Origin of the sequence: Bradyrhizobium diversitatis (assembly GCF_016031635.1) — a bacterium.
GTDB classification, from domain to species: Bacteria; Pseudomonadota; Alphaproteobacteria; order Rhizobiales; family Xanthobacteraceae; genus Bradyrhizobium; species Bradyrhizobium diversitatis.
The window spans coordinates 1-55081 of sequence record NZ_JACEGD010000018.1 but is presented as its reverse complement, the minus strand read 5'-3'; the positions used below and the strand labels follow the sequence as shown (position 1 = coordinate 55081).

Sequence of the window (55081 nt, the reverse complement as noted above, 5' to 3'; positions counted from 1 at the left end):
GTTGGGTCGAAGGCGACCGGCGCGAGCGCATGCAGGGCGACAAGAGCTACTGGACGTTCGGTCACATCCGGAAGGTTGCACTCAAGCACTTCCTCTGGATCATGATCGCATGGTGGACCGGCGGCGCCTGGGTGCTCTATTTCGCAGATGCGCCGACGCTGGTGAAGGAGCTTGCGACCTTCCAGGCGCCCTTCATCGCGTATCTCTGGATCGGCATCCTCACCGCCACCACCTACGTCTTCGCCGGCCACGCCCGCGAGCAGATGTGCATCTACATGTGTCCGTGGCCGCGGATCCAGGCGGCGCTGACCGACGAATGGGCGTTCAACGTCACCTATCGCCGCGACCGCGGCGAGCCGCGCATGTCGGTGAAGAAGGCGGATGCTGCCCGCGCGCAGGGCAATCCTGCCGGCGATTGCGTCGACTGCCATCAGTGCATCAACGTCTGTCCGACCGGCGTCGACATCCGCCATGGCATCCAGCTCGGCTGCATCCAGTGCGGCCTGTGCATCGATGCCTGCGACAACGTCATGCGCGAGATCGGCCGACCCAGCGGCCTGATCGGCTACGACACCGACATCAACATGCAGCGCCGGCGCGAGGGCAAGCCGCCGATCTACCGCATCATCCGTCCGCGCACCCTGGTCTATGCCGCAGCCATCGCCATCGTCGGCAGCATCATGCTGTATACGCTCGCCACGCGCGCGACGATGGACGTCAACGTGCTGCACGAGCGCAATCCGCTGTTCGTCCAGCTCTCGGATGGAGGCGTGCGCAACGACTACACCGTCCGCATCCTCAACAAGGGCCCGCAACGATCGTTCGCGATCGAAGTCGCGGGCCTGTCCGGTGCGACGCTTCGCGTTGCGGGCATCGCGCCGAGTTCCGACGGCAAGCCCGTGGTCGAGGTCGGGCAGGATCAGACCAGCGAAGTCCGGCTGTCGGTGCAGGTCGGCCCGGCCGATCTGCCGAAGACCTCGCGCGACATCGATATCGCCATCACCGACACGGCCAGCGGCGAGTGCGCGGGTGCCCGTGACCATTTCGTCCCGGGTGACAAATAGCTACCCGGTAAGACATCGCCGGCACAGGGGAGGAATGGACGGTCAGGCCGCTCACGACCGGAACTGGAGACGCCAGGCGTCCGCCAACTCAAGCGAGCACCCGCTGCTCCCGCGCCATTGCAGGTCGGGTCGGAATGGCATCGCAGTCCCGTACCTCGTTCGTGATCACCTTGAAGCGCACGAGTTCCGCCTGGCCAAAGGCGGTCGAAATGGCGACGTCGGCTGCATCCCTGCCGCGTGCGATCACGACGCGGCCGATGCGGGGATGATTGTGCCGCGCGTCGAACGTGTACCAACGTCCGCCGATATAGGCTTCGAACCAGGCGCTGAAATCCATCGGCGCCGGATCCGGCGGCACGCCGATATCGCCGAGGTAACCGGTACAGTAACGGGCCGGGATGTTGATGCAGCGGCACAAGGTGACGGCGAGGTGCGCGAAGTCCCTGCAAACGCCGATACGCTCCTCGTGGCCTTCGGAAGCCGTCCGGTCGCTTCGCGCGAATTGATAGCCAAACTTGATATGGCCGTGAACATAGTCGCAGATCGCCTGGACGCGGCGCCAGCCGCCGCTGATGCGACCGAACGTCGACCAGGCCAGATCCGTCAGCCGCTGGGTGTCGCAATAGCGACTGCCCAGCAGATACACCAGCGCTTCGTCGGGAAGCCAGTCCAACGGGATCTGTTCGGCATGAGGCGCAACCTCGTCGGGCAACCCGCTATCCTCGATGATGAACTCGTTTCGAATGTTGATCTGACCGACAGGGGCGACGAGCCGCGTGCAGACGTTGCCGAACCCATCCTTGTAGTCCCTGAGCGCAACGTTCGGCGACACCCGGATGGCATGGTCGGTCAGAAGGTCGCCTTGCCTTGACGGATGAACGGTCAGCATCAGCACCATCGGCACGTCCTGAAAACAGTTGAACGCAATGTCGTAGCCTGCCCGGATCCTCAAGATCGTGTCCTCTCGCATCGCCATTGATGTCGATCGACAAGCCCCGCTGGGGATCATTGGTTCCGCGTGCGCTACCGCGCACCTGCTGAAATGCAAGGCACTTGTGCGGTGTGCACACACAATTGGGCTCTTGGAACCGATGCAGAAGCAGGCTCATATGGTGCGAGCCCGAGTACAACAGATGCCCCTCTATTCTGTCCACCACAGCACGACCTACCGCTACCGGCAGCCCGTCAGACTAGGACAGCACCAGTTGCTGTTTCGTCCGCGCGACAGCTTCGATCAGCGTCTGCTCGCATGCCGACTCGCAGTGCGCCCCGAACCGTCGGAAATCCGCTGGATCCACGATGTGTTCGGCAATTGCATAACCCTCGTCGATTTTGCCGCCCCGACCGACGTGCTGGAATTCGAGACCACCATCCGGCTGGAGCATACACCCGAGAACGCGCCGGATTTCCGGATCGAGCCATACGCTCGCGAGCATCCTTTCGCCTACGACGAGACCGAGTTGCCGGATCTTGCACCGTACATGCTCCGGCATCATTCCGGCGACGTCGCCGTCGACGACTGGTTGTCGAAGTTCATTGCGCCCTCGGCGAGCCGGCCGACGGGGCAACTGCTGATGACGCTCAACGAAGCGATCGCCGAAGGTTTCTCCTATCGGAGGAGAACCTCGCACGGCACGCAAACGCCCGCCGAAACGCTCGACCTGCAGCAGGGAACTTGTCGCGATTTTGCCCTGCTGATGATGGAGGCCGCCCGATCGCTCGGTTTTGCGGCCCGCTTCATCACCGGTTACGTCTATGTGCCGGGCCGCGACGGCCCGGCACGGCTGGGCGGAGGCTCGACCCACGCATGGTGCTCGATCTATGTGCCCGGTTCGGGCTGGGTCGAATTCGATCCGACCAACGGGATTGTCGGAAACCGCGATCTGATCAGGGTCGGAGTTGCCCGCACGCCGGCGCAGGCGATTCCGCTCTCGGGGTCCTACTGGGGGGAGGCGGACGACGAGCTCGGCATGGAGGTCGCGGTCAACGTGAAGACGGAGACCGGCCCGGCGCCCGAGGAGACAGGCACGGCGGCGCCGGATCGGGCTGCGGTATCCTCAACGGGACGTTAACGGGACCGCTCGAATTGATTCTGTGGCCCAACGCTATTTTTCCAATCTTTGCGCTAAGGATGATCCCCTGGGACGGGCTTTGCCCGCGTAGACGGGGACGACGGACGTGGTCGACATCGCGCATCAGACAGCCGTCAATCCGGCATCGGCAAGGGATGCCGGCGCCGCACGCGCGCTCGTTCCGCTTACGGCGATCGACCCCGGTCAGTGGCGCACACTCGCGCAACGCGCGGTCGAGCCGAACGGATATTACCTGCCCGCCTGGGAGCTGGCTGTCAGTGCGACCGCACGCGCCCGCAGCAATGCCTCGGCCCTGCCGGCATTCGATGGATCTTCGACGCGGCTGATCGGACTGATGCCGGTCATATCGCTCTGGCGCGCCCTGAATATCCCCCTGCCCGCGTTGGTGAGCGCGCATCCCTACGGCACGCTGTGCAGCCCGCTGATCGACGGCGATGCGCCGGTCGAGGCCGCCACGCGGCTGTTGCAGCAGGCGCGCGAGGCCGGCGCGCATGCGCTCGTGCTGACCGACGTCGCGCTCGACGGCGCGGCGATGAATTCGCTGAAACAGGTCCTGGATCGCGACGGCCTACGGCCGCGCGTCCTCTCCTCCTACATCCGCGCCAGCCTCGATGCGACACAGGATGGTGAGACGCTGTTGCGCGAGGCGCTCGGCGCCAAGAAGCTCAAGGAGCTGCGGCGCCAGCGCCATCGCCTGGAGGAGCACGGGCCCGTCGTGTTCGAGGTCGCGTGCAGGCCCGCCGAGATCGGGCCGGCGCTCGAGACATTTCTGCAGCTCGAAGCCGGCGGCTGGAAGGGCAAGCGCGGCACCGCGCTGGTCCAGCATGCGGGCGATGCGACCTTCATCCGCCGCGCCGTCCCCGCGCTGGCAGAGACCGCGCAATGCGAGATCGTCACGTTGCGCGCCGGCACGACGCCGGTCGCCGCCGGCATCGTGCTGCGCCACCAGGACCGCGCCTTCTTCTTCAAGCTCGGCGTCGATGAACACTTCGCAAAATATTCGCCGGGCGTGCAACTCACCCTCGAGCTCACCCGCCACCTCTGCGCCGATCCTGCCATCGCCAGCGCGGACTCGACGGCGAGCGCCGATCACCCCATGATCAATCCGATCTGGCGCGGACGCTTGGCGATCGGCGATGTGCTGATCCCGCTGCGCCGGCACGATCCGATCGTGACGCTGGTTCACGCGGCGGTCGCGGCGCACGGCATCGCGTATGCAGCGGCGCGCCGCGCAGTTCGCCTGCTTCGTAGATAGACCAGCTACTCCGCCGCCTGCGCGTTGATCTCCGCCGAGACCTGGCGGATGGCGCGCGCGAGCAGGTTCGGATCCTGCGCACCGGAGACGGCGTATTTCTGCGCGAAGACATAGGTCGGAACGCCGGAGATACCCTTCTCGGCGGCTTCCTGCGCATCCGCCGAGACGCGCGCCACATCCTCGTCGGTGGCGAGGCGCTTGCGCACGTCGTCGGCATCGAGACCGACATCGGCGGCCGCCTGCACCAGCACGTTCACGTCGGTGAGATCGCCGCCATCGCGGAAGTACAGCTCCATCAGGCGCTGCTTCATCTCTGGCGCCTTGCCGATCGCCTCGGCCCACAGGATGAGGCGATGGCAGTCGGTCGTGTTGGGCTGGCGCGCCACCAGCTCGGGCTTGTAGACGAGGCCCTCCTCGCCCGCGGCCGCGACGACGCGCCCGGCAATGCCCTTATAGGCCTCGACCGAGCCGAACTTCTGGGTGAGATAGTCTTCGCGGCTGATGCCCTCGCGCGGCACCCAGGGATTGAGGAAGAAGGGCCGGAAATTGAGCTTGACGGGAACGTCGGGCACGAGCGCCAGCGCGCTCTCGATCCGGTGCTTGCCGATATAGCACCAGGGGCACACCACGTCGGAGACGACGTCGATCTGGAGCGGTTTCAGCGTGTTCATGTCAGGCGCCTCCTTCGGGCAAGTCACGGGTTCGCCCAAAGATAAGCAGAACCCGCCCCGAGGCAAGAGCGCTACGTCATGGCTGCCGCTATCTGCTTCAGCCGTTCGGCCGTGCGCTCGTCGGCCGGAAAGAACGTCTCCAGCGCGAGCTCCGACAAGGTGATGTCCACGGGCGTGCCGAACACCATGGTGGTGGAGAAGAAACTAAGTATCTCGCCCTCGTGCCGCAGCTTGAACGGGATGGCGACATTGTCGCTCGACAGCGGTGCCGAACGCGCCGGAATCGGATAGCTCTTCAGATCATTGTAGAGCTTGATCAGCTCCGGATCGGCTGTCGCCTCGCACTGCCGGTGCAGCCGCTCCAGCAGATGCCCGCACCATTCGGCGAGATTGACCGTGCGCGGCGCCAGCGCCTCGGGATGGAAGGCGAGCCGCAGCACGTTGACGGGCTGGCCGAGCAGATGCTGCGGGATACCATCGAGCAGCGGCGCCACCATGCGATTGGCGGAGACCAGGTTCCAGTGCCGGTCCACCGCGAGCGCCGGATTGGGCTCATGCGCTTTCAAGACGAGGTCGATCGCCGCACGGGCTGATTTCAAGGCGGGATCCTCCAGCGGTCGCTGCGGAAAGGCCGGCGCGAAGCCGGCTGCGACCAGCAGCACGTTGCGTTCGCGCAAGGGCACGTCGAGCCGCTCGGCCAGCCTGAGCACCATGTCGCGCGAGGGCGCGGCGCGGCCGGTCTCGACGAAGCTCAGATGCCGCGCCGAGATCTCGGCTTCGCCCGCGAGATCGAGCTGGCTCATGCGGCGGCGCTGCCGCCATTCGCGCAGATGGTCGCCGATATGGACCGGCTGGCTGCGTTCGGTACGTGCCGTGGAAGCATGTGCGTTCATGAACGAAAACCTAGCATGCGGATTTCGGCCCTTCCATTACCCGCGAGGTAATCGAATTGGGGCGCGGCCGCGCGCATCTTTGGTCGCAACAGGAGATGACCATGATCGCGTTGCTGCTCTACCGGACCGTCGCAGACCACGTCCTGCCCTGGGCCATGGCATTCGCAACCCGGATGCTGGCGCGCAGCCTCAACATGCCGGAGCCGCTGGTGCATTCGACCGGCGACTATGTCGTCGCCCGGGTCATCGCCTTCGAGCACGGCGTCGGCAGGAGCCTCTGCCCGTTCCGCCTCGCCCGCCTGCTCCGCGCCTGGTGGCGCGGCCGGCGTTGAGTTCCACCCCAAGCCCACCCCAACCCAGGAGACCCAAGATGATCGAAGCATCCACCTTCCTGCGCCGCGCACTTCTCGCCGACGCCATCTTCAGCGGCGTCGCCGCACTCGGCTTCACCTTCGGTGCAGGCGCGTTCGCGACACTGTTCAATCTGCCCGAAGCATTACTGCTCGAAGCCGGCATGTTCCTGATCGCCTACACCGCGCTGGTCGGCTGGCTCGCCTCGCGCGCCTCCGTGCCGAGACTGCTCGTCCTGCTGGTCGTCGTCGGCAATGCGGCCTGGACGGTCGGCAGCATCGCCCTGCTGCTCTCGGGCGCGGTGTCACCGAACCTCGCCGGCGAGCTCATGGTTGTGGCGCAGGCGATCGCGACCGGCGTGTTCGCCGAGCTGCAATATGTGGGATTGCGGAAGAGCGCGAGCGTGGTGGCAGCGTGAGGCCACGTGTCATCGTCGCCCGGCTCGGCCGGGCGGCGACAGTATTCAAGAGACAATCAACCTATGCGGACAAGCTGCGGCGTGCAGGATGGTTCGGTCGCGGCTCCGTGATACCTGAGTAGGGGCCGCGAGCTTGTTACGCCCTCGCGCGACCGACCTTGCCGGCGAAGTGCTTGCCGTTCAGCTTCTTCTTTTTCGCCGACCCGACCTTCGCATCCACTTTCTTGGCCTTGCGCTCGGCCCTCGCCTTTACCTTGGCGGCTTCCGCCCTCGCCTCGGCGCGCAGCTTCTTGCGCTTCCTCTCGCAGGAGTCGCACTTGCAGCCGATCGGCTTCAGATAGGCTTTGAAATAGTCGGTGCCGTAATCGTAGTTGATCTCGTCGCCCGGCTCGATGTTCCTGATGGCGCGGATATAGACCTTGCGTTCGCGCGGACGGACGTCCGATTCGGCGTTGGGGCGGCAGGAATGGTTGATGTAGCGGGCGAGGTTCTTGCGCACCGACCCGTCGATGGTCCAGCGGCCGTTGAGCTCGAACAGATATTTGTTCTCGATCTCGTCCTGCTCGGGAATCTTGGAATCCAGGATCGGTCCGAAATAGCGGATGATCCGGGTGCCCTTCTTGATCGGCTTGGTGGCGAAGAGGCCGAGCCCAGTCTTGGAACGGCCGACGCGATAGGGTTTGTTCGAGGATGTGGCTGGCATGATCAGGAGTACGAAGGCGCGAACGAGGCTGGAGGAGCCCAAACGAGCCGCTCTTCTAGAACGATTCCGTGCCGCTGTCAGGTGTCTGGCGGTGCTGTTTGAACCTTGCCCACAATCAAGGCGTCTGATGGTACGAAGTTCCAGCTGCCTCGAAGTGTCATCATGATCCGCATGACTGCCCCATCGCTCACCGCGCTGCTGATCTGCGCCGGCCTCGGCTGCGCCAACGCCCAATCCGTGGGCAGCAGCTACACCTCGACGGCGCCGAAGGACTGCCGCCAGGTCGGCAAGCCCAGCGACCTCGACGGCAGCACCACGCGGGTGTGTCCGGGCAAGGACGGGCTCGTGGTGCTGATCGCCGAGGATGATCTGCGCGAGACCGTCTCCGTCGGCCGCAATCGCAAGCAAGCGGCGGAGGAACCGGCAGCCGACGTCTGGTTCGCGCCGTTCAACTCATCGGAAAGCACCGTCGAATGGCGCACTGCCGGCGAAAAGCCGTTCGCGATCATCCAGCGCTGGCACATCGCGGACAACGCCGATCCCGACAGGCAGGGACGGCCGAAGACCAAGGCCATGCTGGTGGTGACCCGGCTGCCGCCGGGCCCGGTCTGCCACGTCGCCTATGTCGATGGGATCGCCAACCCGACCGCCAATGAGCTCGCCCGCAAGGCCGCGGACGATTTCGCCCGGGGCTTCACGTGCGGAAAGGACAAGGTGAAGATCATCGGCACAAGCGGGCGCGCCGTCGAGCTGGCCACGATGCGCTAGCCTCTCGCCCTGGCGAGGCGATAGACGCCTCACCATGGCGAGAGTTGCGCTGGGATCAGGGGCCCGTCGGCTTGCCCGTGATCGGCGCCGTCAGCATCGCCTCGAGCAGGCGTTCGGCCGTCGTCCCCTCGGGCAAGCGATCGAGGATGTCCTCGAGCCGCCCGTCGAGCAGCAGCATCGTGAAGCCGTGCACCATCGACCAGGCACGCGCGATCGCCGCGCCCTGCGTCAGCGTCAGCGCGTCTTCGCTGATGTGCTCCTGCCGCATCATGCCGATCGCATTTGCAAGCCCCGCGAAGGAAGCCTCGGCGGCCTCGTGCAGCGAGGGTCTCGAATAGTCGAGCCGCTCGGTGCGGAACATGATGCCGTACATGCCGGGATGCGCCTGCGCATAGGCGACATAGGCTTTCGGCCTCGCCAGCGCGCGTTCGAGCGGCGTTGTGGCGGCATCGCAGGCCGACGCCATCGCGGCGTTGAACTGGCGGAAGCCGACGGCGGCGAGCTCGCTGAGAAGCCCCGTGAGATCGCCGAAATGATGAGTAGGCGCGGCATGCGAGACGCCCGCCTCGCGCGCCACTGCGCGCAATGTCAGGCCGGCGAGCCCGTCGCGCTCGAGCACCCGTTCGGCGGCCCTGAGGAGCGCCTCGCGCAGGGCCCCGTGATGATAGGGTGTCTCGGTCCTCGCAGCCGCCGGGCGCCGTGCGGGACGCGCCTGCGCCTTCGCTGCCGACGATGTCTTTCTCGGAGTGCGCGGGTTACGCGCGGTTTCGCTCTTGCCCATGCGACAAGCTATATGACGCAATATTGACAGTGTAAAGATTTCGCTTGACCGGAACGGCAATCGGTATTATCTGATCTTTACGATGTAAAGATAGGGAGCAACGCCGTGGAGCAGGTCGCCGAGCGCCGCAACAATATCGCACCGATCCCGTTCGAGGCCGACGCACCCTTCCTCAAGATCGTCGGCGAATTGCCGCGCGAGCTGAACGGCACGCTCTACCGCAACGGGCCCAATCCGCAGTTCGAGTCGCCCGGCGCGCACTGGTTCGTGGGCGACGGCATGCTGCACGCCTTCCATCTCGAAAACGGCCGCGCAAGCTATCGCAACCGCTGGGTCCGCACGCCGAAATGGCTCGCCGAGCACGATGCCGGCCGGGCCCTGTTCGGCGGCTTCGGCCGCAAGCTGCCGGATGCACCGGCCAACCTCACCGATGGTGGCGTCGCCAACACCAACATCATCTTCCATGCCGGCAAGCTGCTCGCGCTGGAAGAAGCCCACCTGCCCACGGAGATCGAGCCGGGCACGCTGGCGACGCGCGGCTATCACAACTATCAGGGCCACGTCGCCGGCAGTTTTACCGCGCATCCGAAGATCGATCCCGTCACCGGCGAACTGGTGTTCTTCGGCTACAATGCAGCGGGACCGTTGACGCCTGCCCTCTCCTATGGAGCGATCGACGCATCCGGCAAGGCGACGCGCTTCGAGCGCTTCGAGGCGCCCTATGCCAGCATGGTGCACGATTTCATCGTCACCGAAAACCATGTGCTGTTTCCGATCCTCCCGATCACGGGCAGCATGGAGCGCGCGATGAGCGGACGGCCGCCCTATGCCTGGGAGCCGGACAAGGGCGCCTATGTCGGCGTGATGAAGCGCAGCGGCGCCGCCAAGGACATCGTCTGGTTCCGTGCCGAAGCCTGCTACGTCTTCCACGTCATGAATGCGTGGGAAGACGGTGACCGCATCGTCGCAGACGTCATGCAGTTTGAGGAAGCGCCGCTGTTTCCGCATCCCGATGGCCGCCCGACCGATCCGGAGAAGTCGCGGGCCCGACACTGCCGCTGGACGTTCGATCTCGCAGGCAATACCGACCGCTTCCAGCAGACATACCTTGACGATCTCACCGGCGAATTCCCCCGCATCGACGACCGCCGCGCCGGACTGAAAAACCGACACGGCTGGTACGCCTGCGCCAATCCAAAACTACCGATGTTCGGCGCGCTCTCCGGCATCGTCCATGTCGACGGCAACGGCCGAAGGCTCGGCCATTACCTGCTGCCGGCCGGCGACACCATCTCCGAGCCTGTTTTCGTCGAACGATCCAAGGATGCCGCCGAAGGCGACGGCTGGCTGCTCGCGGTGGTTTGGCGCGCAAGGGAGAACCGCAGCGATCTCGCCGTGTTCAATGCCACCGACATCGAGGCCGGCCCGGCGGCCTTGGTTCAGCTCGGCCACCGCGTCCCCGACGGCTTCCACGGCAATTGGGTCGGCGCGGCCTAGCCCTCGTCATTCCGGGTCGTGCCACTTGGCGCGAACCGGGATGACGGACAAGGAGTTTTCCATGCACATGCCCTCGATCACCGCAGGCGCACTTGTCCTCCTCGCCCTGACCGGCGCTGCGCTCGCATTCCAGCTGATCCGGCTGCGGCGAAGCCGCCATACTGTCTTCGACGGCGGCATCCTGCTCTGCCTCGGTCTGCTGACCGCCGCCACTCTGCCGCTCCTGCCCTGGGCTGAATTGGCCGAAACGGCATTGGACCAGGTCGTTGCTGCCCTTCACCTCTTGGAGGTGACCTACGTCATATTGACGCTGTAAAGGTTTGCTTGACTCGGCATCGCCGTGCAATACGCGCTCGACGCGGTGCCGGCCTGCCGCTCTGGTCGAGCCTTGCGGTGGACTTTGCCGCCCGCAACAGTGCGACCTGGTTCACAAAGGGGTATCCCGAGTATCGCAAGATCAAGTACGGTACGCCCGCCCGCGCATTGCCCGACACACCCTGAACAGGATTGACGATGAAGGACGTATTCGCCCGTCTCGGCTCAGATCTCTTCTCCGCCATCCTCTTCCTGGTCATCTATCTCGTCACCGACAACGTCATCCTTGCGACATCGGTGGCGATCGCCGGCGCGGTTGCGCAGGTGGTCCATGCCCGCATCAAGGGTCAGCAACTCAATTACATGACCTATGCCAGCCTCGCCCTCGTCGTCGGGCTGGGCGGGATCACGCTGCTGACCAATGATCCCCGCTTCATGATGGCCAAGCCTTCGATCGCGCATTTCGCGATCGGCCTCATCATGCTCAAGCGCGGCTGGATGCTGCGCTACATGCCGCCGCTCGTCGTGGAAACCGTTCCTGAATATGTGACGGCCGCGGGCTATGCCTGGGCGGTGCTGATGTTCGTGATCGGCGGCGGCATGATCGTGGTCGCCTCCACGGGCGATCTGAAGCTGTGGGCGTTCTACCTCACGGTGGTCGCCGGCGGCGGCAAGATCCTGGCCTTTGCCGTGCAGTATGTCGTTCTCAGGCTCATCGTCACCAGCCGCCGGCGCGCCGCCGCCCGCGCCTGATTGACCGATCGCAGGGTTAGGCAGGACCTGCGAGTTGGGCTATAGGCTCGCTTAAGGACGGCCGCGGATCGTCGCGGACCGCCGAGATTTGTTCGGGAGACGGGAATGGCCGTGGACGGCAATTGGAATCTGACCATGACGACGCCGATGGGCGAACAGCAGGCGACGCTGAGCCTGAAGGCTGCGGGCGGCACGCTCACGGGCACGCTGGGCGCGCAAGGTAACACCACCGAGATCTTCGACGGCACCGCCTCCGGCGACAACGTCTCGTGGAAGGCCTCGATCGACAAGCCGATGCCGCTCACCCTCGAATTCACCGGCACGGTCTCCGGCGACAGCATCAGCGGCGAGATGGGCATCGGCCCGATGGGCAGCTTCCCGTTCACGGGCGCGCGGGCGTAACGCACGCTGCGCCGATGCGTATGCTTCGTTTCATCGCGGCGGCAATCCTGTGTGTCGCGACACAAGCGGCGCGCGCGGATGACAGCGAACCGGCGTGGCGCGCGAGCGCGCTCGCTTTGGTGCCGGCAGGCTATGTTGCCGGCACCGCCTATCGAACCGAAGGCTCGACCGGCTATCTCGCGGTCTACCCCGCAACATCGAACGATCCCAAGACACCGGCAAGCGCCTTTGCGGCGCGCCAGGCTCTGGTCGTCACGCTGACGGCGGATGGGACGCGGGCGACGTCAGGCGAGCTGAAGCCGCGCCCCGACCCGGATCCCGACAGCGACGACAGCGATTTTGCAAGGCTGCACGCCGAGCTGGCCGCCAAGCGTTCGACGCTGCCTGCTGGAACCGAGCCCTGCGATCTCGGCGCCTGGTCCATCGACAAGGACCCGGGCGGCCTCAACGTGCGTGCCGAGCCGTCGGTCAAGGCGCGCGTGCTCGGCACGCTGCCGCCGCCCTATCGGCTGAAGCTCGGCGGCGCCGAGAACACGCCCGAGGGCGGCTGGCTCACCGAATTCCGCATCATCGGCTTCAAGGACGGCTGGTTCCTGATCGAAGGCGCGAAGCCACCCGGCAAGGACTACGAGGACGAGAAGCGATATCCGCGCAGCGCACCGAAGCCCTATGCCGGACGCGGCTGGATCGCCTCGAACAAGGTCGGTGCGGCCTATGCCAATGGCGCCACGCGCATGGGCGGGCTGGTCCAGGCGCCCTTCGCCGATGCCAAATGGATGCCGGCCCAGCGCGAGTTCGGCGGAGCGCTCGACACCGACGGCGGCCCGAGGCGCCTCTTGGCCTGCAGCGGCTTGTGGGGTCTCGTCGAGAGCCACGACGGCGTCCGAGGCTGGTGGCGCGCGCTGTGCTCCAACCAGGTCACGAATTGCAGTTGAGTGTTCTCCCTCGCCCCGCTTGCGGGGAGAGGGTTGGGGTGAGGGGGAGTCTCCGCAAGGACGGAGAGAGTTGGACTCGTGGAGAGTCCCCCTCACCCGGATTGCATCTTCGATGCAATCCGACCTCTCCCCGCAAGCGGGGCGAGGTGAGGAGGCCCTAGCCCAAATTCAACTCCTTGAAGAAGTCGTTGCCCTTGTCGTCGATGATGATGAACGCCGGGAAGTCGACGACCTCGATGCGCCAGATCGCTTCCATGCCGAGTTCGGGATATTCGAGCACCTCGACCTTCTTGATGCAGTGCTCGGCGAGGTTCGCGGCGGCGCCGCCGATCGAGCCGAGGTAGAAGCCGCCGTACTTCTTGCAGGCCTCGCGCACGGCGGGGGCGCGATTGCCCTTGGCCACCATCACCATCGAGCCGCCGGCGGCCTGGAACTGGTCGACGAAGGAGTCCATGCGGCCTGCCGTGGTCGGGCCGAACGCGCCGGAGGCGTAGCCTTCCGGCGTCTTGGCGGGGCCGGCGTAGTACACCGGATGGTTCTTGAAGTAGTCCGGCAGCGGCTCGCCCTTCTCCAGCCGCTCGCGCAGCTTGGCATGCGCGCTGTCGCGCGCGACGATCATGGTGCCGGTCATCGAGACGCGGGTCTTGATCGGGTGCTTCGAGAAGGTCGCCAGAATATCCTTCATCGGCTGGTTGAGGTCGATCTTGACGACCTCGCCGCCAAGCGCCTGTTCGACCTCGGGCAGATATTGCGCCGGATTGTGCTCGAGCTCCTCGAGATAGACGCCGTCCCTGGTGATCTTGCCGAGCACCTGGCGATCGGCCGAGCAGGACACGCCAAGCCCGATGGGAAGCGATGCGCCGTGGCGCGGCATGCGGATCACGCGCACGTCATGGCAAAAATATTTCCCGCCGAACTGTGCGCCGACGCCGAGGCTTTGCGTCATCTTGTGGATTTCCTTCTCCATCTCGACGTCGCGGAAGGCGTTGCCGTCGGGCGAGCCGTGCGTTGGCAACGCGTCGAGATAGCGGGCCGAGGCCAGCTTCACCGTCTTCATGCAGAGCTCGGCCGAGGTGCCGCCGATCACGATGGCGAGGTGATAGGGCGGGCACGCGGCGGTGCCGAGCGTGAGGATCTTCTCCTTGAGGAACGCGAGCAGCCGGTCCTTGGTCAGCACCGAGGGCGTGGCCTGGAACAGAAAGCTCTTGTTGGCGGAGCCGCCGCCCTTCGCCATGAACATGAACTTGTAGGCGTCGTCGCCCTCGGCGTAGATCTCGCACTGCGCCGGCATGTTGTTGGCGGTGTTCTTCTCCTCGTACATCGAGAGCGGCGCGACCTGTGAGTAGCGCAGATTGCGGCGCAGGTAAGCGTCGCGCGCGCCTTCCGACAGCGCCGCCTCGTCGTCACCGTCGGTGATGACGTTGCAGCCTTTCTTGCCCATGATGATCGCGGTGCCGGTGTCCTGGCACATCGGCAGCACGCCGCCGGCCGCGATGTTGGCGTTCTTCAGGAAGTCGAGCGCAACGAACTTGTCGTTCGGGCTCGCCTCGCCGTCCTCCAGGATCGCGCGGAGCTGCTTCAGATGACCGGGCCGCAGGTAGTGGTTGATGTCGCCAAAAGCCGCCTCCGACAGCGCGCGCAGCGCCTCGCGCGACACCACCAGCATGTCCTTGCCAAGGACCTTCTCGACCCTGACGCCCTCGGACGAAATCTTCTTGTAGGGCGTCTCGTCCTTGCCCAGCGGGAACAGCGGGGTGTGCTTGTAGGGCGGAACGGGCTTGGACTGATCGGGAAAGGCGGTGGGAGCGTTCATGGGGCGGATCTCGGGGTTTCGGGGCCTCGCGGGCCTCCAGGCATAGAAGGGTTCTAAGCGCATTTTGGCCAGAAAAGAAAGGGAGCGGTGCGCATGGGAGAGGCTGGCCGGGCTCGGGAAGGCATTGGCACACCTCGTGGAAATGCCTCTGCCGCCCTTGCGCTTCGGGCCCGCCGACGCTTGAATGCGCGCGCTAAGGGGCTTTTTCATCATGACATTGAACTTGAACGTCCGCGGCGCGATCCTGGTCGCCGCCGCCATCGCCGGCCTTGTGGCCCTCGTCTCTCCCGCGCGCGCCGACCGCTGCGACGACAGCGCCAAGGAGCTGGCGAACCAGGTCGATCGCCTGAAGGTGAATTTCCGCGCCGCCAATGTCGTCTACATGACGCATCCGGCGGCCAAGGAGCTCTCCGTGAGTTGCCGCGGCGACAAATATTCGATCGAGCTCTATGCCAAGGGTGATCGCAAGCCCAAGCCGGAGTTCTATGCGCTGGTGGGATCGATGGCCGCGATCGTCTTCACCGTGACGAAGGACGACACGACGACGGGCGCGACACGCTGCCTGAAGCGGATGGGCCTGCTCCGCGGCGACAAGGTCAGCATGCGCTATCGCCGGCTCAACATGGAATGCACCCGCAGCAAGACGGAGGCGTCAATCGCGATCACGCGCGGCAAGGACGAATAGGGCGGAGTTCCTTCCGTTTCACTGCGGATATGTGTCTCATCCGCGTGGTGCAAACCGAGACGACGAGGTCTCTCCCCGTCATTGCGAGGAGCCCTTGCGACGAAGCAATCCAGACTGTCTCCGCGGAAAGATTTCTGGATTGCTTCGCGGAGCCTGTCATCGGGCCGCGCGCCGCGCGGACCCGTTGGCTCGCAATGACGGAGTACGTGGTCAGCTGCGGCGAGCCCCGCATAGGCGGCGGACACCCCGCCCATTCCCTCGCATTTTAACGATTGGCTTGAAGGAAATTTCGCTCCTCGCAGGGCAGGCTGAATTGTTTCCATATGTGAGGATTTGCGGATGAAGGTTTCCACCGTGGCGCCGCCGCCGATCGCGATCGTGGTCCCTAACTACGACACGACCAAGCAGCAGGACGACCAGACCAAGGTGAAGGACGAGGATCCGACCTTCAAGCCGCAGCCGCCCGCGCCGCTGCCGCCGGGTCAGGGCACGCGGATCGATCAACTCGCCTGACCAGGCTTGCCAAAACTGAAGCGCCCGATCCGGTCGATCGGGCTTTTCGCGCGGTCGGCCGCATCTTTGCCGGATAGCTGCACCAATATCGTGCGCCGCTCGCCCGGGACCTGCGCATGATCGCACGCCTGCTGTTGCAGAACACGGTCTTCGTCGTCGCCATGGGCGCGGTGCTGTTCGCATGCGCCGGAACACTGCAGTGGCCGTCGGCCTGGACGTTCCTCGCCACCTCCGCATTCCTCGGCCCGCTCTGCGGCTGGTGGCTCTACCGGATCGATCCGGCGCTGCTGGCCGAACGTCTGCGGCCGGTGCTGCAAAAGGATCAGCCCGCCGCCGACAAGATGTTCATGGCCGTCTTCATCGTCGTGATGCTGGCCTGGCTGGTCGTGATGGGACTTGACCGGCGCTTTCAATCCTCCGACATACCGACTGCGTTGCAGGCGCTCGGCCTCGCGCTGTTCCTGGCCTCGACACTGTTCACGATGTGGGTCTTCCGCGAGAATTCGTTCGCCGCGCCCGTGGTGAAGCTGCAAACCGAGCGCGCGCAGCACGTGATCTCGACCGGTCCCTACGCCCATGTCCGTCATCCCATGTACAGCGGCCTGGTGCTGTTCTTCGCCGGCGTGCCGTTGCTGCTGGGGTCGTGGTGGGGACTTGCGATGATGCCGCTCTTCATCGCCTTGCTCGCGGTCCGCATCCCCATCGAGGAGCGCACGCTGCGCGAGGGCCTGCCTGGCTATACCGATTATGCGGCACTGGTGCGCTACCGCCTCGTGCCCGGCGTCTGGTGAGGGCTGATCCTTTTCCGGTCCGAACCGCTAACCGTCCAGTTCGCGGTAGCGGCGGAAGATGCCCTGCTCGTTGAAGGGAATGCGGCGCTCGCTTTCGAGATAGGCCTTGATGTTCGGCCGCGCGGCGATGCGGTCGTGCAGACCGACTAGGCCCGGGACATCCGCTTCGAACGCCTTCATGCGCCTGGGGAAGGCATAACGCAGCCCGTCAACGATCTGGAATAGCGAGAGATCGACGTAGGTCAGGCGGCGACCGGTGACATAGGTGCCGCCGCTCCCGTCGAGAAGCCGCTCGAAATAGCCGAGATATTTCGGTACGCGCTCGTCCCAGAAGTCGGCCGTGCGCTTCTTCGCCGGTGCCTTCTGGTCCTCATAATAGAGCGAGGGTCCGAGCGGATGATGGGTGTCGTGGATCTCGACGACGAAGTCCGTGATCGTGAGCTGAAGCTGGTGCACCCAGAGCCTGCCGGCTTCCGTCTTCGGCGCAAGCCCATGGCGGGCGCCGAGATAGAGCAGGATGTTGGCGGTCTGGCCGATGACGAGCTTGCCTGCTTTCAGGAACGGCGGCGCAAAGGGCGGCGTGCCCTCGTGCGCGTCCATCATCTTCATCATCGCGGCAGTCCCGCGCGGACCGCGCGCGACATCGACGTAAGCGGCCCCCGCCTCCTCCAGCGCCAGCCGCACATATTCGCCGCGGCCCTGGATCTCGGGCCAGTAATAGAGCTCGTATTTCATGGGAGGGGTCCGTGAGCGTGAAGACTTACGAACCAATGTAGCATGCCGCTCGGGGTTCCGTCAGAGTGAGACGGAGGGTTCGCGCAACACACTCTTCATTGCGAGCGCAGCAATCCAGACTGCCTCTGCGGAAAGACTCTGGATTGCATGGTCGCAAGGGCTCCTCGCAATGACGGGGGACAGAACTCCGTGCCTCAATTCGCCGCGAAGCAGTACAGCAGCCCGTCGCCGCCGGTGCTCTTCAGATCGGCCTGCGAGCAGCCGCCGTCTGGACCGCGCGAGGGGTGAGAGCTGTTCCAAGATTTCGAGGGCTCGTCGTCGCGCAGGCCCCGGCGATCGGCATGGCCGACCATCGCGGCGCCTTGCGTGCTCGATGTCCAGTTCTTGCAGGTGCGATCGTCCGGCCCGGCAAACGCGGTGCCGTCGGCCTGCGATCCCGTGAGGATGTCGTGCCGGTTCGGCTGGTCGCCGGCACCATTGATGACCTCACCCTTCTCGCTGAGCGCGGTCTGCTTGGTGAGGTTGTTGGCCGGGCTGTGCAGGTCGGCGATGTCCTTGGCAATCACCGTACCCCTGGCGTCCTGCCACGGACCCTTGCCGACGCGGTCGCGGGCGTTGACGGCCGGCTTGCCGTCGGCGGCCTGCGTCGAGAGATAGGCGCGCCAGGTCTTGGTGCCGGCGCCGGCGGCTTGTGCAAGCTTCTGGCATTGCGCGTCGGCACCTTCGAGGCCACCAAGATCGGCGCCCTTGCCGGGGCCGTTAGAGGTCACGAAGAAGGTCATGTCGGCCGACTGCGCTTGCGCCGATGGCGTCGCCAGCAAAGCCATTGCGAGCGCCAGGCCTGAAATCGTCGCGGATCTCTCGATGCGGATCATGCTGTCCTCCCGTCTTGCTTGTCGTTAACCGCCTCATGTCAACCCGACACGCGGCCGCTTATTCCGATGCAGCGAGGCGAGGAGCTCAAAGAAAAGGGCGCCGTGCGGAACGCACGACGCCCTGGTTCCTCATGTGGCGAGCGATCAGTTGGTCTGCTGGATCGCCGACAATTCCCAGCCGCTGCCCGGCCTGCGGGCAAACGTCCAGATCTCGGTGGCCTCGCCCGGCTGCTCGCTGCCGGCAACGATGGCGCCGGTGTTGCGGTCGGCCGTCTTGTCGGTGAGCGCGAAGCGCAGCGCCACCGTGGCGTACTCGGTCTCGCCTTCCCGCCAGGCTTCCGCGAGGTCGCCCTGCAGCAGCTTGACGCCGGTCACCTTGTTGACGACGTTGCGTGCACGGTTCTGGGCAAGGTCCTGCTCGAAATAGGAGACCATTTCCGGCGTCGCGAGCGTGTGCAGCTTGGCCACGTCCTCGTTCGACCAGGCGGTCTGAACCTCGCCGAGCAGGCGCTCGAACGCCTCATAGTCGTCCGGCTTGATCTCGAGCGGCGCGTTGTTGGCACCGAAGCCGAAGCCGCCGAGGCCGCTGCCAAGGCCGCCACCGAGACCGCTGCGATAGCTCGTCTGCGGTCCAGGCGCGGCGCCTGCATCAGCATTTGCATTGGCATAAGCCGCCCGCGGGGCGTGACGGCGCTGCCACCAGGACATCGCCAGCCGCACCACCAGCACAACGAGCGCGATCTGGATGATCAGGCCGAGGATCGAGGACAGGCCGCCGAGGCCGCCGAACAGGCCGCCGCCGAACAGCATGCCGAGGAGGCCTGCGCCGAGGAAGCCGGCCGCAAGGCCGCCCATGAAGCCGCCGGCCCGGCCGAACATGCCGCCGCGCGCAGGCGCGGAAGCCGCCGAGTTCATGCCTGCGCCGGGCTGGGTGTAGGTGCGGTTGAACTGCGAGGTCGAGCCCGGCGCGGTCGTGGTCGACGGCGGCGCCGAATAGGAGCGCGTACCGCGCGAACCGGACGACATGCCGCCACCCGCGCGGGCGTCGGCCGACGAGATCGTCAGCGCGGTCGGCAGCGCAAGCGCCAGCACGACGGCGATCGTGTTGAAGAGTTTCCGGGAGCGAAGCGAGAAAGTCATGTGCGTTTCCCAAATCCCCGGCATGGGGACGTGCGCTTAAGATGGGCAGACTTCCCGAAAAGTGAAGCCGGTTTCGGAGCCTGTGACTGCGGCCCTCAGTCGCGGGGATGTGGCAAAAGCCCATATTTGGCGAGGGCTTGGCCGGATCTGGCAAGGAACCGCGGTCGTCGGTTACCGGCGGGGTCGGAGCGGAATTTCAGCTTTCTCCCGCATCGTTGCGAAGCGCAACTCTATCCACCGTCATTGCGAGGAGCCCTTACGAGGAAGCCATCCAGGATCTTTCCGTGGAGGCAGCCTGGATTGCTTCGCGGAGCCTGACATCGGGCCGCGCTTCGCGCGGACCCGGTGGCTCGCAATGACGGAGAATGCGGGAACGGCGTAGCGCCTCTTGCCCTCATCCCTGCTTGGTCATCGTCTCCTTCACGGCTGCCACGAGCTGGCTGAGCGTGAACGGTTTTGGCAGGAAGTCGAACTGCTGGCCTTCGGGCAGGCTCTTCTCGAACGCGTCCTCGGCATAGCCCGAGACGAAGATGAACTTGATGTCGGGGTTCTTTTCCCGCATCGCCTTCAGCAGCGTCGGGCCGTCCATCTCGGGCATGACGACGTCGGAGACGACGAGATCGATCGCCCCGCTCTGCTCCTCCAGCACCTCCATGGCCTCGACGCCGTTCTCGGCCTCGACCACGGTGTAGCCGCGCGAGCGCAGGCCGCGGGCGTTGAGCGCGCGCAGGCCCTCCTCATCCTCGACCAGCAGGATGGTGCCCTGCCCGGTGAGATCGGTGCGCGGCTTGGCCTCGGCGGGCGCGGCCTCCTTCGCGGCGCCGCCGGTCGCGCTGGCCGCGGCTGCGGGCTGCTCGACCTGCACGTCCTGCTCGGCGTGATGGCGCGGCAGGAAGATATGGAACGAGGTGCCCTGCCCCGGCTCGGAATCGACATAGATGAAGCCGCCGGTCTGCTTGACGATGCCGTAAACGGTGGAGAGCCCGAGGCCGGTGCCCTTGCCCACTTCCTTCGTCGAGAAGAACGGCTCGAAGATCTTGTCGCGGATGTCGGCGGGAATGCCGGTGCCGGTGTCGGCGACCTCGATCCGGACATAGTCCGCGGCCGGCATGCCCTTGTAGGCGAGCTTGCCCGCGTCCTCGGTGGTGACGTTTGCGGTCCGGATGATCAGCTTGCCGCCATCAGGCATGGCGTCGCGCGCGTTCACCGCCAGGTTGACGATCACCTGCTCGAACTGGGAGACGTCGACCTTCACCGGCCAGAGGTCGCGGCCGTGGACGAGGTCGAGCTTGACCTTCTCGCCGATCAGCCGGCGCAGCAGCATGGTGAGATCGGACAGCGCATCGCCGAGATCGAGCACCTGCGGCCGCAGCGTCTGCCGCCGCGAGAACGCCAGCAGCTGCCGCACCAGCGTCGCGGCGCGCGTCGCGTTCTGCTTGATCTGCATGATGTCCTGGAACGACGGGTCGGTCGGCTTGTGCGCGTTCAGCAGGAAGTCGTTTGCCATCATGATGGCGGAGAGCACGTTGTTGAAGTCGTGGGCGATGCCGCCGGCGAGTTGGCCGACCGTCTCCATCTTCTGCGACTGGTTGATCTGGTTCTCCAGCGCGCGCCGCTCGGTGGTCTCGAGCATGTGCACGATGGCGGCTTCCGCCTCGGTCTCGGCCGAATCGACCGGCGTCACGAAGAACTGGCCCCAGCGCTCCTTGGCCCCTTCCAGCGCCACCTCGACCGGTGCGATGTCGGCCTTGCCTTCGGCCGCCTGGTTGATGGCCGCGATCAAAAGCTGCCGGTCGCGCGAGCTGACCGCGCGGAAGATCGACTTGCCGGCGCTGTCGAGCCCGAGCGCCTGTCCGAGCTTGGCATAGCGCGCATTGGCCCGCACGACGTTGCCGGCGCGATCGACGGTCGCGATCGCCATCGGCGTGTGGTCGAAGAAGCGCATGAAGCGCACTTCGGCGGCGCGGTCGGGGTCGCTGCGCTCGTCGCGGGCGCGGCTGATCACGAGCGTGCGCGACGGCCCCGGCGCGCCGTCGGCGCCGAAGGCGAGCTTGTGATAGAGCCGCACCGGCATGGTCTTGCCGGTGCGCATGCGCAGGTCGATGTCGAAGACTTCGGTCTTCACCTCGCCCGGCACCGCCACGATGGAGGTGAGCAGCGAGGCGCCGTCGCCGGAGACGATGTCGGTGAGCTTGAGGCCGCCCGAACCGATCTCGGCGAGATCGTAGTCGAGCCAGTTCGCCAGCGTCGCATTGACGTAGGCGAGCTCGCCGGCCGGATTGACCGAGAAGAAGCCGCACGGCGCGTGATCGAGATATTCGATCGCGTGCTGGAGCTCCTGGAACACATCCTCCTGGCGTTCGCGGTCTCGGGTGATGTCGGCAATCGACCACACCGCGTATTTCGCCTCGCGCTTTCCGGTGCCGAGCGGGCGCACGCGCATGCGCAGCCAGCGGCCCTGGTTGCCGTCATGGCCGGAGATACGCACCTCTTCCTGCTGCCGCTTGCCCTCGCGGGCGGCCTTGAGCAGCCGGAACACGGCTTCCGAGACGTCGGGGTTGCCGATGAAGACGCGCTCGACGGGGCGCACGTCCTGCGGGCCGGTGGCGCCGGTCAGCGTCAGATAGGCGGCATTGGAATAGACCACGTGTCCGCGCGCATCGGTGACTGCGAGCCCGTCGAAGGCGTGATCGGAGATGTGGCCAATGATGGGATCGTCGAGATTGCGGTCCGCGAAGCGGATGATGCCGGCGGCGAAGGCGAACAGGTTGAACAGGCCGACCATCGCCAGCACGGCGAGGATGCCCAGGATATAGGGCTGCGCCTGCGCGCGCCCGAGCGTCATCAGGCCGACGGCGACCGCGACGAGGCCGGCGGCCACCAGCAGCACCAGCGCAATGCTGCCCGAGCGCGGCGACGGCTCGTGCGCCGCAACGGGCTCGCGTGTGAGGTCGTGGTCGGTCTCAGCAGTCATATCGAGCTGGCGCAGCCTGTCGGCAGAGAATCAACGCGTTACGGGGCGCATGGGGTCCTCCCTGCCTGAATCGGACCCTGAGGTGCAAGGGCAGCAGCGGCGAAAGGTACGCTGATTCCCAGATTACGGCCATTTCCGGTATTTTTCGGGTGTTTTATCCCCGCCCGGCGCTGAATCCGCGCTTCAGCCGCATGACGTAGCCGATGACTTCGGCGACCGCATGATAGTGCTCGGTCGGGATTTCCTGGTCGATGTCGACCGTGGCGTAGAGCGCCCGGGCCAGCGGAACGTTCTCCACGATCGGGATGTCGTGCTCGCGTGCGATCTCCCGGATCTTGAAGGCTAGGTTGTCGACGCCCTTGGCGACGCAGATCGGGGCCGACATGCCCCGCTCGTAGGAGAGCGCCACCGAATAGTGGGTCGGGTTGGTGATGATCACCGAGGCCTTGGGAACCGCCGCCATCATGCGCTTCTTGGCGCGCTGCTGCCGCAACTGCCTGATCTTGCCCTTGATGTGCGGGTCACCTTCGGATTGCTTGAATTCTTCCTTGATCTCCTGAAGCGACATCTTCTGCCGCTGGAACCAGCTTCGGTACTGGAAGAAGTAATCGGCGATGGCGACGATCGCGAGCGCCGCGACCACCGCTCCGAGCAGATGAATGGTCATGCTGGTTGTCGCGCCGAGCATGCCGGCCGGATCGAGCCGGACCATCGCCTCCATGCGGTGCCGCTCCGGCCACAGGATCATGGTCATGACCGCGCCGAGCAAGACCAGCTTGCCGACGCCTTTGAGAAAATTGGCGGCCGCCTGCTTGCCGAAGATGCGCTTGAAGCCGGCGCCGGGCGAAATCTTGTTGAATTTGGGTTTCAGGGATTCGGCCGACCACACCAGGCGGTGCTGGAGCATGTTGCCGGCAATCGCCGCCAGCATCAGCATCAGGAGGGGCACGCCGACGGCCGCGAGCACGACGAATTCGATCTGCTGCATCAGCGCGAGCAGAGCCTTGCCGTCGGTCTTGATCATCCAGGAATTGGCGAGCAGGTTGCGCATCGGCGTCAGCAGCCCGCTGCCGACCGAGCCCGAGAAGGTCGAGACCACGAGCGTGCCGCCCGCCATCATGAACCAGGTGTTGATCTCCTGGCTCTTTGCGACGTCGCCGCGTTCGAGCGCATCGTCGAGGCGCTTTTGCGTCGGGTCTTCTGTTTGACTTTCGGGATCGTTGTCTTCCGCCACGTAGCGCCCCCGTCACTTGAGCGGCATCATCTGGTGCATGACACCGATGAAATAATCGAGAAAAGTGCCCATCATCGCGGTCAGCACCACGGCGAGCACCAGGAAGCCCGCGAAGATCGACAGCGGCACGCCGACGAAATAGACCTGCATCTGCGGCATCAACCGCGCCAGTACGCCGAGCCCGATGTTGAAGACGAGGCCGAATACCAGGAACGGTCCCGAGAGCTGCAGGCCCAGGCGGAACGCGGCGGTGAAGGCGCGCGTCGCCAGCGAGGCGACATCGCCGCTCGATACGGTCTCGCCCGGCGAGAAGATCGTATAGCTGTCGTTCAGCGCGGCGATCACCAGATGGTGGCTGTCGGTGGCAAACAGCAACGTCACGCCGAGAATGGTCAGGAAGTTGCCGACCAGCACGCCCTGCTGCCCCTGCGTCGGATCGACCGAGGTGACGAAGCCGAGCCCCATCTGCTGCGCGATCACGGATCCCGCGACCTGGAGCGCCGACAGCGTCACGCGCGCGGTCGCGCCCAGCACGATACCGATCGCGATCTCATGCAGCATCAGCACCAGCAGCGGCGCCAGCGAGCCCATGTCGACGTGGTAGGCGTTGCGATGCAGCGGCAGGATGATCAGCGTGAGCATCAGCGCGATCGACAGCTTTATCCGCGTCGGGATGTTGGTCTCGCCCAGCCCTGGCAGCAGCATCACCATCGCGCCGACCCGGGCGAAGGCGAGCATGAAGGAAGCGGCGAGCGCCGGCAGCAGCGAGACGTCGATGCGCATAATTCACGCATCTTGCCTCAGCCGCCGATGATTCGCGACGATATACGCATCATGTGGGCGTGGAGCGAGTCGGCCATGAACGGCAGCGCCAGCAGCATCGTGGCGAAGATGGCCAGGATCTTCGGCACGTAGATCAGCGTCTGCTCCTGGATCTGCGTCAGCGCCTGGAACAGCGACACGATGACGCCGACCACGAGGCCGACCACCATCAGCGGGGAGGACACGATCACGATGGTCCAGATCGCATCGCGTGCGACGTCGAGGGTCTCGGGTCCGGTCATTTGCAGAATTCCTACTCTGAATTGTTTTTCGTCATTCCGGGGCTCGCGCAGCGAGAGCCCGGAATCCATACTCCCGATCGTGATTATGGATTCCGGGCTCGCGACTTCGTCGCGCCCCGGAATGACAACCTCGTCAGATCGGCATCTTCATGATGTCTTCATACGCCGCGATCACGCGATCGCGGACCGAGACCAGCGTTGATACCGCGACGTCGGTGTCCGCGACCGCCGTCACCACGTCCATCACGTTGGCCTTGCCGGCGGCCATCGCCACCGTCTGCGCATCGGATTTGCGGCCGGACTCCATGACGCTGCCGACGGCGTCCTTCAGCAGCGAAGCAAAGGATTGCCCGGTCGGCTCGCTGCCCTTGCCGGCGCCGCCGTTCTCAAGCACGCGGGCAAGGTTGGCATAGGCGTTCGCGGCGATTGTCGGTGATGCCATGACTTAAGATGTCCTGTTCAGCTCTTGAGGATGTCGAGCGTGCGCTGGATCATCCGGCGCGTCGCACTGATGATGTTGAGATTGGCCTCGTAGGACCGCTGCGCATCGCGCATGTCGGTTATCTCGACCACCGAGTTCACGTTGGGATATTTGACGTTGCCGCTCGCATCCGCGGCCGGATTGTTCGGCTCGTATTTGACGCGGAAGTCGGACTGGTCGGGCTTGATCCTGCCGAGAGTAACGACCTGCGCGTCCAGCGTGCGGTCGAGCGCGGAGGAGAAGGTCGGAACCTTGCGCCGATAGGGATCGCCGCCGGCGGTCTGGGCCGTCGAGTCGGCATTGGCGATGTTTTCCGAGATCACCCGCATGCGCCCGGCCTGCGCGCGCAGGCCGGAGGTGGCGATCGCCATCGAGCGGGCAAAGTCGCTGCTGTCATTCGCCATGATGCGCCTCTAGCTCTCCTGGTTGCGGGATCACGCCTAGGCCTTGCCGATCGCGGTCTTGAGCAGGCGCAGGCTCTTGGAATAGAGCGAGGTCGCCGCCGCGTAGTCCATCTGGTTGCTGGCGGCCTTCATCATCTCCTCCTCGAGATTGACGGCGTTGCCCGCAGGACGGGTCTCGAAGCCGGCGTTCTTGTCCTGGTCGAATGCGGAGGCGGCACCTGATGGCGTCATGTGCGAGGCGCTGGTACGGGTCAGGGCCAGCGGCCCCATGGCCCCCGTGACGGCGCCGGTCCTGTCGAACTTCGGCTCGACCAGGTCGCGCGGCCGGAATTTGGGCGTGTCGGAATTGGAGACGTTCTCGGACAGGACGCGCTGGCGCTCCTGGTGCCACTGCATCTTGGTGCGAAGCGCCGACAGCACCGGGAGGTCGTTGATGGACATCGTCGCGGCTCCTTCCGCCACCCTTGCGGACCCGAGGTCCGAAGCTAGGCAGAATTTGCCGCCTGTATGGTTAACAGCTGGTTAAGAGCGTTCTCGAAGCATGTCGGCGGGCGAGACACGATTTTCGCGCGCCCGTGATTCTACGCCTCGAAAAGTGGCATTAACCCAATCGTTTGGCGGAGCGTGCACAGGCCAAGAAGTCGTTTTGGATCGGGCGATTCATGGGTTAATAGGAGTTGGGGACGGCAAAACTTGCCGTGGAACGTTAAGAAATCGCAGCTTGGGGCATCGTACGCCGGTGGTTGGCAAAGCTGACCATGGGTACGAGAAAAGCGCCATTTGTCGGGGACAAGTATGCAAGGCAGCCCTATCACCTTCATCGTCGCGTTCATCGCCGTTCTGGCGTTGATCGGCGTCGCTGCATGGCTGGTTCGCCGATTCGGCAGCAGCCGGCTGGGCGCCAACACCCAGCGCGGCAGGATGCCCCGGCTCGCCGTGATCGACGCCGCCGCGGTCGACGGCCGGCGCCGTCTGGTGTTGGTCCGGCGCGACAATGTCGAGCACCTCCTGATGATCGGCGGCCCCACCGACATCGTCGTCGAGCCCAATATCGTTCGCGCCGCGCCGAGCCGCGACCAGCTCCCGCAGCGTCCCAACGCCGCCGAGCCGCCGCGCCTCGCCCCCATGCCCGACCTCACCGGTTGGGCCGACGAGGCGCCGCGACCGGAACTGCTCGATCATCCCGAGCCGCAGATGCCCGAGCCCCCGCCGCGGCCCGCCCGCCCATCCTTCGCCGACGAGGTGCGCCGTCCTGCTCCTGCGCTGGCCGAACGTCGCGGCGAACCGCCCCTGGGAGGCTTTACACCCGAGCCGATCGCGCCGCGTCCCGAGCGCGAACCACGGCCCGAGCCCCTGCCGCCGCGCATCGCCCGCAGCGAACCGCCGCTGATGCCGCGTCCGCCGCGCCAGAGTGAGTCGGTGAAGATGCCGCCGATGCGCCCCGAGCGCGCCGCGGCGCCCCCGCCGCCTCCGCCTGTGCCGCAGGCTGCGCCCGTTCCGCCGCCGGCACCGGCCCCTGTGCCCTCGAGCGCCGAGCAGAATCTCGCCGAAATGGCGCAGCGGCTAGAGGCTGCCCTGCGCCGCCCGGCCGGCGAAACGGTCGCGCCTCCGGTTGCGCCGGAGCCGCCGGCCGCGCCCCCGCGTGCCGCCCGCAGCGAGCCGCCGGCGCCACCCGCCCCGGCCGCGAAGCCGGCCGCGGAGAAGACCAGTTTTGAAAATCTCGAAGACGAGATGGCCTCCCTGCTCGGCCGTCCGAAGCCGTCTTCGTGAGGTTGTCGGCCCTCCCGCGTAGAGTTCTTTTCCTTTCTATCCTGATCGGCGCGGCCTCGCTCGCGATGCCGGCGCATGCCCAGGACATCAGCATCAATCTCGGCGGCGGCGCTGGCGGCGGCGGCGTCACCGAGCGCGCGATCCAGCTGATCGCGCTGCTCACGGTGCTGTCGATCGCGCCGTCGATCCTGATCATGATGACGTCGTTCACACGCATCGTGGTGGTGCTGTCGCTGCTGCGCACCGCGCTGGGCACCGCGACCGCCCCGCCGAACTCGGTAATCATCGCGCTCGCGATGTTCCTCACCTTCTTCGTGATGGGCCCGGTGCTGCAAAAGTCCTACGACGAAGGCATCCGCCCGCTTGTCGCCAACCAGATCGGCGTCGAGGATGCGCTCCAGCGCGCCTCCGTCCCCTTGCGCGGCTTCATGCAGAAGAACGTGCGCGAGAAGGACCTCAAGCTGTTCCTGGACCTGTCGGGCGAGCCCCCGCCGGCCACCCCCGACGAACTCGCCTTGCGCATCCTCGTTCCCGCCTTCATGATCTCCGAGCTGAAGCGCGCCTTCGAGATCGGCTTCCTGTTGTTTCTCCCCTTCCTGATCATCGACCTCGTCGTCGCCTCGGTGCTGATGTCGATGGGCATGATGATGCTGCCGCCGGCGACGATCTCGCTGCCGTTCAAGCTAATCTTCTTCGTGCTGGTCGATGGCTGGTCGCTGGTGGCGGGGAGCCTGGTGCAGAGTTACGGGGGGTAAGGCCCGGCTCGGCCCCACGTCGCCGCCGCATCCTCTCCGCCACCGGCAATTGCGCCCGCCCCCTCCCCGTCATTGCGAGGAGCACTTGCGACGAAGCAATCCAGGCTGCCGCCGCGGAGAGACTCTGGATTGCTTCGGTGCGCTCGCAATGACGGAGAATGTCGAGCCGTCACGGGCCGCGCTTCGCGCGGCAACCAAACCCTACCGCGTCATCTTGATCTGCCGCACGACCGGGATCGTGGGCAGCGAGCCGGTGTGGTCGGACTCGTCCCTGGCCTGCGGCGCACGGGCGCTGGCGTCGGGGAAGCGCTGCTTCATCTCGCGCAGGAAGCCGTCCAGCGTATCGACGCTGGCAGCCAGCTTGGCGATCTCGGCGAATTCGGCGCTCGAGGCTGCGGCCGGCTTGCTGGCGATGTCGAAGGCGAGACGGTCGGCGCTCTCGCTCATCAGCGGCGCGTATTTCTCGCGGAAGCGCGACAGGCCGATCGAGTCGTCGGCGAGCGCATAGCCGACGGCGGCGCGGATGATGTCGCTCTTCTCGACCGCATTGAGCGGCTTGAAGTCGCGGAAACGCTCGCCGTAATAGAGTTCGATCTGCTCGGCGGACTCGCGCCAGCGCCGCGCCGCCCAGAAGATGTCGGAGCGAAGGCGGAGCACTTCGCGCCCGGAGACGTTGGAGACGATGTCGAGCGCGAGATCGTGGCGGCCGACGTCGCTCTGCGCGCGCGCTTCCAGGAGCAGGCGCTGCTGCCGGAGCTCGCCGGAGAGATCGCTGATGCGGCTCGCGCGCAGCGCGGTGATCGCCATGTCGGGCTTGCGGTTGGCGAGATAGATCATGGACAGGCGCGCGGCGACCTGGGCGCGCGCCGCGCCTTCAAGGCGATGATCGACCTGGTATTGCAGGAGCTCGGCGGCCTGGTCGAGCAGATCGATCGAGGCGAGACGGTCGGCGAGCCGGCGGATCAGCTCGTCGCCGCGGCGGCCGATCGGCGTCAGCTCGCGGAACTCGTAGAACATCCCGAGCGCCTCGACCGGCGGCAGTTCGTCGCCCTTCGGCCCGAGGAATAGCTGCGTGAACAGCTCGGAGGCGAGATCCTGAGCCTGACGCGAAGCTTCGGCGTTCGGCTGAAGCCTCGTCGCGGTCCGCGCGGCGGTGAGCGCATCCCGGTAACGCCCGTTCTCGGCATACAGCTGCGACAGCATCTGGAGCGTCTTGACCTCGATCGTGTCGCCGCGCCAGGTCATCGACAACGTCTCGAGTTCGTGCAGCGCCTCTTCCTTGCCGATCTCGTCGCGCTTCTGACGCAGCGCGACCTCGAGCTGCTTGGCCTCCGCCGCAGCCGGCCGGTCGCTCGAGGCGACCGCGAACCTGTAGTCGTCCAGCGCATCCTTGTCGTGGCCGAGCGCCTCGGCGAGCCGGCCGCGCAGCACGGCGAAGCCGGGCGCAGCCTCAGGCGGGACACCGACCACCTCGAGCTCGCTGCGGCGCTTGGAGGCGCCGGCATAGTCCTTGACCTCGAGCGAGGCGCGCATCGCGTCCATCGTCACGATGCGCTGGATGTCGAGCGGCAGAGAGGCGATCGCGAATTCGACGTTCTTGAACTTCTCGCGCGCGTCCGCCCATTTGCCCTGGCGCGCATAGGCGAGCGCCTTCCAGAGCTGGGAATCGTGGCTGTTGCCGATCACGGGATTGGCGAGGTCCTTCAGGCCCTGCGCCGGCCGGCCGATCAGGATGCTCGCGATCGCATGCATGATCAGCGCACCACTCTCCTCCTTGTTGAGGGGATCGGTCAGCATCACGTCGGTGACGGCCTTGGCCTCGTGATACATGGCGCGCGACATGTAGAACTGCGCGAGGTCGAGCCGCGGCAGCGAACGCAGTGCCGGCTCGACCGCCGAGATCGCCGTCATCAGCTCGCTCTGGCGCGCCATGAAGTTTTCCGACTGGCCCTTGCGCCAGCCTTCGGGGCTGAAGATCGGGCGCACCGCGGTCGGCGCCCGCTCGGCCGAGATGTCGACCGGCGAGAGCGTCAAGCCCCCCTTCTTGCCGACAATCACCTTGTCGGAGCCGACCTCGACGCCGACCTCGTCGGAGTTGGGCCGGATCGCGATGCCGTGCGCGGATTCCAGGAGCGAGAGATCGACGAGATCCTGTCGCTTGATGAAGCCGCGCACCGGCCGCTGCGCGGTGACGACATAGAGCGTATCGCCGGCGTCGGGGTCGGTGAGCTTGTGCAGGAGGCCCGGATTGGCGAAGGGGATGGCGATGTTGGCGAGCGCGGGATCGGTGATGTTGCGCGACATCATCAGCGGCAGCGGCGTCGCCTGGATCTTGTCGGCGAGCGTCAACAGCCAGTTGGTCTCCTTGCCGACCTCCTCGCTCGTCAGCGAATAGACCAGCGGACGGGTGAGACGGATGCGCACCGCCTGCCCCTTGTCGAGCGTGATGCGGCCGACCTCGCCGATCATGGCGCCGCCCTTGGTGCGGATCGCCTCGACATCGATCGGCTTCGGCGTATCGAACACCAGCCATACCGTGTCGCCGCGGCGGAACGCCGCCGCCGGCGTTGCGACCTGAAGCGGGAACGTCACGCGCAATCCGTCGCTGTCGCGGCGCGCATCGACGCTGGCAACGGCGGGCTGCGCAGCCGGCGCCGCCTTGACAACTTCCTTGACCGGCTCTTTCGGCGCGTCGGCCGGCGCCGGCCTGGCAGGCGCCGCCGCAGCTTCGGGAGCGGGCGGCGGCTGCGCGGCTTCCTTGGGCACTTCCGGAGCGGGCGCAGCTTCGACCGCGGGAGCGGCTGCCGGTTTCGGCGCCTCGGTGGACGGCAGCACGGCGGGCGCTTCCGGCTTCACCTCGGGCTTGATGTCGATCTTGGCTTCGCGTGCGATCGTCTCGGAGGTCGGCGGCGCGTTCTCGCTGCGGGGGTCCTTCGGCTTCTCGGCCGCCGGCTTTTGCGGCGCAGGCGCCGGTGCGTGACCGGCGGGCTTCATCTGCGCGATCGCCGCCTCGGGCGTCGCGGCCGCCTTGCCCTTGTCGGGCTGGAAGGCGACGTCGACGACGTAGTTCTTCTCGTCGCGGAACGAATGCACGTCCGAATCGCCGATCAGCGCGATCTCGACATTGGTCTGGTCGATGTCGGCCTTCTGCTTGATCGAGGCGACGTTCGGCGGCGCCGCGACGACCGCGTCCGCCAGATCGAAATTGAGGTTGGCGTTGAAGACGAGCGTGAGCTTCTGCTCGTTGAGCACGGAGGAGACGCCGACGCCGTCGGGCATCTCGAACACGAAGCGCACGAAGGTCGGCTGCACCGAAGCACGCACGCGGATCTGCGGACGCTTCCTGGCCTCGGCCGCGGCGCGCTGGGCACGCAGCGCGCGCTCGGCCACGCGTGCGCGCTCGGCGAGTTCCTTGACCACGTCCATGGGCAGGCTCGGCGGCGGTCCCTTCCAGCCTTCGGGCAGCAAGTCGACGAAGGTACGCTCGCCCGCGTTCATGGTGTTGACGGTGACGCGCCGCGCCAGCGACAGGCGGATCGCGCTCCCATCCGGGTCGCGGCGGGCGGAGTTGACGTAATCGGGCGCACCTTCCGGGATCCGGTCGACGGGAACGTCGACGGGCCGGTCGAAACGGATCACGAGGATGGAGCCTGCGGTCGTCACCTCGGAGGGAACGTCCTCGCCGAGCCTGACGACGAGACGGGCGAAGCCGCCGCCGGCGGAAAAACTCGCCTCGCCCCTGATGGGGTCGGCCGCCCGGACCGGGGCCGCAAGGCCAATCAGGAAACAGGCCGCCAGCAAGGGCGCTTTTCGGACATGACGCGACAATCCCCGCGCCACTGCGCGGGCTCGCGACACAAATCCAGCGGCAGCCTCTCGCGCCATTGGCGGCATTTCTTCCGGTTCGGCGGGCGTGCCGGCACTGGCGCCGGCCCGTGCCGTCGAATCTAAGGTTTTCCCAATTAAGGACTTCTTAAGTATGAGCCCTCAATTCGGCTTTTGCGTCGGCTTGCCCTCGATCTTGGGAAGATCGACCGCCGAGGCCGACTGATCGCCGCCGCCATTGGCGCGGCGGGCCATCTCGACCGTCAGCCGCTCGGCCGCCTCCGGCGACATCAATCCCATGATGTCCGACATTTTGCGAGGCGCGATGGCCGAGGCGATCTCGATCAGCACGCCCATCTCGAGCCGGTCGAACACCCGCGCGGCGTCCTTGGGCTTCATCCCCTCATACATGGTCACGAGGCCCTTCATGCGCTGGGCTTCGGCGGCCTTCTGCTCGGCCTGCGTCGCGGAGATGCGGGTTTCCACCGCCTTCATCTCCTCGACCTTGTTCTCGATGCGCTTCTCGGCCGATTTCAGCAGGCTTTCGCGAATGTCGATCTCGCGCTGGCGGGCCTCGATCTCCTGCCGCCGCGCCTGCAACCGTTCCAGGATCGCACGTTCCGAGGCTGAGACCTGCGGCTGGGTTTCGTCGATCTTGACCGGGGTGCCGCCTTCCATCTTGGTCTCGGGCGCGGCGGGCTTGGGCGGCTCCTTCGGCGCGCCATGGGTCGATCCGGTGATGTCGGGGTCCTCGCCGCCGGGAAAATTCAGGTTCTCCTGCGCCCAGGATTTCCTGGCCTGGTTCGGCTTGTAGTCGAAGACGTAGCCGCCGTTGATGACGAGGCCGGCCACCTTCAGCGTGGCGAGGCCCGCGACGGCGACCAGGACGACCGGAATGACGCGGATGTTACGAAAGGACTTCATACCCAGGCTTTATGCGGCAAGGCCGTTGGATCGCCGGCGCTCGGAGAAGGCTTCGGCCGCAGCCGCCACCGCCTTCGCCGTCGACGGCTTGGCCGCAGGCGCGGCAGCTGTTTCGGGGTTCGTCACGGGACGCGCGGCGATCGCGATCTTGGACAGGCGGCGCACCACGTTGTCGGCCTCGCCGAGCTGCCTGTAGAGCTGGTCCGACATCTGCGTCGCGGCGGCGAGCTGGCTGCCGAGGTTCTCGTTCACGTCGCGCACGGCGAGCTTCAGCCCGCCGATTGCGCGCTCGGCGATCTCGGTCGCGGTGATCAGCTCGCCGATGACCGCCTTCAGCGAATGCTCGTCCGCCTTCAGCCGCGTCAGCCGCTTGTTGAGCATGACGCAGTAGACGATCGTCAGCATCAGCAGGATAGCCACCAGCGTCTCGATCGCCATTCCCAGGGAGTGGTTCATGGGGCCTCCATCATCTTGTTCTGCTCGTCGACCTTCTCGAACATCGCAAGTGTCGTACTTGGCTTGCGCAAGGGCTTCGTCACGCGGATCGCGACGCGGTCGCCGACCCGGCCCATCCGCCCTTCGGTCAGCGTGACGTCGCCGCAGCGGACGGTGACGTTGGCGTCGGCGCGCATGTCCAGCGGCAGCGTGTCGCCGACCTTGAGCCGCATCAGCTGCTTGAGCGGAATGTCGGCCTCGTAGAGCACCGCATCGACGGCGATCTCGGCCTGCACGATCTCGGTGGCGAAATGGCCTTCCCAGACCGGGTCGCGGCCGAACTTTTCGCCCATGAACATCTGGAGCAGGACGCCCCGGATCGGCTCGATGGTCGCGTAGGGCAGCAGCAGCTCGATATTGCCGCCGCGGTCTTCCATGTCGATGCGCAGACGGACCAGGATCGCTGCGTTGGCGGGACGGCTGATCGCGGCGAAACGCGGATTGGTCTCGAGCCGGTCGATCGTGAAGGTCACCGGCGACAGCGGCCGGAACGCCTGCTCGGCATCGGCGAGCACCACCTCGACCAGCCGCTTGACCAGCTCGGTCTCGATCGTGGTGTAGGGCCGGCCCTCGATGCGGAGCTGGCTGGTGCCGCGGCGGCCTCCGAGCAGCACGTCGATCATCGAATAGATCAGGTTGGAATCGACCGTCGCCATGCCGAAATTCTCCCACTCCTCGGCCTTGAAGACGGTGAGGACGGCGGGCAGCGGGATCGAGTTCATGTAGTCGCCGAAACGCACCGAGGTGATGCGGTCGAGCGAGACTTCGACGTTGTCGGAGGTGAAGTTGCGCAAGGACGTCGTCATCAGCCGCACCAGGCGGTCGAAGACGATTTCGAGCATCGGCAGACGCTCGTAGGAGACCATCGCAGAATCGATGATCGCGCGAATGCCGGAATGATCGTCGAGCGTGACGTCGCCGACGGTGAAGCCGAGGAGATTGTCGATCTCCTCCTGCGACAGCACCCGCTCGCCGGAGTTCTTGCCGGTGCCGAGATCGCGACTGCCGTCCTCGACCATGGCCGCCCATTGGAGGGCCATGGTCTCCGACAGCTCGTTCTCGGCGGCAGCCTTTGCGGCCTCGGCGGGATCCTCGGAATCGAGCGAGGCCTCCCACTGGGCGGCAATTGCATCCTGGTCGACCTGGTCGTTGCCCGCCATGATCCCTAGCCCGTCATGCTCACTGGACCACGACTTCCTTGAACAGCACCGCGCTGACCTGGATCGGGGCGACCGCCGCGTTGACGCGCTTGGTCAGCTCCTCCTTGAGGCGGAAGATGCCGGCGGAGCCGTTGAGGTCGGAAGGGCGCAGCTCGCGCACATAGGTCTGGAAGATGTCGGTGACGCGCGGCATCGTCGGCTTGATCGCCTCGATCTGCTTCTCTTCCTTCAGCTCCAGCACGATCTTCAGCCGCAGATATTGCACGCGCTCGCCGGGCGAGCCGGCGAGGTTGACCATGAGGTCGGGGACGTCGACGAAGGCCGGCGGCTTCGGCGGCGGCGCCGCCTCGGCATGGTGCTCGCCCTCGCCGTGACGGAAGAAGAAGAACCAGGTCGCCGCACCGCCGCCGAGGACGGCGAGCAGACCGACGGCCATGATGATGAGCTTGAGCTTGTTCTTCGGCGGAGCGGCTTCCGCGCCGTCGGCGGCTGCGCCGCCCTCCTCATTCTCTGCCATGGTTGCCGCGCTCGTTCATTTCTCAAAGGGGTCGAAAGAGCGAAGCCTCCTGGCAGACAGTGACGCGATACAAATGCCCCAGCGCAATGCGCTCCTCTGATGCGCAAACGCTACGGTAATAATGGTTAACGGAACCTTTCGATTGGGCCTCCGCTAGGAAAAATCTGCCGGGCAAACATGGCTAACAGAACCTTTCTGCCGCCCTTCCGCCCCCCTCAAAAATCAGCAACCATCTGAAATTGTGTGTCTTTTTAAGTTGGCACGGCTTTCGCTAAGAAAGGGCCGAGACCTCACGGTTTGGGAGAACCCGAGGTCTCGTTCACGGGATCCGCCAAGGCGCTTGGGAGAGCGAAATGGCAGATCTCACTCAGGGGAGATTTCCGATGCAGAACGCGCTTCTGATCGGCTTGTCACGGCAGATGACGTTGGAACGGCAGATGGACGTCATCGCCAACAACGTCGCCAATGCCAACACCAACGGCTTCAAGGCCGACCATTCGCTGTTCGAGGAGTATCTCAACTCGAACGCACGTCATGACAATTTCATCGGTCGCGACCGCCGGATCTCCTATGTGCAGGATCGCGGCACCTTCCGCGACGTCGGCCAGGGGCCGATGGAGCCGACCAACAATCCGCTCGACATCGCGATCAACGGCAACGCCTATTTCGCGGTGCAGGCCAATGGCGGCGAGCTCTATACCCGCGACGGCAAGTTCTCGCTCAACAGCACCGGCCAGCTCGTCACCGCGAGCGGCGATCTCGTGCTCGGCAATGCCGGCCCGATTACCTTCCAGCCGACCGACCACGACATCAATGTCGCGCCCGACGGCACCGTCACGGTGCTCGAGGGGACGGCGCGGACCGACTCGATCCGCGGCAAGATCCGCATGGTGTCGTTCGACGATCCGGCCAAGCTGACCAAGCTCGGCGGCAATCTCTATGGCGCCGGCTCGGCCAACCAGCAGGCCGACGCCAAGTCCACCTTGCAGCAGGGCTACATCGAGAAGTCGAACGTGAATGCGGTCGGCGAGATGACCCGCATGGTCGAGGTGATGCGCAGCTACACCGCGATCGCCAGCCTGCTCCAGCAGCAGAGCGACCTCCACAAATCGGCGATCGACAAGCTCGCCGACGTTCCGGCCTGATTGAAGGAGAACTGACATGCAGGCGCTTCACACCGCTGCGACCGGAATGGCGGCACAGGAACTCAACGTTCAGGTGATCTCCAACAACATCGCCAACCTGCGCACCACCGGCTTCAAGAAGCAGACCGCGGCATTCCAGGACTTGATCTATGAGCACGTCCGCCGCGTTGGCGCCCAGTCGTCCGACCAGGGAACCATCCTGCCGGTCGGCGTCGACATCGGCGGCGGCGTCAAGACCGTCGGCACACCGCGCAGCATGACGCAGGGAACGCTGTCGCAGACCGGCAACGACCTCGATCTCGCGATCTCGGGCGACGGCTTCTTCAAGATCCTGATGCCCGACGGCACCTACCAGTACACCCGCGACGGCACCTTCCAGATGGACAATCAGGGCCGCGTCGTCACCGCGCAGGGCAACCCGGTGCAGCCGACCATCACCATTCCGAACAACGCCTCGGGGATCTCGGTCAGCGAGCAGGGCCAGGTCTCGGTGACGCTGCCGGGTTCGTCGACCTCGTCGATCATCGGCCAGATCGGCGTCACGCGCTTCATCAACAAGGCGGGCCTTCAGCCCGTCGGCAACAACCAGTTCATCGAGACCCCCTCGTCCGGCGCGCCGCAGGACGGCACGGCCAACTCCGAGGGTTACGGCAAGATCACGCAGGGCAGCCTGGAGCAGGCCAATATCGACGTCGTCTCGGAGATGAGCGACCTGATCGCCGCGCAGCGCGCCTACGAGATGAACGCCAAGGTCATCAGCGCGGCCGACCAGATGATGCAGTCGACCACGGCGCTGTTCCGCTGAGGTGATAACGATGATCCGCACCACGCTCGCCTCGATCTCGACCCTTCTCCTGCTGGCATTGCCGGCAGTGGCCGCCGACGAATTCATCGCCTCGCCGGCGCTGCGCGCCAGCGTCACCGTCACGGCGGACGTGGTGCGGATCGGCGATCTGATCGAGAACGCAGGATCCGCCGCTCTGATCCCGGTCTACCGCTCGCCCGATCTCGGCACCACCGGCACGCTGACGGTCGGCCAGGTGCTCTCGGTGCTGCGGGCAAAACAGGTGATCGGCGTTACGACCGGCGACATCAAGGAGGTCCAGGTCACCCGCCTCGCCCGCACGCTCGCGAGCAAGGACATCCAGAACGCGGTCACCGCTGCGCTCGAGCGCCGGTTCGGCCTCGGAGAAGCCGCCAACATCACCGTCACGTTCGACCGCAGCGTCGCCGAGATGCGGCTCGATGCCTCCAACACCGGCGCGCTCGAGCCGGTCGCAACCCGCTACGACGCCCGCAGCGGCCGTTTCGACGTCGCCTTCGAGATTGCCAACGACAGCAACTCTGCGCCGACCAAGCTGCGCTTCACCGGCACCGCGATCGAGACCGTGGAAGTGGCCGTGCTGACCCGCGACATCGACCGCGCCGAGCTTCTGAAATCCTCCGACGTCTCGCTGGAGCGCCGGCCGAAGGCCGAGGTCACCGGGGAACCGGCCGCGCGCGACCGCAGCATCGGCATGCAGCTGCGCCGGGCGATGCGCGCGGGCACGCCGCTCCGCGTCGCCGACATCGTCAAGCCCGACTACGTGCTGCGCGATCAGGCCGTCACCATCATCTACCAGGTGCCCGGCCTCTATCTCACCACGCGCGGCAAGGCGATCGAGAACGGTGCCGAGGGCGACACCGTCAGCGTCCTGAATTTACACTCCAAGCGCACGCTGACCGGCGTCGTCACCGGTCGTGGCCAGGTGACGGTCCAGGGTGGAAGTCAATCCGCGCCGATGGCGCCGGCCGTCGAGCAGACCTCGTCGATCAAGCGTGACGACGTGCCGCCGGCCGCAGCCCTGGCGCAGAGCCTGATCCAGCCCCCTGCGTCCGCGGCCCAGATCGCCCAGGCACAGATCCCGCAAGTTCGCCCCTCGCAAGCTCCAGCCAAGTCAGAGTAGTCATGTCCAGGTTCAGTTCGGCCTTCCGCCTTCGTCGCATCGCGATCTCTGCCCTGCTGCTGGCAACTTGTGCGCTGGCGAGCGGCTGCTCCTCGATCGACCGCCTGTCGCAAATCGGCGAGCAGCCGAAGCTGTCGGCGATCGACAATCCGACGACGCAACCCGGCTACAAGCCGGTGCAGATGCCGATGCCGAAGCCGGAAGTTGCCTCCTACAATCCGAACTCGCTGTGGCGCAACGGCAGCCGCGCGTTCTTCAAGGACCAGCGCGCCCGCCAGGTCGGCGACCTCCTGACCGTGACCGTGAACATCACGGACAAGGCCAACATCGAGAACGACACCTCGCGCAGCCGCACCAACAAGGAAGATTCCGGAATCACCGACTTCATCGGCTCCCAAACCATCACCCAGCCCAACAAGATCCTGCCCGGCCGCATCCTGACCGCCGACTCGACCTCGTCCAGCGAGGGCAAGGGCAGCGTCGACCGCAAGGAAGCCCTGCAAACCAACGTCGCCGCCGTGGTGACCCAGGTGCTGCCGAACGGCAACCTGGTCGTCGAAGGCAAGCAGGAGATCCGCGTCAACTTCGAAATTCGTGAGCTGATCGTCGCCGGCATCGTGCGTCCGGAGGACATCCAGAGCGACAACACCATCGACTCCACCAAGATCGCCCAGGCCCGCATCGCCTATGGCGGCCGCGGCCAGATCACCGACGTTCAGCAGCCGCGCTACGGCCAGCAAGTCATGGACGTGCTGCTGCCCTTCTAGTCCTCTCCCGAGCTCCCACATCGTGTTCGCGAACCTAGGCGCGAACGACGGTGTACGACGCGGCCCTCGCTAGCTCCCCTGGCGAGGGCCGCATGTATTTTGCCTCCGCCGCCGAAGCGGCGCAGGCCTCTCTCTCACAGCAGCATGATCCCGCGCGCTTGCGCCCACCGCTGGAGGATCTGGCTCTCCTCGGCAAGCGGCGGGCGGTTCGCAAACCCGCGAACCTGAACCGCCCGGGAACGGGTATCAAGCTCGATGGTCAGCATCCGCTGGACGTCACCCGAGGCACGGCGACGGAGCGACCAGATCGAGGCATGCCCGGCAATGCACTTTGTCGCGTAAGTGGCGACGCAGTGACGCATGCCCCGCGTCTCAGCCACGAGATCGGCTGCCGTCCTCAACTGGACCACAACATATTCTTCGCGCTTGGCCCGGTCCTTGGACGACTTCGTCCATGACCAGTCCGCGATCGCTGCACCGAGCCAACGGTCCTCGCTCTGCTCGGGGCCTGCTGCCAGCCCCCGCGCACGGTTTCGCGCCGCCTCGGCGCGACGGCGTGCGGCCTCAATACGAGCAATCGCATCGAGATCGCGATGCCATTCGCGCATCTGCCGCCCAAGCGAGATCAGTGAACGCCCCTTGAGGGTGTACTCGGGATCACGCCGGTGGCAATCGGCGAGGTAGTCATGGAAGTCATCCATGTCATCGACCGTGGTGGGATGCGCGCAGAAGAAGCGCACCACCTCGCGCCAGAAGCGATGGTGAGCGCGCTGCGTCTGCGTGATCCTGGTGCGCGCGATCCGCATCGCAACAGCGGGATCGGTCGCATAGGAACGCGCAATCGCCTGCCAGATCGCAGCCTCGAAGCCGACCTTCCCCAACGGATTGAGGAACGCATGAACCTCCTTGCGAGACAGCCATTCGGCCGCACCGGCAGCGTAGAGCGAACCGCCGCCGGCCGCCGCGATGTACCAGCGCTTGCGCAAGCGGATCTCGTCGGCGCCCAGTCCCGCGCCGTCGATCCAGATCTGGTCCAGATGTTCGGCAACGGGATAGCGCGCGAAGAGATAGCGAGCCGCAGCAAGACGAAGACGCGCGGCATCGCGAGTCTTCATTCGCGGCTGCCAGGCCTCGGCATCGCGCACGATGTCTGCCTCGAAACCACGCCTGGCCTCGCAGATCGCATTCTTGAAATCCGGTGGAGGACGCGTCCGCTGCGACACATGCCGCAGCGACAGCTCGTAGGCTTCAACCCGCGCGCGCTCGGCCTCCCGCCGGCGCTGAATCAATGACTGTGCCATTGTCGTTCAACATGATTGGATGAGTGTCAGCCGGACGCACTGAGAGCGTCGGCACGGAATGTGTCGATCGCCACAACGTACTCACGGCTGGTCTCCTCACAGTTGAACGCGCAGGTTGAATGGGACGGGGCTCATAGACCCGATTACGGGCGAGCGCAACATGTCTTGTCGGGATGGTGTCGGAAACTGCGTACTGCGAGGCAGGTCCGCGACATTATTGCAACGCCACGACAACACACTCCGTCATTGCGAGCGAAGCGACGCAATCCAGAATCTTTTCGCGGCGGCAGTCTGAATGGCTTCGCTGGGCTCGCAATGACGGTGGCGAGAGCTCACGTAAACTCCACCTCCACCGTCCCGAGCCCGTCCAGTTCCATCCGCACCTTGTCGCCGGCTTTCAGCCACAGCGTCTTGACCAAGCTGCCCGTCAGCACGAGCTGCCCCGCATGCAGGCCCTTGCCCTCGGCGGCGAGATGGTTGGCGAGCCAGGCGAGCGCGTTGTGGGGATGGCCGAGCACGTCGGCGCCGGTGCCGTGGCTCACCTCCTCGCCGTTGACGAGGGCGCGGCCCTTGACCGCTTTCAGGTCAGGAACCGACGAGCGCGGCACCGACGGACCCAGCACGCAACCGGCGGCGAAGAAGTCGTCGGCGATCAAGGTCGGCGCGCCCATCGTTTCCCACTTCACGTAGCGGTCGTCGACGATCTCGATCGCGGGATGATAGGCCTCGACGGCCTCGCCGACCCATTCGGCCGTGAACGGCGCCTCGCCGGCGGCAAGGTCCCGCTTGAGCCGCACCGCGATCTCGCACTCGACGCCGACCCGGACATAATTGGAGGTGGCGAGCTTGGCGCCGCTGTCATGGACGCCCTTCTGGAACACGCCGCCGCCGCAGGGGTGCGGGATTCCGATATAGTCCTGCATCACCTGGCTGGTGCAGCCGATCTTGTAGCCGACGAGCGGGCCGACGTGCGGCAGCAGGAGATCATGCAGGGCGCGCTGCACCTGATAGCCCTCGGCTTCATCGGCGGGAGGACGCTCCAGCGCCGCAAGCGGCGCATGGTTGCGGCGCGCCAGCGCGATCGCCTTTGCGGCTTGGAGTATTCTGTCCATCGGCGCCGCCTCCCACGCTACGCATTCGAAGGCGACACTTCAGCATCCCCGCCGGGGCGTGACAAGCCAGGGGCAACCTCACGCCTTGACCAGGCCGAGCCGGATCAGGCTCTCCGCGGTCGCAAGGATCGCCTCGTGGTTGGAACGGGGCTCCCAGCCGAGCAGCGACCCCGCCTTGGCGCTGGTGGAATGCCGCACCCTGCCGAGCATCGGCACGACCGCACGCAAAAGGGGAATCCGGGTCGCGGCCAGCCGCACCAGCCAGTCGGGGGCCTGAAACCGCGGAACCCGGCGTGCCGAGGGCCCGAGTTCCCGCCGCAGCACCTTGGCGATATCGAGGATCGACATCGTTTCACCGGAGACCGCGATGAAGCGCTCGCCCCTGGCCTCGGGCGCCGTCATCGCGCGCAGATGCAGATCGGCGACATCGCGCACGTCGACCACGCCGAAATAAACCCGCGGCACCGCCGGCATGATGCCGTCGAGCAGCGATTTGACGATCTCGATCGAGCCGGAGAAGTCCGGCCCCAGCACGGGACCAAAAATGCCGGCGGGATTGACCACCGACAGTTCGAGGCCGCCGCCCTCGCGCGCGATGAAATCCCAGGCCGCCCGCTCGGCCAGCGTCTTGGATTTGATGTAGGGCTGCAGGCCGGGACGATCGAGATTGGTCCAGTCGGTCTCGTCGAACGGTTTTTCGCGCGGCGGTCGCCTCGCGCCAGCCCGCGTCTGCCGTGAGGTCCGCCGTGAAGAAGGACACGGTTTCCGGCGCAGCCGCCCCGCCCTCGCGCAGCATCGCCAGCACGTCGTCCCGACGATCGGGCCGGCGTACCGTCGTCCGCACGGCATGGCCCGCGGCCAGAAGTTGCAGGACGACGTGAATGCCGACGAAGCCCGACCCGCCGGTCACCAGAACAGTGCTCATTGCCAAATTCCCCTCGATGCGAGGGCCGGCGGATCGGTTCCGCCGCGGCCCTGCTCAAGGCCGCATCTGGTCACTATCTCCAAGGGGACAAGTAGAATGGATTTCGAGACTGGTATGGAAAACCTGACCAGCAACTGCGACGACGGCTGCGATTGCAGCCCGGATCCTGCTCTGCTCGGCGACTTCAAGCGCGCTATCCACGCGCTCGGCGGCAAGTGGAAACTGGAGATCCTGTTGACGCTGATGAACGGTGCGGTTCGCTTCGGTGCCTTGCGACGATCGATCGGCGGGATCACCCAGCACATGCTGACCACGCAGCTTCGCGAGCTCGAGCAGGATGGCCTCGTATCGCGCATCGTCCTCGCGGAGAAACCCTTGAGGGTTGCGTACGAGCTGACGGATGCGGCTTACGGCCTCTTGCCGGCATTTAAGGAAATATTGAGCTGGTCCAGGCTTTATGGGGACGCGCGCCTCCTGGCGTCGCGGCAGACCTGATTGCAGCGATGCTTAATGCAGCTGGATCAGCGTCTCACCATTCGAGCCGATGTCGTTGATGCGACTCGCAAAACCTGCCCCACCTGAAGTGAAGGCTGTTTCTCATCCGAACTCACGTGAGCTCGGAGGAATCGAGTCTAGCCCATTGATCGTGATTCACTTTTCGCAATCACGCCTCGCACGCTGCCGCGCGGCTGCAAGCGGCAGACAAAATGCGGATCACGGCGCCAAGCGGCACCTTGCGTCCCAAAAACAAAGAGCCGCACTTGGCGGCTCGGGCTCTATTCGTCGCGATAGACCTTCTCGCGTTTCTCGTGGCGCTCCTGCGCTTCCACCGAGAGCGTTGCGATGGGCCGGGCTTCGAGCCGCTTCAACGAGATCGGCTCGCCGGTTTCCTCGCAATAGCCGTAGGTGTTGTCCTCGATGCGCTGGAGCGCGGCGTCGATCTTGGCGATCAACTTGCGCTGGCGATCGCGGGCGCGGAGTTCGATGGCACGGTCGGTCTCGGACGATGCCCGATCGGCAAGATCGGGGTGGTTCACGTTCTCCTCCTGCAAAGCCTGCAGGGTGAGCTTGGACTCTTTGAGGATCTCATCCTTCCAGGCGAGGAGCTTCAAACGGAAGTACTCCTTCTGCCGGTCGTTCATGAAAGGCTCTTTGTCGGTCGGTCGGTAGTTTTTCAACTTTTCCAAGGGAGGCCTATCTGTCTAAGCAACGACTCGCATACGGAACGGGGTCCGTCGAGCGGGGCGTTATATAGCGGCCTCCTGTGACAGACAATATTTCCCCTCATCGCCCCGGTGCCGCCCCCAAGCCCTTGCACAGGAAGGTTTATCCTGGAGGGACCCGGGGGGCGGCTGGCGGCTCAATAGCCGACCGTGAAGCGCTGCCTCAGATGGGCGGGCCGTTCGATCTCGTCGGCGAGCGCGATGGCGTAGTCGGCGAAGGTGATCCAGCTCTTTCCGTTCGCATCTGCGAGAAGCTGGTCGCTCCCAAGCCGGAACTTGCCCGTGCGTTCCCCCTCGACGAACAAAGCCGACGGCGAGATGAAGGTCCAATTCAGGTCCTTTTCCTGCTGCAGCAGGTCGAGGAAGGCCGAGCCCGCCTCCGCCTCAGCCTTGTATTGGGTAGGAAAATTGGGCGTTGTGACCAGCTTCAAGCCTGGGGCGACCTCAAGGCTGCCGGCACCGCCGACGACGAGGTAACGACCGACCTTGGAGTCCTTCGCCGCACCGATCAGCTTGAGCGGGTCACTGACTAGGAAGTGCACGGAACTCACGGCGACGTCGTGTCCGGCCCACAGCCTGGCGAGGCCGGCCTGGTCGAGCACATCCCCCTTGGTCGGCGTGACGTTGGGCAGGGCTGCGATCTTCTCGGGGTTCCGGGCGATGGCTGTGACGGCGTGGCCGCGGCGGGACAGTTCCCTGGTGATCTCCGACCCGGCCCGGCCCGAGGCACCGGCGACTGCGATTTTCATGGAAGGCTCCTTTGCTTCTATAGTAACTATCAGTGACTAGATATCGCAAAGGATGCTGGTGTTAAGAGAGCACTTTGTGCTTACCTGATTACGCAACGGTAACCTGGACGCGTAACCGATCACGTACAGCTGACGCGCGCACCGCCAGCGGCGGAATGAGGACCGACGATGAAACCGGACGTCTACGCAGCGAACTGCCCCACCCGCCAGATCCTCGATCGCGTCGGCGACAAATGGGCGGTGCTGATCCTTTTGCTCCTGCGCGAGGAGCCGATGCGCTTCAATCAGTTGCGCCGCACGATTGAGGGCATCTCGCAGAAGATGCTGAGTCAGGTTCTCAAGTCGCTTGAGCGCGACGGCCTGATCAGGCGCCATGCCATCGCAACCGTTCCTGTCACGGTGGAATATTCGATCACGCCACTCGGGCTGACGCTGGCCGCGGCGGTCGATCACCTGCGCGATTGGGCCGAGCACAATCTGAAGGACGTGCTCGCGGCGCAGCGCCGCTACGATGTGCAGCAGAAGGAGGAAGCGGCGTAGACGTCAGGCCTGCCCGGCCTTCGCGAGCTCGACTTCGACGCGCAACTCGATCTCCGAGAGCACGGAATCGAGTCCGGCATCGCCCGACGAGGATTTGAGGTTCGCCGCAGCATCACGCAGACGCATCACGGTCGAGGCGTCGAGGTTTCCGGACAGCAGTCCCATCTTCAGATCATCGAGCACGTCGAGCGCTGTCCTGCCGCGGGCGACCGAGCGCTTGCGGCGCTCGACCGGATCCTCTTCGACGCCCTGCAATGCCAGCAGCGCGTCGATGTTGGCGGTGGCCTTCGGTGCGGCAGCGCTCCGCGTCTCCTGTGCCGACGAGGTGTCGGGCAGCACGAAGGTGCCGGAGCCGGTCCGCCTGGTCTGGCTGGCCGGCGTTCCCAACGTGGTTCCGTTCGGTCCGTAGATGCGCATCGGAAGGAATCCGGGTGATCGATGCCGGAGCTTCGCCGTTTTATGGTTAACGGCCCGTAAACAGCCCGGCAAAATCTGCCGACAGGCGGCAGTTTCGCTCCTCAGGCACAACACCCGCTGACACCGGTCGAAACAGATTTATTCAACCTATTCAGCGATCTATCCCGAAGCCCCGGGTTGGCACAGCGCTCGCAAGGAAAGCGCCGGACCAGCTCGTCATGGGAGTGTCGTGCAGATCCTTCCGATTTGAGGAGCCTTTCTAGGAGCCTTGGGGAGCAGAGGATGCTAGGCGTTCGTTGGGTGAGGATTGTTGGGGTGGCCTGCGCCGCGCTGTCAGCGCTGGCGCTCTCGGTCACGCCTGCAAGCGCGACATCGCGCATCAAGGACCTCGCCAACATCGAGGGCGTGCGGCAGAACCAGCTCATCGGCTACGGCCTCGTCGTCGGCCTCAACGGCACCGGCGACACGCTCAACAACATCCCCTTCACCAAGCAATCGCTGCAGGCGATGCTCGAGCGCATGGGCGTCAACATCCGCGGCGCCACCATCCGCACCGGCAACGTCGCGGCCGTGATGGTGACCGGCAACCTGCCGGCCTTCGCCACCCAGGGCACGCGCATGGATGTCACCGTCTCCGCGCTCGGCGACGCCAAGAACCTCCAGGGCGGCACCCTGCTCGTGACCCCTCTCCTGGGCGCCGACGGCAACGTCTATGCGGTGGCGCAGGGTTCGCTCGCGATCTCCGGCTTCCAGGCCGAGGGCGAGGCGGCCAAGATCGTGCGCGGCGTTCCGACCGTCGGACGCATCGCCAACGGCGCCATCATCGAGCGCGAGATCGAGTTCGCGCTCAATCGGCTGCCGAACGTGCGCCTGGCGCTGCGCAACGCCGACTTCACCACCGCCAAGCGCATTGCGGCTGCGGTCAACGACTATCTCGGCGTCAAGACCGCCGAGCCGATCGACCCATCGACGGTGCAGCTGTCGGTCCCGCCGGAGTTCAAGGGCAACGTCGTCGCATTCCTCACCGAGATCGAGCAGCTCCAGGTCGATCCCGATCTCGCCGCCAAGATCATCATCGACGAACGGAGCGGCATCATCGTGATGGGCCGCGACGTCCGCGTCGCGACCGTCGCCGTGGCGCAGGGCAACCTCACCGTCACCATCTCCGAGAGCCCGCAGGTCAGCCAGCCCAACCCGCTGTCGCGCGGCCGCACCGTTGTCGCGCCGCGCAGCAGCGTCACCGTCACCGAGGACGGCAAGAAGCTGGCCGTCGTCAAGGACGGCGTCTCGCTTCAGCAGCTCGTCGATGGCCTCAACGGCCTCGGCATCGGCCCCCGCGACATGATCAGCATCCTCCAGGCGATCAAGGCCGCCGGCGCGATCGAAGCCGACATCGAGGTGATGTGATGCAGGCAGGCTCCATCAACACTCCGCGCCTCGCCACCGCCTCGGCGTTCTCGGTGGAGAGCCGCAATGGCCGGCCGGACTTCGAGCTCGCCGCTGCGCTGCAGAAAGTCTCACCGCAGCAGCAGGCCAAGGCGCAGAAGACCGCCACCGATTTCGAGGCGATGTTCCTCAACAGCATGTTCTCGCAGATGACCTCGGGCCTGAAGGGCGAAGGTCCGTTCGGCGATACGACCGGCACCGGCGTGTGGCGCTCGATGCTGACCGAGCAATACTCCAAGAGCTTCGCCCAGGCCGGCGGCGTCGGCGTCGCCACCGAAGTCTACCGCACCCTGATCATGCAGCAGGCGAAAACGATCCGCACGGCATAAGGTCAAACGAAATGAACCATTTCCACGCCTCACGTCAGCCGATGCAAGCCCAGAGTCCGAACGCCGCGCCCGGCAGCACCGAGGCGCGCAAGCTCGCCGAAGACCTGATGGACGCAATGAGCGCGCTGCTCGGACTGATCGAGCGCGAGACCGAGCTCGTTCGCGCCGGCAAGGTCCGCGAGGCGATGACGCTCGAGAGCAAGAAGCAGGAGCTGTCGCGCAATTACGTCGGCGCCGTCAGCCAGCTGAAGGCGAACCAGGCCCAGCTCGCGAAATCCGCGCCGGAGTTGCTCTCGACGCTGCATCGCCACCACGATGCGTTTCGCGCGATGCTCCAGGTCAATCTCACCGTGCTCGCGACCGCGCACGCTGTCTCCGAGAGCGTCGTGCGCGGCGTCAACGCCGAGATCCAGAAGCGCAACGTGCCGAACACCTATACGGCCGCGGGACGCCGCGCCGCGCCGGGACCGCGCCACATCACTCCGCTCGCGGTCAGCCGCTCGCTCTGAGCGCGCAGGAACAAGCGACATTTTTACGAAATATTGCGCGGCGATGGCGTCGCGCGATTAGTCACGTTTCCTTACCAGGTCTTCAAACCTGGTGTTCCATGGTTGCGCTATTAGAGGGGTTGGGATTTGACTCAAGTAAGGCAACCAGGAGGCTGCCATGAGTACAGATTTCAGCATCAGGCCGGTGGGGATCCCGGCACCCGCGCAGATCGTACCGACGTCCAACGTGGCGGCGAACGAGGCCGTGCAAACGGATCTTCCGGTGAGCCAGACGGTTGCCGCGAGCGATACGGGCGCGCCTGTGCGCAATGATCTGCCAAACCACGAGAACGTCTCGCGCCAGGTCGTGTTCGACCAGGCGGCCGCGTCCTTCGTCTTCCAGGTCGTCAACGCCAAGACCGACGCTGTGGTGACCCAGTTCCCCGACGAGGCGATGCTGCGCCGGCGCGCCTATTTCCATGCGCTGGATATGCAGTCCGAGCCCTCGCGTCCGCTCAGCACGGACGTCAGCGCCTGACGACCAGGTGTCGACCGTCACGACGGCGGATCGACACCAGTCGAGTCCGCCGCAAGTTCGGTGGCGATGTCATTGATCCGCCCCAGCGCCGGCTTCCGTCAGCATCGACTTGGTCCGCGGTCGGCAAATGCTCGACCACGACCGCTCTCCGTCACGGCCGTCCGGACAGGCCTGCAGCGATGTTGCGGTTGATCTCGATCAGCGGGCGGAAATGATCGAACTGCGGGCTCATCTGCAGCGCGGCCGTCTGGCTCAGCACGAACACGCTGATGTTGGCGATCTTCTGTCGGACGTCGATCGGCTGCGGATTGGTGTCACGCATCGCCTCGCTCAGGAAGATGGTCCAGAGCTTGCGGTTGAACATCAGGGCCTGCATGGTCTGCTCGCTGAGCGGATCGGCGTTGTTCACCGCGTCCTGGAGCTTGTTGGCGGCCTTGAGCAGGGTCTGCGCCTCGATGTCCCGAGGAGATGCGGTGGTCGTTGCAACACGCGCATAAGCCGAGGCAGCGGAATTCGACATCAATCACACCCTGGACGTTACCTAACGCGTTCTACGCGCTTAAGGATTTCTTTCCCAACCCTAGGCAGCACCGCTTAAGATTTGCTTACGTGTTGTGCTTGGAAGCACTCCGGACAATTACGGGGCACGGAGCTCTTCGTCGGCGCAACGCTAGATGCGCGCACGCACGATGTAAACTCGCTCGGCGTGATGCGCATCGATCTCAGCTAATCTTGTCTTAGCGATCTCCCTTAAAAGAACGGCGGAGCGTTAGCTCCGCCGCGAAATCTCGAGTAGCGAACTTGCGCCGCGAACTTAGCGGAGCAGCTGCAGCACGCTCTGTTGCGACTGGTTGGCCAGCGAGAGCGCGGAGACCGCGATCGACTGGCGTGTCGAAAGCGCCTGGCTGTTCGCCGCTTCCTCATTGGTGTCGGCGAGCGTCAGGTTGGACGAGCCGGTCTGCAGCACGTTGATCAGGTTCTTGGAGAAGTCCTGACGCACCTGCACGATCGACAGGTTCGAACCGAGGGTGGAGCCTTCCGAACGCAGCGTGCTCGAGGCTGCATTCAGGCTGGCCAGCACCTTGTTGGTGGCACCGTTGTCGATGAAGTCGACGCCGTTGACCAGATTGCTGAGACCGAGGCCCGCCGCATTGAACACCACGCCGTTGATGCTCAGCGTGGAGCTGCCGGTCTCGTTGAAGACGAGCTTCAGCGTGTCGCCGTTGAGCAGGTTGACGCCGTTGAAGGAGGAGTCCTGCGACGTCGTGTCGATCTGGGCCAGGATGTTGTTGAACTGGTTGACCAGGTTGGAGCGCGCGGTCTGCGCCACCGGATCCTGGACCGGCGGCTGCGCGGTGGTGAAGGCCAGAACGCCGGTGATGGTGCCGCCGACTGCGCCGCCCGCGAGGGTCGAACCGAGCGTCGACGAGGCGTATTCGTTGACGGTGGTCACCGTGAGCACGCCGTTGGCATCGATCGTCGCCGTCAGGTGGTTGGCCTGCAGCTGTGCGTTGAGCTGGTCCAGCGTCTTGACGGTTCCGTTGGTGCCGTCGCCGAAAGTGACGTTCACCGGGGTGCCGCCGTTGAACGAGGTGAAAGTCAGCGTCTTGCCGCTGATGCCGCCGACGCCGGACGTGCGGGCCGCAGTGAAGGCGGTTGCCGTTCCCGTATTGCCGCTGAGACCGAATGCGCTGAGGGCATTGCCGGTGCCGGTGATCGAGAGATCGGCGTTGACGCCGGTGGAAAGCGCAAGCTGACCGCTGCTGTTGACCGACGACGGGATCTGGCCCGCCGTGGTCGACAGCGTCGCCGCGCCGTTGAAGATGCTGGCCGTCTTGACGCCGGTCGCGAGGTCGACGGCGTTGAGCAGGTCGGTCAGCGTCGCGCTCTGGATATAGACGGTCGAGTTGCCGTTGCCGTCCGTGACGATGTTGCCGCTGACGCCACCCGAGGTAACGCTGGCCGCCGATTGCGGCGTCTGCGCGTTCTTGAAGGTGATGGTGTGGCCGTCGATGTTCAGCGTCGAGCCGTCCTGAACCAGGGTGCCGAGCGAACCTGCGGTGGTCGACCGGGCCGCGGTGACGTTGGCATTGCCGGCGCCGGTTGCGGAGGTCAGACCGAGCGCCTTGAGGAAGTCGGCCTTTCCGGTCACGCTCAGATCGGCGCCGGTCGAGCTCTTCAGCGTGACCTGGCCACCCGTGATGGAGGATGCCACCTGCAGCGTGCCGACAGGACCGGCCGAGCCGCTGACCGAGATGGTCGCGGCGCCGGCGCTGATCGTCGCGCTCTTGACGCCGCTGGCCAGATCGATCGCGCTCAACAGGTCGTTGACGGTGCCGGTGGGCGCGGCGGCCGTCCCCATGTAGACGATCGAGTTGCCGTTGCCGTCGGTGGCGATGTGGCCGCTGGCATCCAGGCCCCAGCCGGTCGGCTGCGTCGCGGGCGCCGCGCCGGTCCGGAAGGTAATGGTCTTGCCGTTGACGGTGATCGAATCTCCATCGGCCGGCGACGAGCCGAGGGTGCTCGCCGCCGTGGTTCCGATCAGCGTCGCGCTGCCGGTCAGGGCAGTGGTGCCGTCGGCCATGGTTGCGGCAACGCCGGTCAACGTGCCCGCCGTCGAGCCGAGCGATGCACCGAGGGCGGCGGCGGCCGTCACCGGCGTCACGCCACCGGGAGCGCCGGTGTAGAGCACGTTGCTGTTGGCGGTTGCGCTTGCATAGGACGTCGTGCCGCGCAGATCGGCCGGTGTCGCGCCGGGAATGGTCGTCGAAACGTTCGACTTGGTGGAATAGCCGACGGTGGTCTGCAGCGCCTGGTTGGCGATCGATTTCGCGCTGTCGATCAGCTTTTGCAGCGAGGTGATGCCGGTGTTGGCGGCCTGGAGCACCTGCACGCCGTTGTTGATGCCGTCGAGCAGGTTGCTGATGTCGCTCGCCCGGTTGTCCAAGCCCTGCGCCGTGAAGAAGTTGGTGGGATTGTCGAGCGCCGTATTGACCTTTTTGCCGGTCGACAACCGCTCCTGCGTCGTGGCCAGCAAGTCGGCCGTCGACTGCAGCGACAACAGGTTCTGGCGAACGGACGCCGAGAGAACGATGTTGGACATTGGCGAGTCTTCCTCTTGAACCGGATACGAATCGGCCGCGCGGTCTGCAAAGCGGGGCTTTTGTCCAGTTTTAGGAGGTGTCCTTTAAAGTATGGTTAACGCCGGTTTAAGGGATAGGGTTAATGGCGGGTGAAGGCCCCTGCCCGCCTCCAAATGCAAAGAGAGCGGCGGGGCAAATGGCCCCGCCGCTCGATTTTTACCTCGTATTTCAGTTGCTTACTAGCGAAGCAGCTGGAGCACGCTCTGCTGCGACTGGTTGGCCAGCGACAGCGCGGAGACCGCGATCGACTGGCGGGTCGACAGCGCTTGGCTGTTCGCCGCCTCGACGTTGGTGTCGGCCAGGGTCAGGTTGGACGAGCCGGTCTGCAGCACGTTGATCAGGTTCTTGTTGAAGTCCTGACGGATCTGCACCACCGAGAGGTTCGAACCGAGGCTCGAGGCTTCCGAGCGCAACGTGCTCGAGGCGGCATTCAGATTGGTCAGCACCCTGTTGGCGGCGGCGTTGTCGATGAAGTCTACGCCGACGGTCAGCGCGGCGAGGCCGAGGCCCTTCGAGTTGTAGGTCACGCCGGTGATGTTCAGGCTCGACTTGCCGGTCTCGTCGAACACCAGCTTGAGCTGGTCGCCGTTGAGCAGGTTGACCCCGTTGAACGAGGAGTCCTGCGCGGTCGTGTCGATCTGGTTCAGGATGTTGTTGTACTGAGATACCAGGTTCGCACGGGCCGTCTGTGCGACCGCATCCTGGACGGGCGTGGAAGCCGTCGAGAAGGTCAGCGCCGAGGTCAGCGTGCCGCCGATCGCACCGCCCGCTGCAGTCGAGCCGAGCGTCGAGGAGGCGTAGTCATTGGACGCCGTGATCGTCAGCAGGCCGTTGGCGTCGATCGTCGCGGACAGGTTGTTGGCCTGAAGCTTCGAGTTGAGCTGGTCGAGCGTCTTGACCGTGCCGTTGGTGCCGTCGCCGAAGGTGACGTCGACCGCGGTGCCGCCGTTGAAGGAGGTGAATGTCAGGCTCTTGCCGCTGATGCCGCCGATGCCGGAGGTGCGCGCCGCCGAGAACGCCGTCGCGTTGCCGGTGTTACCCGAAAGCCCAAACACCGCCAGCGCGTTGCCGGTGCCGGTGATCGACAGGTCGGCGTTGATGCCGGTCGAGAGCTGGAGCTGGCCGCTGGTGTTGATCGACGACTTGCTCTGGCCGGTTGCGGTATTCAGCGTCGCCGCGCCGTTGGCCGCAATCGACGCGGTCTGCACGCCGGTGGCAAGGTCGATCGCGTTGAGCACGTCGGCGACAGTGCCGGCCTGGAGGTAGACCGTCGAGTTGCCGTTGCCGTCGGTGATCACGTTGCCGCTCTTGCCGAACCCGGCTGGAATGGCCGGCGCACCTGCTGAGCCTGGAACCGGCGCGTTCTTGAAGGTAATGACGTGGCCGTCGACATTCAGGGATGCGCCATCGGAAATCAGCGATCCCAGCGAGCTCGCGGTCGTGGTCCGGTTGACGCTCAGCGACGCATTGCCGCCGCCCGTTGCGCCGGAGAGGCCCAGCGCCTTGAGCAGGTCGGCCTTGCCGGTCAACGACAGATCCGCACCCGTCGAACTCTTCAGCGCCACGACACCTGCGGCGATCGAGGAGGGCGTCTGGCCCGCGCTGTTCGCGATCGTCGCCAACCCGCTTGCGATGACCGAGGTGTTCACGCCGCTGGCGAGGTCGATCGCGGTCAGCAGGTCGTTGACGGTCGCGGCCGGGGTGGCGGCTGTGCCGAGATAGACGGTGGTGTTGCCGCTGCCGTCGGTCACGAGGTTGCCGCTGAGGCCCGAGCCGGCCGGGACGGCGGCTGCCAAGGGAGCCGAGCCGGCGCGGAAGGTGATGGTCTTGCCGTTCACCGTCAGCGTGTCGCCGTCGGCGGGAGCCGAGCCGATCTTCGTGGCCGCGGTGGTGCCGATCAGGGTCATCGTGCCTGTCACGGCGGTGGTGCCGTCGGCAGCGTTCACGGCAACCGTATTCGAGAACGTACCTTGCGCCGCGCCGAGGGTAGTGGTTGCGACGGCCGCGGTAACGCCGCCCGCCGTGCCGTTATACAGCACGTTGCTGTAGGCGGTCGCGCTGGCATAGGAGGTCGTGCCGCGCAGGTCGGCGGCGGTTGCGCCCGCGATCGTGGTGGAGACGTTGGACTTGGTGGAGTAGCCGACCGTGGTCTGCAGCGCCTGGTTGGCGATCGACTTGGCCGAGTCGATCAGCTTCTGCAGCGAGGTCAGGCCGGTGTTGGCGGCCTGCAGCACCTGCACGCCGTTGGCGATGCCGTCGAGCAGATTGTTGATGTCGCTGGCGCGATTGTCGAGCGACTGGGCGGTGAAGAAGTTGGTGGGATTGTCCAGCGCCGAGTTGACGCTCTTGCCGGTCGACAGACGGTTCTGTGTGGTGGCGAGGAGGTCGGCGGTGGACTGGAGAGAGAGCAGGTTCTGACGAACCGACGCAGAGAGAACAATACCGGACATGACTCTTACCCTTCTGGCTTACGCGTCTTCGTTCGATCGCTTCGGATCGAGTGACGGGCACAGCCTGCGCGGACATGGCTAACAAAGGGTGAAACGCGTCTCGCCGGCATAAGCGGCGGTTCACCATAAGCTGCCGGAAGGCGCGGATGGCATCGACAATCCGTCTGAAATAATTGGCGTTTCTCTGCGCTTACGCTCCATTAACCATAACCGCTGGTTACTTTTCAGAGCGTCTCCTGGTTTCTCGAAAGGTCGCATGACATATGAAAAAGCGGCGGGGCCGAAGCCCCGCCGCCGGATCCTGCTTGCGATGTTGGCCGCGACTTAGCGGAGCAGCTGGAGCACGCTCTGCTGCGACTGGTTGGCCAGCGACAGCGCGGAGACCGCGATCGACTGACGGGTCGACAATGCCTGGCTGTTGGCCGCCTCGACGTTGGTGTCGGCCAACGTCAGGTTGGACGAACCGGTCTGCAGCACGTTGATCAGGTTCTTGTTGAAGTCCTGACGCACCTGCACGATGGTCAGGTTCGAGCCCAGCGCGGAGGCTTCCGAGCGCAGCGTGCTCGACGCCGCGTTCAAATTGGTCAGCACCTTGTTGGTGGCCGCGTTGTCGATGAAGTCGACACCGCTGGTCAGCGCAGCAAGGCCCAGACCCTTGGAGTTGTAGGTCACGCCGGTGATGCTCAGGCTCGACTTGGCGGTCTCGTCGAACACCAGCTTGAGCTGATCGCCGTTCAAGAGGTTGACGCCATTGAACGAGGAGTCCTGCGCGGTCGAGTCGATCTGCTGGAGGATGTTGTTGTACTGGTTGACCAGATTGGCACGCGAGGTCTGCGCGACGACGTCCTGGACGGGGGTGGAAGCCGTCGAGAAGGTGAGCGACGAGGTCAGCGTGCCGCCGATCGCACCACCCGCGGTGCTCGACCCGATGGTCGAGGACGCGTAGTCGTTGGTGGTCGAGATCGTCAGCAGGCCGTTGGCGTCGATCGTCGCGGACAGGTTGTTGGCCTGAAGCTTCGAGTTGAGCTGGTCGAGCGTCTTGACCGTCCCGTTGGTGCCGTCGCCGAAGGTGACGTCGACCGCCGTACCGCCGTTGAAGGAGGTGAAGGTCAGGGTCTTGCCGCTGATGCCGCCGATGCCGGAGGTGCGGGCCGCCGAGAATGCGCTGGCGGTGCCGGTGTTGCCGGCGAGGCCAAGCGCATTCAGCGCGTTGCCGGTACCGGTGATCGACAGGTCGGCATTGATGCCGGTCGAGAGCTTGAGCTGGCCGGAGGCGTTGATCGACGAGGCGATCTGGCCCGAGGCGGCCGCAAGCGTCGCGGCACCGTTGGCGGCAATGGTGGCGGTCTGCACGCCGGTGGCAAGGTCGATCGCGTTGAGCACGTCGGAAACGTTGCCGGCCTGCAGATAGACTGTCGAGTTGCCGTTGCCGTCGGTGATCACGTTGCCGCTCTTGCCGAAGCCGGTCGGAATCGCCGGGGCGTTGGTCGAGCCCGGGACCGGCGCGT

At 65.4% G+C, this 55081-nt stretch carries 56 protein-coding genes and 1 pseudogene (1 of these 57 cut by a window edge); 26 read left to right on the top strand and 31 right to left on the bottom strand.

Translation table 11 applies throughout. The features are described from left to right. On the top strand, positions 1-1064 hold the 3' portion of the coding sequence (gene ccoG / locus H1B27_RS20495) for a cytochrome c oxidase accessory protein CcoG (protein ID WP_197967310.1). 376 nt of this gene lie to the left of the window's left edge; the window shows 1064 of its 1440 coding nt (coding positions 377-1440); the start codon falls outside the window, past its left edge; its stop codon occupies positions 1062-1064. 88 nt (positions 1065-1152) lie between these two features. On the opposite strand, the gene H1B27_RS20490 is transcribed toward ccoG, so the two are convergent. Beyond that, positions 1153-2016, bottom strand: coding sequence for a transglutaminase-like domain-containing protein (locus H1B27_RS20490; RefSeq protein WP_197967309.1), 864 nt, complete (start codon positions 2014-2016; stop codon positions 1153-1155). A 181-nt stretch (positions 2017-2197) separates the two neighbouring features. Here H1B27_RS20490 and H1B27_RS20485 point away from each other — a divergent pair, with 181 nt between their 5' ends. Then, a complete protein-coding gene (locus H1B27_RS20485; protein WP_197967355.1) occupies positions 2198-3136 on the top strand; it encodes a transglutaminase family protein in 939 nt (312 codons plus the stop codon). A gap of 106 nt (positions 3137-3242) precedes the next feature. Further along, positions 3243-4412, top strand: a complete 1170-nt coding sequence (locus tag H1B27_RS20480; protein ID WP_197967308.1) for a GNAT family N-acetyltransferase — start codon at positions 3243-3245, stop codon at positions 4410-4412. Between the two features lie 5 nt (positions 4413-4417). Here H1B27_RS20480 and H1B27_RS20475 read toward each other — a convergent pair whose 3' ends face one another. Together H1B27_RS20475 and H1B27_RS20470 are read right to left on the bottom strand one after the other, a co-directional pair. Continuing rightward, the gene (locus H1B27_RS20475) at positions 4418-5083 is read right to left on the bottom strand and encodes a DsbA family oxidoreductase (RefSeq protein WP_197967307.1); all 666 of its coding nucleotides are present in this window, start codon (positions 5081-5083) and stop codon (positions 4418-4420) included. Positions 5084-5154: 71 nt separating this feature from the next. After that, positions 5155-5976: a helix-turn-helix domain-containing protein gene (locus H1B27_RS20470; RefSeq protein ID WP_197967306.1), complete on the bottom strand. Its 822-nt coding sequence runs from the start codon at positions 5974-5976 to the stop codon at positions 5155-5157. Between the two features lie 101 nt (positions 5977-6077). Here H1B27_RS20470 and H1B27_RS20465 point away from each other — a divergent pair, with 101 nt between their 5' ends. Beyond that, positions 6078-6308, top strand: coding sequence for a hypothetical protein (locus H1B27_RS20465; RefSeq protein ID WP_124163159.1), 231 nt, complete (start codon positions 6078-6080; stop codon positions 6306-6308). A gap of 38 nt (positions 6309-6346) precedes the next feature. Continuing rightward, positions 6347-6745 carry a hypothetical protein gene (locus H1B27_RS20460; protein WP_197967305.1) on the top strand — a complete coding sequence of 133 codons (399 nt, stop codon included), beginning with the start codon at positions 6347-6349 and terminating at the stop codon, positions 6743-6745. A 136-nt stretch (positions 6746-6881) separates the two neighbouring features. On the opposite strand, the gene H1B27_RS20455 is transcribed toward H1B27_RS20460, so the two are convergent. Further along, positions 6882-7448: an SET domain-containing protein gene (locus tag H1B27_RS20455; RefSeq protein ID WP_197967304.1), complete on the bottom strand. Its 567-nt coding sequence runs from the start codon at positions 7446-7448 to the stop codon at positions 6882-6884. 162 nt (positions 7449-7610) lie between these two features. On the opposite strand from H1B27_RS20455, the gene H1B27_RS20450 reads away from it, so the two are divergent. After that, positions 7611-8216: a hypothetical protein gene (locus H1B27_RS20450; protein ID WP_197967303.1), complete on the top strand. Its 606-nt coding sequence runs from the start codon at positions 7611-7613 to the stop codon at positions 8214-8216. Positions 8217-8271: 55 nt separating this feature from the next. On the opposite strand, the gene H1B27_RS20445 is transcribed toward H1B27_RS20450, so the two are convergent. Continuing rightward, entirely contained in the window at positions 8272-8997 is a 726-nt protein-coding gene (locus tag H1B27_RS20445; protein WP_197967302.1) for a TetR/AcrR family transcriptional regulator, read from the bottom strand. A gap of 105 nt (positions 8998-9102) precedes the next feature. Here H1B27_RS20445 and H1B27_RS20440 point away from each other — a divergent pair, with 105 nt between their 5' ends. The 5 genes from H1B27_RS20440 to H1B27_RS20420 all read left to right on the top strand — a co-directional run bounded on the left by H1B27_RS20440 (position 9103) and on the right by H1B27_RS20420 (position 12899). Then, on the top strand, positions 9103-10494 hold the full coding sequence (locus H1B27_RS20440) for a carotenoid oxygenase family protein (protein WP_197967301.1): 1392 nt from the start codon (positions 9103-9105) through the stop codon (positions 10492-10494). A gap of 40 nt (positions 10495-10534) precedes the next feature. Further along, positions 10535-10810, top strand: coding sequence for a hypothetical protein (locus H1B27_RS20435; protein WP_376708991.1), 276 nt, complete (start codon positions 10535-10537; stop codon positions 10808-10810). Positions 10811-11007: 197 nt separating this feature from the next. Beyond that, positions 11008-11562: an inner membrane-spanning protein YciB gene (locus H1B27_RS20430; protein ID WP_197967300.1), complete on the top strand. Its 555-nt coding sequence runs from the start codon at positions 11008-11010 to the stop codon at positions 11560-11562. 105 nt (positions 11563-11667) lie between these two features. Further along, entirely contained in the window at positions 11668-11964 is a 297-nt protein-coding gene (locus H1B27_RS20425; RefSeq protein ID WP_131871360.1) for a hypothetical protein, read from the top strand. Positions 11965-11978: 14 nt separating this feature from the next. Further along, positions 11979-12899 carry an SH3 domain-containing protein gene (locus H1B27_RS20420; protein ID WP_197967299.1) on the top strand — a complete coding sequence of 307 codons (921 nt, stop codon included), beginning with the start codon at positions 11979-11981 and terminating at the stop codon, positions 12897-12899. Between the two features lie 157 nt (positions 12900-13056). Here H1B27_RS20420 and H1B27_RS20415 read toward each other — a convergent pair whose 3' ends face one another. Further along, positions 13057-14712: a fumarate hydratase gene (locus H1B27_RS20415; protein WP_197967298.1), complete on the bottom strand. Its 1656-nt coding sequence runs from the start codon at positions 14710-14712 to the stop codon at positions 13057-13059. 211 nt (positions 14713-14923) lie between these two features. Between H1B27_RS20415 and H1B27_RS20410 the strand changes: the two genes are divergently transcribed. The 3 genes from H1B27_RS20410 to H1B27_RS20400 all read left to right on the top strand — a co-directional run bounded on the left by H1B27_RS20410 (position 14924) and on the right by H1B27_RS20400 (position 16701). Beyond that, a complete protein-coding gene (locus H1B27_RS20410) occupies positions 14924-15397 on the top strand; it encodes a hypothetical protein (protein WP_061883074.1) in 474 nt (157 codons plus the stop codon). Between the two features lie 339 nt (positions 15398-15736). Further along, a complete protein-coding gene (locus H1B27_RS20405; RefSeq protein ID WP_194393053.1) occupies positions 15737-15910 on the top strand; it encodes a hypothetical protein in 174 nt (57 codons plus the stop codon). 116 nt (positions 15911-16026) lie between these two features. Further along, entirely contained in the window at positions 16027-16701 is a 675-nt protein-coding gene (locus H1B27_RS20400; protein WP_197967297.1) for a methyltransferase family protein, read from the top strand. A 27-nt stretch (positions 16702-16728) separates the two neighbouring features. Here the strand turns inward: H1B27_RS20400 and H1B27_RS20395 are convergent, their stop codons facing one another. The 10 genes from H1B27_RS20395 to flgB form a co-directional block, all read right to left on the bottom strand. Continuing rightward, a complete protein-coding gene (locus tag H1B27_RS20395; RefSeq protein WP_061883016.1) occupies positions 16729-17436 on the bottom strand; it encodes a glutathione S-transferase in 708 nt (235 codons plus the stop codon). A 194-nt stretch (positions 17437-17630) separates the two neighbouring features. Next, on the bottom strand, positions 17631-18311 hold the full coding sequence (locus tag H1B27_RS20390) for a lectin (protein ID WP_197967296.1): 681 nt from the start codon (positions 18309-18311) through the stop codon (positions 17631-17633). A 144-nt stretch (positions 18312-18455) separates the two neighbouring features. Further along, positions 18456-19475 carry a Tim44 domain-containing protein gene (locus H1B27_RS20385; protein WP_197967295.1) on the bottom strand — a complete coding sequence of 340 codons (1020 nt, stop codon included), beginning with the start codon at positions 19473-19475 and terminating at the stop codon, positions 18456-18458. Positions 19476-19845: 370 nt separating this feature from the next. Next, positions 19846-22425: a cell cycle histidine kinase CckA gene (cckA, locus tag H1B27_RS20380; RefSeq protein ID WP_197967294.1), complete on the bottom strand. Its 2580-nt coding sequence runs from the start codon at positions 22423-22425 to the stop codon at positions 19846-19848. Between the two features lie 154 nt (positions 22426-22579). After that, complete coding sequence (gene flhB / locus H1B27_RS20375; RefSeq protein WP_028180902.1) at positions 22580-23659, bottom strand: flagellar biosynthesis protein FlhB; 1080 nt, start codon at positions 23657-23659, stop codon at positions 22580-22582. Between the two features lie 12 nt (positions 23660-23671). After that, a complete protein-coding gene (fliR, locus tag H1B27_RS20370; RefSeq protein WP_028180903.1) occupies positions 23672-24442 on the bottom strand; it encodes a flagellar biosynthetic protein FliR in 771 nt (256 codons plus the stop codon). 17 nt (positions 24443-24459) lie between these two features. Beyond that, positions 24460-24723, bottom strand: coding sequence for a flagellar biosynthesis protein FliQ (gene fliQ / locus H1B27_RS20365; protein WP_028180904.1), 264 nt, complete (start codon positions 24721-24723; stop codon positions 24460-24462). 133 nt (positions 24724-24856) lie between these two features. Continuing rightward, positions 24857-25165 carry a flagellar hook-basal body complex protein FliE gene (gene fliE, locus H1B27_RS20360; protein ID WP_028180905.1) on the bottom strand — a complete coding sequence of 103 codons (309 nt, stop codon included), beginning with the start codon at positions 25163-25165 and terminating at the stop codon, positions 24857-24859. A 17-nt stretch (positions 25166-25182) separates the two neighbouring features. Then, positions 25183-25608, bottom strand: a complete 426-nt coding sequence (gene flgC, locus H1B27_RS20355) for a flagellar basal body rod protein FlgC (RefSeq protein ID WP_028180906.1) — start codon at positions 25606-25608, stop codon at positions 25183-25185. Positions 25609-25644: 36 nt separating this feature from the next. Beyond that, a complete protein-coding gene (flgB, locus tag H1B27_RS20350) occupies positions 25645-26049 on the bottom strand; it encodes a flagellar basal body rod protein FlgB (RefSeq protein ID WP_197967293.1) in 405 nt (134 codons plus the stop codon). Positions 26050-26403: 354 nt separating this feature from the next. Between flgB and H1B27_RS20345 the strand changes: the two genes are divergently transcribed. After that, positions 26404-27378 carry a flagellar biosynthetic protein FliO gene (locus H1B27_RS20345; protein ID WP_197967292.1) on the top strand — a complete coding sequence of 325 codons (975 nt, stop codon included), beginning with the start codon at positions 26404-26406 and terminating at the stop codon, positions 27376-27378. Then, complete coding sequence (fliP, locus tag H1B27_RS20340) at positions 27375-28133, top strand: flagellar type III secretion system pore protein FliP (protein WP_061883023.1); 759 nt, start codon at positions 27375-27377, stop codon at positions 28131-28133. Before H1B27_RS20345 ends, fliP begins: the two co-directional genes overlap by 4 nt. Before the next feature lie 201 nt (positions 28134-28334). Here fliP and H1B27_RS20335 read toward each other — a convergent pair whose 3' ends face one another. The 5 genes from H1B27_RS20335 to fliL all read right to left on the bottom strand — a co-directional run bounded on the left by H1B27_RS20335 (position 28335) and on the right by fliL (position 35054). Further along, positions 28335-32018: a tetratricopeptide repeat protein gene (locus H1B27_RS20335; RefSeq protein ID WP_197967291.1), complete on the bottom strand. Its 3684-nt coding sequence runs from the start codon at positions 32016-32018 to the stop codon at positions 28335-28337. A gap of 102 nt (positions 32019-32120) precedes the next feature. Continuing rightward, positions 32121-32882 carry a MotE family protein gene (locus tag H1B27_RS20330; RefSeq protein ID WP_197967290.1) on the bottom strand — a complete coding sequence of 254 codons (762 nt, stop codon included), beginning with the start codon at positions 32880-32882 and terminating at the stop codon, positions 32121-32123. Positions 32883-32891: 9 nt separating this feature from the next. After that, positions 32892-33338, bottom strand: coding sequence for a DUF6468 domain-containing protein (locus tag H1B27_RS20325; protein WP_197967289.1), 447 nt, complete (start codon positions 33336-33338; stop codon positions 32892-32894). Further along, a complete protein-coding gene (gene fliM / locus H1B27_RS20320; RefSeq protein WP_061883026.1) occupies positions 33335-34537 on the bottom strand; it encodes a flagellar motor switch protein FliM in 1203 nt (400 codons plus the stop codon). The genes H1B27_RS20325 and fliM overlap by 4 nt, the downstream gene beginning before the upstream one ends. Positions 34538-34556: 19 nt before the next feature. Then, positions 34557-35054 carry a flagellar basal body-associated protein FliL gene (gene fliL, locus H1B27_RS20315; RefSeq protein ID WP_131874774.1) on the bottom strand — a complete coding sequence of 166 codons (498 nt, stop codon included), beginning with the start codon at positions 35052-35054 and terminating at the stop codon, positions 34557-34559. Between the two features lie 383 nt (positions 35055-35437). Between fliL and flgF the strand changes: the two genes are divergently transcribed. From flgF to flgH, 4 genes are read left to right on the top strand one after another with little or no spacing between them, the layout of a single operon-like run. Next, entirely contained in the window at positions 35438-36199 is a 762-nt protein-coding gene (gene flgF, locus H1B27_RS20310; protein WP_197967353.1) for a flagellar basal-body rod protein FlgF, read from the top strand. Between the two features lie 16 nt (positions 36200-36215). Continuing rightward, a complete protein-coding gene (gene flgG, locus H1B27_RS20305; RefSeq protein WP_028182232.1) occupies positions 36216-37004 on the top strand; it encodes a flagellar basal-body rod protein FlgG in 789 nt (262 codons plus the stop codon). A gap of 10 nt (positions 37005-37014) precedes the next feature. Further along, positions 37015-38145, top strand: coding sequence for a flagellar basal body P-ring formation chaperone FlgA (flgA, locus tag H1B27_RS20300; protein WP_197967288.1), 1131 nt, complete (start codon positions 37015-37017; stop codon positions 38143-38145). A 2-nt stretch (positions 38146-38147) separates the two neighbouring features. Then, positions 38148-38912 carry a flagellar basal body L-ring protein FlgH gene (gene flgH, locus H1B27_RS20295; protein WP_197967287.1) on the top strand — a complete coding sequence of 255 codons (765 nt, stop codon included), beginning with the start codon at positions 38148-38150 and terminating at the stop codon, positions 38910-38912. Between the two features lie 134 nt (positions 38913-39046). Here flgH and H1B27_RS20290 read toward each other — a convergent pair whose 3' ends face one another. The 3 genes and pseudogenes from H1B27_RS20290 to H1B27_RS20280 form a co-directional block, all read right to left on the bottom strand. Continuing rightward, positions 39047-40213 carry a PcfJ domain-containing protein gene (locus tag H1B27_RS20290; protein WP_061883030.1) on the bottom strand — a complete coding sequence of 389 codons (1167 nt, stop codon included), beginning with the start codon at positions 40211-40213 and terminating at the stop codon, positions 39047-39049. Positions 40214-40545: 332 nt separating this feature from the next. Beyond that, the gene (locus tag H1B27_RS20285) at positions 40546-41325 is read right to left on the bottom strand and encodes a 2-keto-4-pentenoate hydratase (protein WP_061883031.1); all 780 of its coding nucleotides are present in this window, start codon (positions 41323-41325) and stop codon (positions 40546-40548) included. A gap of 78 nt (positions 41326-41403) precedes the next feature. Beyond that, positions 41404-42250: pseudogene (locus H1B27_RS20280) on the bottom strand (NAD-dependent epimerase/dehydratase family protein). 96 nt (positions 42251-42346) lie between these two features. Between H1B27_RS20280 and H1B27_RS20275 the strand changes: the two are divergent. Beyond that, the gene (locus tag H1B27_RS20275; protein WP_197488812.1) at positions 42347-42745 is read left to right on the top strand and encodes a winged helix-turn-helix transcriptional regulator; all 399 of its coding nucleotides are present in this window, start codon (positions 42347-42349) and stop codon (positions 42743-42745) included. Between the two features lie 281 nt (positions 42746-43026). On the opposite strand, the gene dksA is transcribed toward H1B27_RS20275, so the two are convergent. Next, entirely contained in the window at positions 43027-43392 is a 366-nt protein-coding gene (dksA, locus tag H1B27_RS20270) for an RNA polymerase-binding protein DksA (protein WP_085966600.1), read from the bottom strand. A 218-nt stretch (positions 43393-43610) separates the two neighbouring features. After that, the gene (locus H1B27_RS20265; RefSeq protein WP_197967286.1) at positions 43611-44222 is read right to left on the bottom strand and encodes an NAD(P)-dependent oxidoreductase; all 612 of its coding nucleotides are present in this window, start codon (positions 44220-44222) and stop codon (positions 43611-43613) included. Positions 44223-44390: 168 nt separating this feature from the next. On the opposite strand from H1B27_RS20265, the gene H1B27_RS20260 reads away from it, so the two are divergent. After that, positions 44391-44762, top strand: coding sequence for a winged helix-turn-helix transcriptional regulator (locus H1B27_RS20260; RefSeq protein ID WP_061883034.1), 372 nt, complete (start codon positions 44391-44393; stop codon positions 44760-44762). Positions 44763-44765: 3 nt separating this feature from the next. On the opposite strand, the gene H1B27_RS20255 is transcribed toward H1B27_RS20260, so the two are convergent. After that, positions 44766-45179 carry a flagellar assembly protein FliX gene (locus tag H1B27_RS20255; RefSeq protein WP_061883035.1) on the bottom strand — a complete coding sequence of 138 codons (414 nt, stop codon included), beginning with the start codon at positions 45177-45179 and terminating at the stop codon, positions 44766-44768. Between the two features lie 282 nt (positions 45180-45461). On the opposite strand from H1B27_RS20255, the gene H1B27_RS20250 reads away from it, so the two are divergent. The 4 genes from H1B27_RS20250 to H1B27_RS20235 all read left to right on the top strand — a co-directional run bounded on the left by H1B27_RS20250 (position 45462) and on the right by H1B27_RS20235 (position 47980). Next, on the top strand, positions 45462-46586 hold the full coding sequence (locus H1B27_RS20250; protein ID WP_197967285.1) for a flagellar basal body P-ring protein FlgI: 1125 nt from the start codon (positions 45462-45464) through the stop codon (positions 46584-46586). Next, positions 46586-46954, top strand: a complete 369-nt coding sequence (gene flgJ, locus H1B27_RS20245) for a flagellar assembly peptidoglycan hydrolase FlgJ (RefSeq protein WP_028181460.1) — start codon at positions 46586-46588, stop codon at positions 46952-46954. The genes H1B27_RS20250 and flgJ overlap by 1 nt, the downstream gene beginning before the upstream one ends. Before the next feature lie 11 nt (positions 46955-46965). Then, the gene (locus tag H1B27_RS20240; protein WP_197967284.1) at positions 46966-47463 is read left to right on the top strand and encodes a hypothetical protein; all 498 of its coding nucleotides are present in this window, start codon (positions 46966-46968) and stop codon (positions 47461-47463) included. A 157-nt stretch (positions 47464-47620) separates the two neighbouring features. Next, complete coding sequence (locus H1B27_RS20235; protein ID WP_028181462.1) at positions 47621-47980, top strand: hypothetical protein; 360 nt, start codon at positions 47621-47623, stop codon at positions 47978-47980. Positions 47981-48131: 151 nt separating this feature from the next. Here H1B27_RS20235 and flaF read toward each other — a convergent pair whose 3' ends face one another. The 4 genes from flaF to H1B27_RS20215 form a co-directional block, all read right to left on the bottom strand. Next, positions 48132-48500 (bottom strand): flagellar biosynthesis regulator FlaF, encoded by a 369-nt coding sequence (gene flaF, locus H1B27_RS20230; RefSeq protein ID WP_028181463.1) that lies wholly within the window; start codon positions 48498-48500, stop codon positions 48132-48134. Positions 48501-48794: 294 nt separating this feature from the next. After that, positions 48795-51083: a DUF1522 domain-containing protein gene (locus H1B27_RS20225; RefSeq protein ID WP_061883039.1), complete on the bottom strand. Its 2289-nt coding sequence runs from the start codon at positions 51081-51083 to the stop codon at positions 48795-48797. A 219-nt stretch (positions 51084-51302) separates the two neighbouring features. Continuing rightward, positions 51303-53573, bottom strand: coding sequence for a DUF1522 domain-containing protein (locus H1B27_RS20220; RefSeq protein ID WP_061883040.1), 2271 nt, complete (start codon positions 53571-53573; stop codon positions 51303-51305). A 324-nt stretch (positions 53574-53897) separates the two neighbouring features. Further along, on the bottom strand, positions 53898-55081 hold a 1184-nt coding region (locus H1B27_RS20215), incomplete at its 5' end, for a DUF1522 domain-containing protein (protein ID WP_197967283.1).

Coding starts and splice junctions, on each gene's coding strand:
- H1B27_RS20460 (WP_197967305.1), top strand. CDS start 6,347: ATGATCGAAGCATCCACCTTCCTGCGCCGCGCACTTCTCGCCGACGCC.
- H1B27_RS20225 (WP_061883039.1), bottom strand. CDS start 51,083: ATGTCCAACATCGTTCTCTCGGCGTCCGTTCGCCAGAACCTGTTGTCG.
- H1B27_RS20345 (WP_197967292.1), top strand. CDS start 26,404: ATGCAAGGCAGCCCTATCACCTTCATCGTCGCGTTCATCGCCGTTCTG.
- H1B27_RS20390 (WP_197967296.1), bottom strand. CDS start 18,311: ATGATCCGCATCGAGAGATCCGCGACGATTTCAGGCCTGGCGCTCGCA.
- H1B27_RS20420 (WP_197967299.1), top strand. CDS start 11,979: ATGCGTATGCTTCGTTTCATCGCGGCGGCAATCCTGTGTGTCGCGACA.
- H1B27_RS20235 (WP_028181462.1), top strand. CDS start 47,621: ATGAGTACAGATTTCAGCATCAGGCCGGTGGGGATCCCGGCACCCGCG.
- H1B27_RS20325 (WP_197967289.1), bottom strand. CDS start 33,338: ATGAACCACTCCCTGGGAATGGCGATCGAGACGCTGGTGGCTATCCTG.
- H1B27_RS20425 (WP_131871360.1), top strand. CDS start 11,668: ATGGCCGTGGACGGCAATTGGAATCTGACCATGACGACGCCGATGGGC.
- flgB (WP_197967293.1), bottom strand. CDS start 26,049: ATGTCCATCAACGACCTCCCGGTGCTGTCGGCGCTTCGCACCAAGATG.
- H1B27_RS20445 (WP_197967302.1), bottom strand. CDS start 8,997: ATGGGCAAGAGCGAAACCGCGCGTAACCCGCGCACTCCGAGAAAGACA.
- H1B27_RS20335 (WP_197967291.1), bottom strand. CDS start 32,018: ATGGCGCGAGAGGCTGCCGCTGGATTTGTGTCGCGAGCCCGCGCAGTG.
- H1B27_RS20485 (WP_197967355.1), top strand. CDS start 2,198: ATGCCCCTCTATTCTGTCCACCACAGCACGACCTACCGCTACCGGCAG.
- H1B27_RS20475 (WP_197967307.1), bottom strand. CDS start 5,083: ATGAACACGCTGAAACCGCTCCAGATCGACGTCGTCTCCGACGTGGTG.
- H1B27_RS20465 (WP_124163159.1), top strand. CDS start 6,078: ATGATCGCGTTGCTGCTCTACCGGACCGTCGCAGACCACGTCCTGCCC.
- cckA (WP_197967294.1), bottom strand. CDS start 22,425: ATGACTGCTGAGACCGACCACGACCTCACACGCGAGCCCGTTGCGGCG.
- H1B27_RS20330 (WP_197967290.1), bottom strand. CDS start 32,882: ATGAAGTCCTTTCGTAACATCCGCGTCATTCCGGTCGTCCTGGTCGCC.
- fliE (WP_028180905.1), bottom strand. CDS start 25,165: ATGGCATCACCGACAATCGCCGCGAACGCCTATGCCAACCTTGCCCGC.
- flaF (WP_028181463.1), bottom strand. CDS start 48,500: ATGTCGAATTCCGCTGCCTCGGCTTATGCGCGTGTTGCAACGACCACC.
- flgF (WP_197967353.1), top strand. CDS start 35,438: ATGCAGAACGCGCTTCTGATCGGCTTGTCACGGCAGATGACGTTGGAA.
- H1B27_RS20430 (WP_197967300.1), top strand. CDS start 11,008: ATGAAGGACGTATTCGCCCGTCTCGGCTCAGATCTCTTCTCCGCCATC.
- H1B27_RS20275 (WP_197488812.1), top strand. CDS start 42,347: ATGGATTTCGAGACTGGTATGGAAAACCTGACCAGCAACTGCGACGAC.
- H1B27_RS20260 (WP_061883034.1), top strand. CDS start 44,391: ATGAAACCGGACGTCTACGCAGCGAACTGCCCCACCCGCCAGATCCTC.
- H1B27_RS20265 (WP_197967286.1), bottom strand. CDS start 44,222: ATGAAAATCGCAGTCGCCGGTGCCTCGGGCCGGGCCGGGTCGGAGATC.
- dksA (WP_085966600.1), bottom strand. CDS start 43,392: ATGAACGACCGGCAGAAGGAGTACTTCCGTTTGAAGCTCCTCGCCTGG.
- H1B27_RS20290 (WP_061883030.1), bottom strand. CDS start 40,213: ATGGCACAGTCATTGATTCAGCGCCGGCGGGAGGCCGAGCGCGCGCGG.
- H1B27_RS20400 (WP_197967297.1), top strand. CDS start 16,027: ATGATCGCACGCCTGCTGTTGCAGAACACGGTCTTCGTCGTCGCCATG.
- flgH (WP_197967287.1), top strand. CDS start 38,148: ATGTCCAGGTTCAGTTCGGCCTTCCGCCTTCGTCGCATCGCGATCTCT.
- H1B27_RS20415 (WP_197967298.1), bottom strand. CDS start 14,712: ATGAACGCTCCCACCGCCTTTCCCGATCAGTCCAAGCCCGTTCCGCCC.
- fliQ (WP_028180904.1), bottom strand. CDS start 24,723: ATGACCGGACCCGAGACCCTCGACGTCGCACGCGATGCGATCTGGACC.
- flgA (WP_197967288.1), top strand. CDS start 37,015: ATGATCCGCACCACGCTCGCCTCGATCTCGACCCTTCTCCTGCTGGCA.
- fliL (WP_131874774.1), bottom strand. CDS start 35,054: ATGGCAGAGAATGAGGAGGGCGGCGCAGCCGCCGACGGCGCGGAAGCC.
- H1B27_RS20395 (WP_061883016.1), bottom strand. CDS start 17,436: ATGAAATACGAGCTCTATTACTGGCCCGAGATCCAGGGCCGCGGCGAA.
- H1B27_RS20470 (WP_197967306.1), bottom strand. CDS start 5,976: ATGAACGCACATGCTTCCACGGCACGTACCGAACGCAGCCAGCCGGTC.
- H1B27_RS20455 (WP_197967304.1), bottom strand. CDS start 7,448: ATGCCAGCCACATCCTCGAACAAACCCTATCGCGTCGGCCGTTCCAAG.
- flgJ (WP_028181460.1), top strand. CDS start 46,586: ATGCAGGCAGGCTCCATCAACACTCCGCGCCTCGCCACCGCCTCGGCG.
- H1B27_RS20385 (WP_197967295.1), bottom strand. CDS start 19,475: ATGCCGGGGATTTGGGAAACGCACATGACTTTCTCGCTTCGCTCCCGG.
- H1B27_RS20435 (WP_376708991.1), top strand. CDS start 10,535: ATGACGGACAAGGAGTTTTCCATGCACATGCCCTCGATCACCGCAGGC.
- H1B27_RS20255 (WP_061883035.1), bottom strand. CDS start 45,179: ATGCGCATCTACGGACCGAACGGAACCACGTTGGGAACGCCGGCCAGC.
- H1B27_RS20405 (WP_194393053.1), top strand. CDS start 15,737: ATGAAGGTTTCCACCGTGGCGCCGCCGCCGATCGCGATCGTGGTCCCT.
- fliR (WP_028180903.1), bottom strand. CDS start 24,442: ATGCGCATCGACGTCTCGCTGCTGCCGGCGCTCGCCGCTTCCTTCATG.
- flgG (WP_028182232.1), top strand. CDS start 36,216: ATGCAGGCGCTTCACACCGCTGCGACCGGAATGGCGGCACAGGAACTC.
- flgC (WP_028180906.1), bottom strand. CDS start 25,608: ATGGCGAATGACAGCAGCGACTTTGCCCGCTCGATGGCGATCGCCACC.
- H1B27_RS20220 (WP_061883040.1), bottom strand. CDS start 53,573: ATGTCCGGTATTGTTCTCTCTGCGTCGGTTCGTCAGAACCTGCTCTCT.
- H1B27_RS20240 (WP_197967284.1), top strand. CDS start 46,966: ATGAACCATTTCCACGCCTCACGTCAGCCGATGCAAGCCCAGAGTCCG.
- fliM (WP_061883026.1), bottom strand. CDS start 34,537: ATGGCGGGCAACGACCAGGTCGACCAGGATGCAATTGCCGCCCAGTGG.
- H1B27_RS20450 (WP_197967303.1), top strand. CDS start 7,611: ATGATCCGCATGACTGCCCCATCGCTCACCGCGCTGCTGATCTGCGCC.
- H1B27_RS20410 (WP_061883074.1), top strand. CDS start 14,924: ATGACATTGAACTTGAACGTCCGCGGCGCGATCCTGGTCGCCGCCGCC.
- H1B27_RS20285 (WP_061883031.1), bottom strand. CDS start 41,325: ATGGACAGAATACTCCAAGCCGCAAAGGCGATCGCGCTGGCGCGCCGC.
- H1B27_RS20250 (WP_197967285.1), top strand. CDS start 45,462: ATGCTAGGCGTTCGTTGGGTGAGGATTGTTGGGGTGGCCTGCGCCGCG.